54 protein-coding genes, 1 tRNA gene and 1 pseudogene (1 of these 56 cut by a window edge) are annotated in these 55138 nt (G+C 65.4%); 30 read left to right on the top strand and 26 right to left on the bottom strand.

Annotated elements, in window-relative coordinates:
* Positions 1–36: 36 nt before the first annotated feature.
* The 3 genes from RPC_RS15905 (at position 37) to RPC_RS15895 (ending at position 1362) form a co-directional block, all read left to right on the top strand.
* Positions 37–321: an usg protein gene (locus tag RPC_RS15905; protein WP_011473601.1), complete on the top strand. Its 285-nt coding sequence runs from the start codon at positions 37–39 to the stop codon at positions 319–321.
* Between the two features lie 78 nt (positions 322–399).
* On the top strand, positions 400–663 hold the full coding sequence (locus RPC_RS15900; RefSeq protein WP_011473600.1) for a hypothetical protein: 264 nt from the start codon (positions 400–402) through the stop codon (positions 661–663).
* Positions 664–1362 carry a zeta toxin family protein gene (locus tag RPC_RS15895; protein ID WP_041801924.1) on the top strand — a complete coding sequence of 233 codons (699 nt, stop codon included), beginning with the start codon at positions 664–666 and terminating at the stop codon, positions 1360–1362. It abuts the gene before it with no gap.
* Positions 1363–1378: 16 nt separating this feature from the next.
* Here RPC_RS15895 and RPC_RS15890 read toward each other — a convergent pair whose 3' ends face one another.
* Positions 1379–2629, bottom strand: coding sequence for a NupC/NupG family nucleoside CNT transporter (locus tag RPC_RS15890; RefSeq protein WP_011473598.1), 1251 nt, complete (start codon positions 2627–2629; stop codon positions 1379–1381).
* Between the two features lie 368 nt (positions 2630–2997).
* On the opposite strand from RPC_RS15890, the pseudogene RPC_RS15885 reads away from it, so the two are divergent.
* A pseudogene (locus tag RPC_RS15885) lies at positions 2998–3570 on the top strand (MFS transporter); the annotation flags it as partial.
* 135 nt (positions 3571–3705) lie between these two features.
* Here RPC_RS15885 and RPC_RS15880 read toward each other — a convergent pair.
* From RPC_RS15880 to RPC_RS15870, 3 genes are all read right to left on the bottom strand, one after another.
* Positions 3706–4476: an SDR family oxidoreductase gene (locus tag RPC_RS15880; RefSeq protein WP_011473596.1), complete on the bottom strand. Its 771-nt coding sequence runs from the start codon at positions 4474–4476 to the stop codon at positions 3706–3708.
* A gap of 22 nt (positions 4477–4498) precedes the next feature.
* Positions 4499–4996, bottom strand: coding sequence for a GNAT family N-acetyltransferase (locus RPC_RS15875; protein ID WP_011473595.1), 498 nt, complete (start codon positions 4994–4996; stop codon positions 4499–4501).
* Positions 4997–5235: 239 nt separating this feature from the next.
* Entirely contained in the window at positions 5236–5982 is a 747-nt protein-coding gene (locus RPC_RS15870; RefSeq protein ID WP_041801922.1) for a peptidase, read from the bottom strand.
* 360 nt (positions 5983–6342) lie between these two features.
* On the opposite strand from RPC_RS15870, the gene RPC_RS15865 reads away from it, so the two are divergent.
* The 3 genes from RPC_RS15865 to RPC_RS15855 all read left to right on the top strand — a co-directional run bounded on the left by RPC_RS15865 (position 6343) and on the right by RPC_RS15855 (position 10279).
* Positions 6343–6684 (top strand): hypothetical protein, encoded by a 342-nt coding sequence (locus tag RPC_RS15865; protein ID WP_011473593.1) that lies wholly within the window; start codon positions 6343–6345, stop codon positions 6682–6684.
* Positions 6685–6829: 145 nt separating this feature from the next.
* Positions 6830–9025, top strand: a complete 2196-nt coding sequence (locus RPC_RS15860) for a methyl-accepting chemotaxis protein (RefSeq protein WP_011473592.1) — start codon at positions 6830–6832, stop codon at positions 9023–9025.
* Positions 9026–9238: 213 nt separating this feature from the next.
* Entirely contained in the window at positions 9239–10279 is a 1041-nt protein-coding gene (locus RPC_RS15855; RefSeq protein WP_011471442.1) for an IS110 family transposase, read from the top strand.
* 377 nt (positions 10280–10656) lie between these two features.
* Here the strand turns inward: RPC_RS15855 and RPC_RS15850 are convergent, their stop codons facing one another.
* The 3 genes from RPC_RS15850 to RPC_RS15840 form a co-directional block, all read right to left on the bottom strand.
* Complete coding sequence (locus RPC_RS15850; RefSeq protein WP_011473591.1) at positions 10657–11496, bottom strand: transglutaminase family protein; 840 nt, start codon at positions 11494–11496, stop codon at positions 10657–10659.
* 44 nt (positions 11497–11540) lie between these two features.
* Positions 11541–12485 carry an alpha-E domain-containing protein gene (locus RPC_RS15845; RefSeq protein WP_011473590.1) on the bottom strand — a complete coding sequence of 315 codons (945 nt, stop codon included), beginning with the start codon at positions 12483–12485 and terminating at the stop codon, positions 11541–11543.
* Positions 12486–12622: 137 nt separating this feature from the next.
* Positions 12623–14041 (bottom strand): circularly permuted type 2 ATP-grasp protein, encoded by a 1419-nt coding sequence (locus tag RPC_RS15840; RefSeq protein WP_011473589.1) that lies wholly within the window; start codon positions 14039–14041, stop codon positions 12623–12625.
* Between the two features lie 217 nt (positions 14042–14258).
* Here RPC_RS15840 and RPC_RS15835 point away from each other — a divergent pair, with 217 nt between their 5' ends.
* From RPC_RS15835 to RPC_RS15825, 3 genes are all read left to right on the top strand, one after another.
* Positions 14259–14996, top strand: coding sequence for a competence/damage-inducible protein A (locus RPC_RS15835; protein ID WP_011473588.1), 738 nt, complete (start codon positions 14259–14261; stop codon positions 14994–14996).
* A 43-nt stretch (positions 14997–15039) separates the two neighbouring features.
* A complete protein-coding gene (gpt, locus tag RPC_RS15830) occupies positions 15040–15564 on the top strand; it encodes a xanthine phosphoribosyltransferase (protein ID WP_011473587.1) in 525 nt (174 codons plus the stop codon).
* Between the two features lie 63 nt (positions 15565–15627).
* The gene (locus tag RPC_RS15825) at positions 15628–16311 is read left to right on the top strand and encodes a hypothetical protein (protein ID WP_011473586.1); all 684 of its coding nucleotides are present in this window, start codon (positions 15628–15630) and stop codon (positions 16309–16311) included.
* Positions 16312–16542: 231 nt separating this feature from the next.
* Here the strand turns inward: RPC_RS15825 and RPC_RS15820 are convergent, their stop codons facing one another.
* Positions 16543–17565, bottom strand: coding sequence for a methionine synthase (locus tag RPC_RS15820; protein ID WP_080507395.1), 1023 nt, complete (start codon positions 17563–17565; stop codon positions 16543–16545).
* Between the two features lie 127 nt (positions 17566–17692).
* On the opposite strand from RPC_RS15820, the gene RPC_RS15815 reads away from it, so the two are divergent.
* From RPC_RS15815 to RPC_RS26625, 4 genes are all read left to right on the top strand, one after another.
* A complete protein-coding gene (locus tag RPC_RS15815) occupies positions 17693–18400 on the top strand; it encodes a glutathione S-transferase N-terminal domain-containing protein (RefSeq protein ID WP_011473584.1) in 708 nt (235 codons plus the stop codon).
* Positions 18401–18641: 241 nt separating this feature from the next.
* Entirely contained in the window at positions 18642–19262 is a 621-nt protein-coding gene (locus RPC_RS15810) for a 2-hydroxychromene-2-carboxylate isomerase (protein ID WP_011473583.1), read from the top strand.
* Between the two features lie 99 nt (positions 19263–19361).
* Positions 19362–19448, top strand: a tRNA-Leu gene (locus RPC_RS15805).
* 177 nt (positions 19449–19625) lie between these two features.
* The gene (locus tag RPC_RS26625; RefSeq protein WP_011473582.1) at positions 19626–20045 is read left to right on the top strand and encodes a hypothetical protein; all 420 of its coding nucleotides are present in this window, start codon (positions 19626–19628) and stop codon (positions 20043–20045) included.
* Positions 20046–20069: 24 nt separating this feature from the next.
* Here RPC_RS26625 and RPC_RS15795 read toward each other — a convergent pair whose 3' ends face one another.
* Positions 20070–21266, bottom strand: a complete 1197-nt coding sequence (locus RPC_RS15795; RefSeq protein ID WP_011473581.1) for an FAD-dependent monooxygenase — start codon at positions 21264–21266, stop codon at positions 20070–20072.
* 9 nt (positions 21267–21275) lie between these two features.
* Positions 21276–21521, bottom strand: coding sequence for a zinc-finger domain-containing protein (locus tag RPC_RS15790; RefSeq protein ID WP_011473580.1), 246 nt, complete (start codon positions 21519–21521; stop codon positions 21276–21278).
* Positions 21522–21727: 206 nt separating this feature from the next.
* Between RPC_RS15790 and RPC_RS15785 the strand changes: the two genes are divergently transcribed.
* Complete coding sequence (locus tag RPC_RS15785; RefSeq protein WP_011473579.1) at positions 21728–22894, top strand: hypothetical protein; 1167 nt, start codon at positions 21728–21730, stop codon at positions 22892–22894.
* A gap of 82 nt (positions 22895–22976) precedes the next feature.
* Positions 22977–23729 carry an alpha/beta fold hydrolase gene (locus RPC_RS15780; RefSeq protein ID WP_011473578.1) on the top strand — a complete coding sequence of 251 codons (753 nt, stop codon included), beginning with the start codon at positions 22977–22979 and terminating at the stop codon, positions 23727–23729.
* Here the strand turns inward: RPC_RS15780 and RPC_RS15775 are convergent.
* Entirely contained in the window at positions 23687–25084 is a 1398-nt protein-coding gene (locus tag RPC_RS15775) for a hypothetical protein (RefSeq protein ID WP_011473577.1), read from the bottom strand. The genes RPC_RS15780 and RPC_RS15775 overlap by 43 nt on opposite strands.
* 252 nt (positions 25085–25336) lie before the next feature.
* Here RPC_RS15775 and cysE point away from each other — a divergent pair, with 252 nt between their 5' ends.
* Together cysE and RPC_RS15765 are read left to right on the top strand one after the other, a co-directional pair.
* Positions 25337–26164 (top strand): serine O-acetyltransferase, encoded by an 828-nt coding sequence (cysE, locus tag RPC_RS15770; RefSeq protein WP_011473576.1) that lies wholly within the window; start codon positions 25337–25339, stop codon positions 26162–26164.
* A 99-nt stretch (positions 26165–26263) separates the two neighbouring features.
* Positions 26264–26482 (top strand): DUF3126 family protein, encoded by a 219-nt coding sequence (locus RPC_RS15765; RefSeq protein WP_011473575.1) that lies wholly within the window; start codon positions 26264–26266, stop codon positions 26480–26482.
* 42 nt (positions 26483–26524) lie between these two features.
* Here RPC_RS15765 and RPC_RS15760 read toward each other — a convergent pair whose 3' ends face one another.
* On the bottom strand, positions 26525–27238 hold the full coding sequence (locus RPC_RS15760; protein WP_011473574.1) for a hypothetical protein: 714 nt from the start codon (positions 27236–27238) through the stop codon (positions 26525–26527).
* 208 nt (positions 27239–27446) lie between these two features.
* Here RPC_RS15760 and RPC_RS15755 point away from each other — a divergent pair, with 208 nt between their 5' ends.
* Both RPC_RS15755 and RPC_RS15750 read left to right on the top strand, forming a co-directional pair.
* Positions 27447–27776 carry a DUF6949 family protein gene (locus RPC_RS15755; protein ID WP_041802927.1) on the top strand — a complete coding sequence of 110 codons (330 nt, stop codon included), beginning with the start codon at positions 27447–27449 and terminating at the stop codon, positions 27774–27776.
* Positions 27777–27852: 76 nt separating this feature from the next.
* On the top strand, positions 27853–28383 hold the full coding sequence (locus RPC_RS15750; RefSeq protein WP_011473572.1) for a gamma carbonic anhydrase family protein: 531 nt from the start codon (positions 27853–27855) through the stop codon (positions 28381–28383).
* Between the two features lie 314 nt (positions 28384–28697).
* On the opposite strand, the gene RPC_RS26525 is transcribed toward RPC_RS15750, so the two are convergent.
* Positions 28698–28859, bottom strand: a complete 162-nt coding sequence (locus tag RPC_RS26525; RefSeq protein WP_011473571.1) for a hypothetical protein — start codon at positions 28857–28859, stop codon at positions 28698–28700.
* Positions 28856–29077, bottom strand: coding sequence for a hypothetical protein (locus RPC_RS15745; RefSeq protein ID WP_041802926.1), 222 nt, complete (start codon positions 29075–29077; stop codon positions 28856–28858). The genes RPC_RS26525 and RPC_RS15745 overlap by 4 nt, the downstream gene beginning before the upstream one ends.
* 194 nt (positions 29078–29271) lie before the next feature.
* On the opposite strand from RPC_RS15745, the gene RPC_RS15740 reads away from it, so the two are divergent.
* Positions 29272–29694: a hypothetical protein gene (locus tag RPC_RS15740; protein ID WP_011473569.1), complete on the top strand. Its 423-nt coding sequence runs from the start codon at positions 29272–29274 to the stop codon at positions 29692–29694.
* A gap of 157 nt (positions 29695–29851) precedes the next feature.
* Here RPC_RS15740 and RPC_RS15735 read toward each other — a convergent pair whose 3' ends face one another.
* The gene (locus tag RPC_RS15735; RefSeq protein ID WP_011473568.1) at positions 29852–31339 is read right to left on the bottom strand and encodes a porin; all 1488 of its coding nucleotides are present in this window, start codon (positions 31337–31339) and stop codon (positions 29852–29854) included.
* Positions 31340–31884: 545 nt separating this feature from the next.
* Between RPC_RS15735 and RPC_RS15730 the strand changes: the two genes are divergently transcribed.
* The gene (locus RPC_RS15730) at positions 31885–32439 is read left to right on the top strand and encodes a MarR family winged helix-turn-helix transcriptional regulator (protein WP_011473567.1); all 555 of its coding nucleotides are present in this window, start codon (positions 31885–31887) and stop codon (positions 32437–32439) included.
* 200 nt (positions 32440–32639) lie between these two features.
* Here the strand turns inward: RPC_RS15730 and RPC_RS15725 are convergent, their stop codons facing one another.
* The 5 genes from RPC_RS15725 to RPC_RS15705 all read right to left on the bottom strand — a co-directional run bounded on the left by RPC_RS15725 (position 32640) and on the right by RPC_RS15705 (position 37976).
* The gene (locus RPC_RS15725) at positions 32640–33269 is read right to left on the bottom strand and encodes a transglutaminase-like cysteine peptidase (RefSeq protein ID WP_011473566.1); all 630 of its coding nucleotides are present in this window, start codon (positions 33267–33269) and stop codon (positions 32640–32642) included.
* Between the two features lie 330 nt (positions 33270–33599).
* The gene (locus RPC_RS15720) at positions 33600–34214 is read right to left on the bottom strand and encodes a PilZ domain-containing protein (protein ID WP_011473565.1); all 615 of its coding nucleotides are present in this window, start codon (positions 34212–34214) and stop codon (positions 33600–33602) included.
* Between the two features lie 234 nt (positions 34215–34448).
* A complete protein-coding gene (locus tag RPC_RS15715) occupies positions 34449–36695 on the bottom strand; it encodes a PAS domain S-box protein (RefSeq protein WP_415914722.1) in 2247 nt (748 codons plus the stop codon).
* A 7-nt stretch (positions 36696–36702) separates the two neighbouring features.
* Positions 36703–37119 (bottom strand): response regulator transcription factor, encoded by a 417-nt coding sequence (locus RPC_RS15710; RefSeq protein WP_011473563.1) that lies wholly within the window; start codon positions 37117–37119, stop codon positions 36703–36705.
* A gap of 302 nt (positions 37120–37421) precedes the next feature.
* Complete coding sequence (locus tag RPC_RS15705) at positions 37422–37976, bottom strand: PAS domain-containing protein (RefSeq protein ID WP_011473562.1); 555 nt, start codon at positions 37974–37976, stop codon at positions 37422–37424.
* A 518-nt stretch (positions 37977–38494) separates the two neighbouring features.
* Between RPC_RS15705 and RPC_RS15700 the strand changes: the two genes are divergently transcribed.
* The gene (locus RPC_RS15700) at positions 38495–39250 is read left to right on the top strand and encodes a rhomboid family intramembrane serine protease (RefSeq protein ID WP_049766114.1); all 756 of its coding nucleotides are present in this window, start codon (positions 38495–38497) and stop codon (positions 39248–39250) included.
* Between the two features lie 306 nt (positions 39251–39556).
* Complete coding sequence (locus RPC_RS15695) at positions 39557–39985, top strand: CBS domain-containing protein (RefSeq protein ID WP_011473560.1); 429 nt, start codon at positions 39557–39559, stop codon at positions 39983–39985.
* 100 nt (positions 39986–40085) lie between these two features.
* On the opposite strand, the gene RPC_RS15690 is transcribed toward RPC_RS15695, so the two are convergent.
* On the bottom strand, positions 40086–41120 hold the full coding sequence (locus RPC_RS15690) for a patatin-like phospholipase family protein (protein ID WP_011473559.1): 1035 nt from the start codon (positions 41118–41120) through the stop codon (positions 40086–40088).
* Between the two features lie 304 nt (positions 41121–41424).
* Between RPC_RS15690 and RPC_RS15685 the strand changes: the two genes are divergently transcribed.
* The 3 genes from RPC_RS15685 (at position 41425) to RPC_RS15675 (ending at position 46398) form a co-directional block, all read left to right on the top strand.
* Positions 41425–42492, top strand: a complete 1068-nt coding sequence (locus tag RPC_RS15685; protein WP_011473558.1) for a hypothetical protein — start codon at positions 41425–41427, stop codon at positions 42490–42492.
* Between the two features lie 196 nt (positions 42493–42688).
* Entirely contained in the window at positions 42689–45160 is a 2472-nt protein-coding gene (locus tag RPC_RS15680; RefSeq protein WP_011473557.1) for a putative bifunctional diguanylate cyclase/phosphodiesterase, read from the top strand.
* A 197-nt stretch (positions 45161–45357) separates the two neighbouring features.
* Positions 45358–46398: an IS110 family transposase gene (locus tag RPC_RS15675; RefSeq protein WP_011471442.1), complete on the top strand. Its 1041-nt coding sequence runs from the start codon at positions 45358–45360 to the stop codon at positions 46396–46398.
* Between the two features lie 367 nt (positions 46399–46765).
* Here RPC_RS15675 and RPC_RS15670 read toward each other — a convergent pair whose 3' ends face one another.
* From RPC_RS15670 to RPC_RS15655, 4 genes are all read right to left on the bottom strand, one after another.
* Positions 46766–47329 (bottom strand): nitroreductase family protein, encoded by a 564-nt coding sequence (locus RPC_RS15670; RefSeq protein WP_011473556.1) that lies wholly within the window; start codon positions 47327–47329, stop codon positions 46766–46768.
* 7 nt (positions 47330–47336) lie between these two features.
* Positions 47337–47561, bottom strand: coding sequence for a hypothetical protein (locus RPC_RS15665; RefSeq protein WP_011473555.1), 225 nt, complete (start codon positions 47559–47561; stop codon positions 47337–47339).
* Between the two features lie 214 nt (positions 47562–47775).
* The gene (gene thrS / locus RPC_RS15660) at positions 47776–49815 is read right to left on the bottom strand and encodes a threonine--tRNA ligase (RefSeq protein WP_011473554.1); all 2040 of its coding nucleotides are present in this window, start codon (positions 49813–49815) and stop codon (positions 47776–47778) included.
* Positions 49816–49980: 165 nt separating this feature from the next.
* Positions 49981–52284 carry a tetratricopeptide repeat protein gene (locus RPC_RS15655; RefSeq protein ID WP_011473553.1) on the bottom strand — a complete coding sequence of 768 codons (2304 nt, stop codon included), beginning with the start codon at positions 52282–52284 and terminating at the stop codon, positions 49981–49983.
* A 333-nt stretch (positions 52285–52617) separates the two neighbouring features.
* On the opposite strand from RPC_RS15655, the gene RPC_RS26855 reads away from it, so the two are divergent.
* Both RPC_RS26855 and RPC_RS15645 read left to right on the top strand, forming a co-directional pair.
* Positions 52618–52935, top strand: coding sequence for a DUF3574 domain-containing protein (locus tag RPC_RS26855; protein ID WP_415914721.1), 318 nt, complete (start codon positions 52618–52620; stop codon positions 52933–52935).
* Positions 52936–53010: 75 nt separating this feature from the next.
* Complete coding sequence (locus RPC_RS15645) at positions 53011–54579, top strand: S10 family peptidase (protein WP_011473551.1); 1569 nt, start codon at positions 53011–53013, stop codon at positions 54577–54579.
* Here RPC_RS15645 and yidD read toward each other — a convergent pair.
* Positions 54569–54898 carry a membrane protein insertion efficiency factor YidD gene (gene yidD, locus RPC_RS15640; protein WP_011473550.1) on the bottom strand — a complete coding sequence of 110 codons (330 nt, stop codon included), beginning with the start codon at positions 54896–54898 and terminating at the stop codon, positions 54569–54571. The two genes, RPC_RS15645 and yidD, sit on opposite strands and share 11 nt — an antisense overlap.
* Positions 54899–55132: 234 nt before the next feature.
* On the opposite strand from yidD, the gene RPC_RS15635 reads away from it, so the two are divergent.
* Positions 55133–55138, top strand: the 5' end (the start) of a protein-coding gene (locus RPC_RS15635) for a hypothetical protein (RefSeq protein WP_041801917.1). 924 nt of this gene lie beyond the right edge of the window; 6 of the gene's 930 nt are visible here — the first part of the coding sequence; it begins with the start codon at positions 55133–55135; its stop codon lies off the right edge, out of view.

Genomic DNA, 55138 nt, shown 5'->3' with positions numbered 1-55138 from the left:
CTGACGTCAAAATTTCATGCAAGCATGGAGGTTGGCATGGGCTCTCAGGTCGAGGTGTCGAAGGACTTTCGCAAGCAGGTGTTGGGTTACGGGCTGACCACGGCGGAAATTCTGTACCGTCGGCCGGATCGGCACTGGCTGCTGCAAAGCTACGTCTGGCAGGACTACGACCTGTTCCCGCATTTCCCGGCGCTGAAGGATTTTCTGAGCTTCTGGGAAAAGACCCTGGAGGGCCCGCTGTTCGCGGTCACCGTGGCGCATTCCAAATTGATCAAGCCGGCCGAGCTGCACGCCATCGACGGCGTATTCCGGCTGCATTGAATTCGTTCGCGAACTGGTTTTAGCCGATGAAATCGCCTACATTGCAGAGGCGCCGCGGGCGCAGTCGAGGGTTGCAGAATGCGCAAACGGGCGGTTGATCTGTCGATGGAAGAATTGGCCGCGTTGGGAGAAGATGCCGCGCTCAGGGCCGCCATGAAGGCGCAGGACGCCGGCTTGGTGGTTACCGGGACGGTCGATTTTCTGGAGAATGGCCAGGCGGTTTCGAAACTTGCGCAGCGACTTCCATCCGGGGCCGTGGTGCTGCTCGATCCCGGCGCCGATCCAAGTCGCAGCCCGAATTCCGCAGATCCTGCCAAACTTGTCCTGCGCGGGCGCGACTGATTGGCCGAACCGCCATTCTTGCTGGTGGTTGCTGGGCCAAATGGTTCCGGCAAGAGCACGCTGACCGACTATCTGATGGAAGCCGGAATCGAGTTTGGCGAGTACATCAACGCGGACCAGATCGCATCGATGCTCGATATGCCAGAACCGCAGCGTTCGCGGCAGGCGCAGGCGATCGCGGATTTCCAGCGTGAGCGGTGCCTGAGCAATGGCTTGAGCTTCAGTTTCGAAACCGTGATGTCGCATCCGAGCAAGGTGGATCTCATGATCCGCGCTGATGATGCCGGCTACGAGGTGACATTGTACTTCGTCTGTACCTCCGATCCGGACATCAACATCACCCGCGTGGAGAATCGCGTCAGCAGCGGCGGGCACGATGTTCCGCGGGAGCGGGTTGCGGCACGATATCATCGCACGCTCGGGCTGTTATCGCACGCGGCGCTGGTCGCCGGTCGGACCGTGCTGTTCGACAACAGCGCGATCGTCGGATTGCAGTCGAACGCGCTGCTTCCGCATCCCAAAACTGGTCTGCGGCCGGTGGGGGAAATGATCCGCGACGGCAATAACTACGAGATCACGCTGGAGGCGGACGTCCCGGTCTGGGTATGGGAGCATCTGGTGGCGCCGTTGGAACTACTTGCGCGGCAGTCGGATGGCGCAATTGGATTGACGATCAACCAGAAGTCGGGGTGCTTTTGATCCAGCGCGCTCGCGTCTAAGTCATCACCCCCACAATCGCCCCGATCAAACAGGTGGTCAGCGTGCCCGACACGATCGATCGCAGCCCCAGCGCGGCGATCTCTTCGCGGCGCTGCGGCGCCATGGTGCCGAGCCCGCCGATCATGATGCCGAGGCTGCCGAAATTGGCGAAGCCGCACATCGCATAGAGCATGATCAGCCGCGAGCGGGCATCCAGCGCCTCGGGCGGCAGCTTGGCGAACTCGACATAGGCAATCAGTTCGTTGAGCACGGTCTTGATGCCCATCAGCGATCCCGCAGTGACCGCCTGGTCCCAGGGCAGGCCGAGCAGCCAGCACACCGGCGCCATCGCGTAGCCGAGCAGCCGCTGCAGCGACACCGCTTCGCCGCCGAACGCCGGCAACAGCCCGAGCCCGGCATTGACCAGATAGACCAGCGCCACCAGCACGATCAGCATCGCGACGATGTTGAGCAACAGTTCGAGCCCGGCGCTGGTGCCCTTGACCACCGCGTCCATGGTGCTCGACGCCAGCCCTGAAGGATCGACGGCGAGGCCGCCGGTGCGCTGCGCGGCGGTCTCCGGCACCATGATCAGGCTGATCAGGATCGACGCCGGCGCGCCGACCACCGAGGCGATGACGAAATGCGCCGCGGCGTCGGGGATCAGCGGCGCCAGCAGCGTGGCGTACAGCACCAGCACGGTGCCGGCGATGCCGGCCATGCCGCCGGTCATCACCAGGAACAGTTCGGCGCGGGTCAATTGCGCCAGATACGGCCGGATGAACAGCGGCGCTTCCACCATGCCGAGAAACACGTTGGCGGCGGTCGACAGCCCGACCGCGCCGCCGACGCCGAGCGTGCGCTGCAACGCCCACGCCAGGCCGCGCACCACCGGCGGCAGGATTTTCCAATAGAACAACAGCGTGGTCAGCACGCTCATCACCAGCACGATCGGCAGCGCCTGGAACGCCAGGATGAAGCCGGCGCCGGGCGCCTTCGGATCGAACGGCAGCGGACCGCCGCCGAGATAGCCGAACACGAAACTGGTGCCGGCGCGGCTGGCGGCGGAAATTACCCCGACGGCGTCGTTGATGACGCCGAAGCCGTGCGCGACGATCGGCAGCTTCAACAGCGTCACCGCGGTGAGCAGGCTCGCGGCCAGGCCGATCACGACCGGTTTCAGCGACACCGCGCCGCGGTTTTCGCCGAACGTCCACGCCAGCATGAGCAGTGCAAAGACACCAAACGCCGATTGCAATTGAAGCATGATCACCCCGAAGCCGGGGCACGAGTAAGGCACCGGGGGCGGACAGGCAAGTCGGCTTTGGACGATGCGCGACCACGCCGCATCTGACGACGCGCGGATCCAAGCGAGTTTGGGCGATGAGTGATGCCCGGCGTGCCCCGGACGCAGCGCAGCGCGCCGCGCTTGCGGCGTGGTGCGCTGCAGAACCGGGGCCGTTACGGAACGCGGTGTCTGGAACGGTCCCGGTTCTGCGGAGCAGCGCGACGCGCTGCACCGCGCCCGGGACACGAGGTCTCACGCGTATCCACTTTCTCCCGAGCTGCCCGATCATCGTCAACCGCCCGCGGTTGACGATGGGCGAAGCCTCGGTCAACACTGCTTGCGAAACGATGTCAGATCCGATTGCCCCTCCCGTCGCGCTGTTCGGCCACCGGCCGTTCCTGTTCTATCTGTGGTCGCGCAGCTTTTCCCGATTCTCCAGCCAGATCGCCGCGGTGGCGGTCGGCTGGCAAATCTATGAGATGACCGGCAGCGCCTTCGATCTCGGCATGGTCGGGCTGGTGCAGTTTGCGCCGACCGCAATCCTGGTGTTCGCGGCGGGCCACGCCGCCGACCGTTACGATCGAAGGCGGGTGGTGCAGCTGTGCCAGATCGCGCAGGGGCTTGCCGCGGCGTATCTGGCCTGGGGCAGCTTTGCCGGCTGGATCACGGTGCCGGAGATCTTTGCCGCGGTGGCGGTGTTCGGCGCCGCCACCGCGTTCGAAAGCCCGGCCGCGGCGGCGCTGCTGCCGGCCGTGGTGCCGACCGGGATGTTGCAGCGGGCGACTGCGGTGGCGACCGGCGTGTTCCAGATCGCCACCATCACCGGGCCTGCGCTCGGCGGCTTCGCCGATGCGGCGGCGCCGGCCGCGCCCTATGCGGTGATGGCGCTGTTTTGGATTGCGTCGGGGCTGTTCAGCGGCGCGATGCCGGCGGCATTGCTCGGCGGCCTCGGCACCGTGCTGATCGCGCTATTGTGGATGCGGCTGTTTCCGGCGCTGCGTAAGGTCGAGCGACTGGAGTGATTTTTTCGCGCGCTCGCCGGGGAGGCGAAGCGTTCAGCCCCGTCCGACGAACGGCATCTTGGTCGCCATCACCGTCATGAACAGCACGTTGGCGTCGAGCGAACGCGTCGCCATGTAGACCACCGCCTCGGCGATGTTGTCGACGTCCATCCGCGGCTCCGCCATCAGGCTGCCGTTCGGTTGCAAGATTCCTCCTGTCATCCGCTCGGTCATTTCGGTCGCGGCATTGCCGATGTCGATCTGGCCGCAGGCGATGTCGTAGCCGCGACCGTCGAGCGCGGTCGCCTTGGTCAGCCCGCTGATGGCGTGCTTGGTCGCGGTGTAGGCGGCGGAAAACGGCCGCGGCGCATGCGCCGAGATCGAGCCGTTGTTGATGATGCGGCCGCCGCGCGGGCTCTGCTCCTTCATGATGCGGAAGGCGTGCTGGGTGCACAGGAACGGCGCGGTGAGATTGGTATCGACCACCGCCTGCCATTGCGCCAGCGCGACGTCCTCGAGCGGCAGCGGCGGGGTGCCGATGCCGGCATTGTTGAACAACAGATCGAGCCGGCCGAACGCTTCCATGGTGGTGCCGAACAACGAAGCGATCGAGTCCGGATCGGTCATGTCGGCGGGCACCACCAGGCTCTTGCCGAACGCTTCGCCGGCGGTCGCGGTCTCGTTGAGCTTGTCGGCGCGGCGCCCGGCCAGCACCACGCAGAACCCGGCCCTCAGCAGCGCCAGCGCGGTGGCGCGGCCGACGCCGGAGCCCGCGCCGGTGACCAACGCGATCCGATTGCTGCCATGTGCGCTGCCGTGTGTCATTTCCATCCCCAAAGTCGTTGCTTCAAACGTCGCCCAGATCCCGCACCATATAGCAGGCGTCGGCGCCGTAGCTCGCGAGCTTCTGCGCCAGCGCGCCGTCGCTGTGGATGTGAAATCCCTGCCGCCGCCAAAACTGGACCGAATTGTTGACCGCGACAAGCGAGATGTTGCGCATGGTCTGGGTGCGCGCCAGTTGAAGCAGCGCGGCCACTGCGGTTGCTGCGGCGCCGCTGCCGCGCGCCTGCGGCAACAACGCGATGTCATGGATGTAGTAGGTCGAAGCCGGCGAGGGGATTTCGCACAACGCGACGTTCAGCGCCGGCGGTTCGGCGAAATGCCAGGGATGGCTGATCAGATAGCCGATCGGCGCGGCGGCGCTTTGCAGAATGAAACAGCCGGCGGGATACAGCGCCAGCCGCTCTTCGAACACCGCGGCGTCTTCGGGATAATCGGGATGGACGCGCGCGGCGATTGCATTCACCGCCGGCAGATCGCGCGGCGTCATGGCGCGCCAGCTCATCGCCGTGCCGCGCTGCTGACTGCGGCATGCGCGCGAAGCGCAATCCGGATGATCTCACAACTTGTCATTCCGGGATGCGTCCGGCCGGCGATAGCCGGTCCGGAGGCAGGCTCGGAATCCATACTCCCTGCAGGGGTTATGGATTCCGGGCTCGCTCGCAGCTGTCGCTGCTCGCGCCCCGGAATGACAGTCTCGATGAGTCCGGCGTGATTCCCTCGCATGTTTCGCCCGCGAATTAATCAGCTCTCGTCCTTGTAGGGCGGTCGCGGGATGTTCTTGTGCGCGGCGCGCAACGCCGCCGACCAGCGCGAGCGCAGGTCGTGGAAATACGGCTCGCCGGCTTCGATGCGGTGGTTGAGATCGGCGTCGTATTGGTCGGTGCGCACCACCAGCACGTCGATCGGCAGCCCAACGCCGAGATTGGAGCGCATCGTGGAATCCATCGAGATCAGGCTGGTCTTCAGCGCTTCGTACAATTCGACGTCGTAATGCATCGCGCGGTCGAGCACCGGCTTGCCGTATTTGTGCTCGCCGATCTGCAGATAGGGGGTGTCGATGGTGCATTCGATGAAATTGCCGGCGGGATAGATCATGAACAGCCGCATCCGCGAGCCCTTGATCTGACCGCCGAACAGGAACGAGACGTCGAAATTGATGTCTTCGGAGTTCAGCGCCACGCCCTCGGAGGCGTTGACGTGGCGGATCGCGCGGCCGATCCGCTGCGCCGCCTGGAACATGGTCGGCGCGTTCATCAGGGTCTCGTGTTCGCCGGTGGTCGGGTCTTCGAGTCCCTCGATCAAGGTGCTGAGCACCGACTGGCTGATCGACAGATTGCCGGCGCTGGCCACCGCCATGATGCGATCGCCCGGCTTGCTGAAGACGTGCAGCTTGCGGAACGTCGAGATGTTGTCGAGCCCGGCATTGGTCCTGGTGTCGGCGATCATCACCAGGCCATCGCGCACCAGAACTCCGCAGCAATAGGTCATCTCGTGCTCGTCCTCATCTTGTCGTTGCCGTGAAACGTCGCTGCCACGCGGCCGAACGGCCATGGCCTCGCCTGAACTCGAAGCGGGCGCAATCAATCGGCCGCGGCGTCGAGCAGGCGCAAGGCCAGGACACTAGCCAAATTAGCTCGCCCGTCCAGCCCCCACCGCCAGTTCGGCACCGAAGTTCGCCGGCCGCGTCGCGCCGGAAGTGTCTCCAAACGCCGGCACGGGCGGTCGATCTGCCGCGTATTTGTACGGGCGGCAAAGTTAACGATCGCACAGTTGCCGGCCGTTAAGCCTGATGATGAACCATGCTCGGCCAACCGGCGAGTCCAATTCTGTTGGCGGGCTGGCGATGTCGTGGTTGAACAACTTCAAGATCGTGTTCAAGTCTGTCTGATCGTGGTGTTGCTGGCGGTGGTCAATATCGGCAGCGTTTGGTTTGCCGCGCACAGCATGACGGCGATCGACGAGGATCGCGACGACCTGGTGAAGCGGGTCGACGGCTCCACGGCGTTGGTCAACCGCGCCTCGCGCTACGTCGAGCGCTACGTGTCCTCGGCGTTTCAGATGGCCGCCGAAGTGACCGAGGGCAATGCCGTCAAGTTCGTCGCGGAGATCGCCAGCAGCCGCAAGAACGACGACGCGATGATTCCGGGCACCGAAGTCGGAAAATTTCTGGATTCGGTCCGCGCGGCCTAACACCCAGGGCAGCAACCGGTGATGACAGCTCCACGTGGCGGCGGCAAGCGCTGCCTAGTATTTCTACATAGGGCAATCTTAATGGATGCTGCTCTCCGCTGGAGTATTGGAACCAGATAGCCCTCTCTGGGCACCCTGGAGACTTATGATGGCGTCCTTCTCTTTCAAGACTATGCGATCAGTCCAGCTGAAGATCGCATTGATCTCGGGCGCCTGCCTGGTGGGAACGAGCGTCGCCCTGATCGGCTACAGCGTATTCTCCGCCCGCAGCACCATGCAATACGTCGAAACCGAGGTGTCGCAGCTGGTCGATCGGCAGACCAAGGAGAACCTGCTCAGCAGGGCCGCCAGCGAGGCCAACGCGATCAAGGCGGAGCTGGAACTCGGACTGGACGCGGCGCGCACCATGGCGCAGTCATTCGCCGTGCTCGCCGGCAAGGCCGCCGCGACGCCCACCGAGGCGCGCCGCGCCCAATTGAACGCCGTGCTGCGCAACGTCGTCGATCTCAATCCCTCCTTCAACGGCACCTACTCGGCCTGGGAGCCGGACGGCCTCGACGGCAACGACGCCGCATTCAAGGGCCGCAAGGAGCTCGGCTCCGACGGCACCGGCCGCTTTCTGCCGTACTGGACCCGCGACTCCAAAGGCTCGATCGCGGTGCAGCCGCTGGTCGAATACGACAGCGCCGAACGGCACCCCAATGGCCTGGTGAAGGGCGCCTGGTACATCAACCCGCTTACCACTGGCAAAGAGAATATTCTCGGGCCGCTGCCCTATATCGTTCAGGGCCAGCAGGTGTTCCTCGCCACCATGTCGGTCCCGGTGATGATCGACGGCAAATTCCACGGCGTCGCCGGAGCTGACTACAATCTGGATTTCGTGCAAAAACTGGCCCTGCAGATCAATGGATCGATCTTCGAAGGCAAGGGCAAGGTCACCATCATCAACGATACCGGCCTCACCGTCGCCAACAGCGCCGGCGCGGAATTCATCGGCAAGAGCGCAAGCACATCGGATGCGCGTTGGAATGACGGCATCGCCAGCATCCGCGCCGGCAAGGCGCTGGTGCAGGACGATCCGCAATCAGCCAATATCGATATCTATTCGCCGATCAAGGTCGGCAACACTGGCTCCGCCTGGGCCGTGGTGATCTCGATCCCGCGCGCCGTGGTGCTGGCCGGCGTGCGCCAGCTCGACGACTCGCTGGCGTCACGTGCGGCGGCCACCACCTACTGGCAGCTCGGCGTTGGTTTGGTCATCATCGCGATCGCGATCTTCCTGATCTCGTTGGCCTCCTCCAGCATCGCGCGTCCCACCAAGCGCTGCGCCGAATTCGCCCATGGCATCTCGAAGGGCGACTTCGAGCAGAAGCTGGATATCGAGCAGGCCGACGAGGTCGGCGTCCTCGCGGCTGCCCTGCGCGGCATGCAGGACGACCTCAAGCGCAGAATCGCGCAGCGGATCGAGGATCAGGCCGCCGCCGATACGCAGCGACGCGAAACCATGCACAGACTGGCCAATGCCTTCGAAGCCTCGGTCGGCGAGATCGTCGAAACCGTGTCGTCCTCGTCGACCCAGCTGGAAGCCTCCGCCAACACCCTGACTGCCACCGCGGAGCGCTCACAGGAACTGGCCACCACCGTCGCCGCCGCCTCCGAAGAAGCCTCGACCAACGTGCAATCGGTGGCGTCCGCCACCGAGCAGATGGCGTCCTCGGTCAACGAGATCAGCCGCCAGGTGCAGGAATCCGCGCGGATCGCCGGCGAGGCGGTCGACCAGGCCAAGAACACCAACGACCGGGTCGGCGAACTGTCGCAGGCGGCCAGCCGGATCGGCGACGTGGTCGAACTGATCAACACCATCGCCGGGCAGACCAATCTGTTGGCGCTGAACGCCACCATCGAAGCGGCGCGGGCCGGCGAGGCCGGGCGTGGTTTTGCGGTGGTCGCCTCGGAGGTGAAGGCGCTCGCCGAGCAGACCGCCAAGGCGACCGGCGAGATCAGCCAGCAGATCAGCGGCATTCAGACCGCGACGCAGGGCTCGGTGGCGGCGATCAAGCAGATCGGCACCACGATCGGCCGAATGTCGGAAATCGCCTCGACCATCGCCGCGGCGGTGGAGCAGCAGGGCGCCGCCACGCAGGAAATCTCCCGCAACGTGCAGCAAGCGGCGCAAGGCACCATGCAGGTGTCGTCGAACATCACCGACGTCGAGCGCGGCGCCTCGGAGACCGGATCGGCGTCTTCGCAGGTGCTGTCCGCGGCGCAGTCGCTGTCGCGCGACAGCAACCGGCTGAAGTTGGAAGTCAGCAAGTTTTTGGACTCGGTGCGGGCGGCGTAAGCGGCGTACCAGGCAGCTGGGGCTGATCAGCGTCGGCCGCCCTGCTTGGCGTTGTGGCCTTCCAACTTGTCATTCCGGGGCGCGAGCAGCGCAAGCTGCGAGTGAGCCCGGAATCCATAATCACCGCAGGGGTTATGATGGTGTGGACGGCCCCCTACGGCATCGCTTTGTGCCAGAATGAGGTTGTCGCAAACTCAAACATGGGAGCCGTCCATGGAGCAGATTATCCGCATTGGGATGGATACGTCGAAGCATTTTTTCCAGCTGCACGGGGTCGATGCCGCCGAGAAGCCGGTGCTGCGCAAGAAGCTGCGGCGCAAGGAGATGCTGGCGTTCTTCGCCAAGCTGCCGCCGACGCCGATCGGGATCGAGGCCTGCGGTGCGGCGCACTACCTGGCGCGGGAGCTGGGCAAACTCGGCCACGTGGTGAAGCTGTTGGCGCCGCAGCACGTCAAGCCTTACGTCAAGCGCAACAAGAACGACGGGCGCGACGCCGAGGCGTTGTGCGAGGCGATGAGCCGGCCGACGATGGAGTTCGTGCCGGTGAAGACCGCGGAGCAGCAGGCGGCGCTGATGCTGATGGGACTGCGGCAGCAGCTGATCGCAAGGCGTACCCAGCTGAGCAATGCGATTCGCGGTTATGCCGCGGAATTCGGCCTGATCTCGCCGAGAGGTCTCGACAAGATCGAGCCGCTGCTGTTGCGGATCGCGCAGGACGACACCGTGCCGACGCTGGCGCGCGAGCTGTTCGCGCTGCAGGGCCAGGACTACGCGCGACTGCAGAATGAGCTGAAGGTGATCGACGCCAAGCTGTTGGCCTGGCATCGCGCCGACGCCTGCAGCCGGCGGCTGGCGCAGATTCCCGGAGTAGGACCGATCGGCGCCAGTGCGCTGGTGATGAAAACGCCGGTGCCGCAGACCTTCGCCTCGGCCAGGGCCTTTGCGGCCTGGCTCGGCTTGACGCCGAAGGATCATTCCACCGCCGGCAAGCTTCGGCTCGGCACCATCACCCGCGCCGGCGATGAACTGCTACGCAGCCTGTTGGTGGCGGGAGCGACCGCGGTGATCCAGCAGGTGCGCCGTGGCCGCGGCCGGGCGTCGCCGTGGTTGCTGGCGCTGCTGGCGCGCAAGCCGCCCAAGCTCGCGGCGGTAGCGCTCGCCAACAAGATCGCCCGGATCGCCTGGAAGCTGATGCTGACCGGAGAAAATTACGACGGCGCGCGGATGCTGAACGCATCGCCGCACGCCGCCTGAGAGATCGGCCGGCAGGCATTCGCCCGCCGGCCGGGCCGGAGCTGCAAGAGGAGACAGATGGCGCGATCGATCGATCCGAGAGGCGAGACAGTCCGTGGAATCCATTGGCACGTAAAGGTCGTGACTATGTGTGGAGCTCGCGTCGCGGAAACCATCTTGGCCAGCGGTCCAAAGCGACCGCATCAACAGGCCGGACATATGGATGCAAGCGATCCGATCCGACATCAAAAACTCTTGTGGCTCGGGGGCCGTCCACATATGGTTTCCGGACTTGCTCGTTCTTCGAACTCGCAATCCGGAATGACGGCTGCATTTGGGTTGGACGCTGCATCACAACCGAAAATTCGTTGCAAACGACAGGCTTGCGCGATCGCCTGTTACGACTGGCTCTGCCACTGGCCCTGCCGGCCGCCGGCCTGATCGACCGTGACCTCGACGGTCAGCGTCTCGGTGCCGCCGCCGTAACGGGTGCCGCGCACCGGCGCAGCACCAAGATAATCCAGCCCGATGGCGACGCGGGCGTGGGCATCGGTAGTGCAGATCGCGTTCGCCGGGTCGAACCCGATCCAGCCGAGGTCCGGCACGTGGGCTTCCGCCCAGGCGTGGCCGGCCGGCTGGTTGACCATGCCGTCGTCGCGCAGGAAATGTCCGGCGACGAACCGCGCCGGCACGCCGCCGTGGCGCGCGCAGGCGATGAAGATATGCGCGTAGTCCTGGCACACCCCGCGCTTCAGCGCGAAGGCGTCGGCCGCCGAGGTGCCGGTGTTGGTCGGATCGGCGTCGAAGGTCATGTGCTCGTTGATCTTCATCATCAGCGCATGCAGGAAGCCGAGCACGTCGTCGCCGGTCTCGGCGCGCAGCTCGCGGACGAAGCCCGCCATCGCCTGATCGACCGCGGTCAACGGCGATGAGCGCAGGAACAGGCTCGGCGGAAACCGCTCGTCGGTGCCCTTGAGGATGCCGCCGGTGTCCTGGGTCTCGATCAGCCCCTCGACATGGATGGTCAGATCGGCGATCGGCCCGTAGGTCAGAACGTGGGTGACGTTGCCGAAAGCGTCGTGGTGCATGTCGAGCCGGGAATCGGTGGAGACGTCGATCTGCCAGTTGGCGACGTATTGGCCGTCGTGGCTGCCCGGCGTCATCCGCAGAATCTGGATCACGCCCGCGGCCGGCGGCTCATAACGATAGATCGTCGAATGGGCAATTCGCAGGCGCATGGCTTTAAGCCGTCCGGTTCTTTCAGGCAGACAACGTCTGTAGCCTAAATCAGATACTGCTTGGAGATGATTTCGCCGAGCCGGGCGTTATCCGCAATAAATTCCTGAATGAACTCGTGCACGCCGTGCTGGAAGATGTCGTCCATGTGGCTGTGTTCCAGCCGGTTCCGCACGCCGCGGGCGTGGCGTTGCGCGGCGCCCTGGCGGCCATAGGCGACGCCGATCTGGTCGAGATTGCGCACCAGGTTGCCGTAGCACGACGCCAGCGAACGCGGCAGCGTGTCGTTCAAGATCAAAAGGTCGGCGATCAGCCAGGGTTTCAAAGTTTCTCGATACACCCAGTGATAGGCGGTCAGCGCCGACACCGAGCGCAGGATCGAGGTCCACTGATAGTAGTCGAGCGGGCCGCCGACGTGTTCCTCTTCCGGCAGCAGCACGTGATATTTCACGTCGAGAATCCGCGCGGTGTTGTCGGCGCGCTCCAGATGCAAGCCCAGCCGCGAGAACCAATAGGCGTCGTTGCGCAGCATGGTGCGGTAGGCCGAGCCGTCGAAGCGCAGCGAGATTTCCAGCACGAAGCGCAGGAATTTGGCGAGTTCCTCGCGGCTCTTGGTGCCTTTGCCCCAGACCTCCTGCAGATCGATCCAGGCCGAGTTGATGGTGTCCCACATCTCGCTGGTCAGCGCGGTGCGCACCGAGCGCGAATTCAGCCGGGCGTTCTCGATGCAATTGCGGATCGAGGAGGGATTCGCGGTCGAGAACGACAGATACTCGACCACGTTCTTTTCGTTGGCCTCGTCGTAATGGCTGTAGAACGACGCCGAGACGCCCGCGGTCAGCAGTGCCGAGTCCCATTCGTTGGTCTGGCCGATATAGGCGTGGGGCAGCGCGGTGACGCGCAACGTCGCTTCGATCGTGCGCGCGAGATATTCCGCGCGTTCGACGTAGCGGGCGAGCCAGTACAGATTTTCAGCGGTGCGCGACAGCATGGGGCTTTTTCTTCGTTGCTACGAGCGGGGGGAGGAAAGGGTGAATTGCGAATGGCGAGTAGCGAATAGGGAAGGCATCCGCAGTCGTCTCGTTGCTATTCGCCATTCGCTATTCGCTACTCGCCATTCGCTTCAAATCACTCATCCAAAATCCAGGTGTCCTTGGTGCCGCCGCCCTGGCTGGAATTGACCACCAGCGAGCCTTCCTTGAGCGCCACCCGGGTCAGGCCGCCCGGCACCACGGTGACGTGGTTGCTGCCGGTCAGCACGAAGGGGCGCAGGTCGACATGGCGCGGCGCCAGTCCCTTGGCGGTGCAGGTCGGGCAGGTCGACAGCGCCAGCGTCGGCTGGGCGATGAAGCCTTCCGGCTCGCGCTTCAATTTATCGCGGAACGCCTCGATGGTGGCCTTGGTGGCGGCCGGGCCGATCAGCATGCCGTAGCCGCCGGAGCCGTGCACTTCCTTGACCACCAGCTCGCCGAGATGGTCGAGCACATAAGCGAGGTCGGCCGGCTCGCGGCAGCGCCAGGTCGGCACGTTCTTCAGGATCGGCTCCTCGCCGAGGTAGAACTTCACGATCGCCGGCATGTAGCTATAGACCGCCTTGTCGTCGGCGATGCCGGTGCCGACCGCGTTGGCCAGCGTGACGTTGCCGGCCATATAGGCCGACATCAGCCCGGGGACGCCGAGCGCGGAATCCGGCCGGAACGTCAACGGATCGAGGAAGTCGTCGTCGACCCGGCGGTAGATCACGTCAACCCGCTTCAGCCCCTCGGTGGTGCGCATGAACACCTCGTCGTTCTTGACGACGAGGTCGCGGCCCTCGACCAGCTCGACGCCGAGCTTGTCGGCCAAGAACGAGTGCTCGTAATAGGCCGAATTGTAGACGCCAGGCGTCATCAGCGCGACGGTCGGCTCCGACGACGAATGCAGCGGCGCCACCGAGCGCAGCGCCGACAACAGCTCGTCGGGATATTTCTCCACCGGTGCCACGCGGTGCCGGGCGAACAGGTCCGGAAACAGCCGCATCATGATTTCGCGGTTTTCCAGCATGTAGGACACCCCCGACGGGGTGCGGGCGTTGTCCTCGAGCACGAAGAAGTTCTCGGAATCCACCCGCACGATGTCGATCCCGGCGATGTGCACATAGACGTCGTGCGGCACGTCCTGGCCGTTCATTTCCGGACGGAACACCGGGTTCTGGAAGATCAGGTCGTCGGGGATCAGGTTGGCGCGCAGGATGTCGCGGCCGTGGTAGATGTCGCGCAGAAACATGTTGAGGGCGCGGACCCGCTGCTTCAGGCCGTTTTCCAGCAGCGTCCATTCCTTGCCGGAGATGATGCGCGGGATCACGTCGAACGGGATCAGCCGCTCCTGGGCCTCGGCGTCGCCATAGACCGCGAAGGTGATGCCGATTCGCCGAAACAGCAGCTCGGCTTCCTGGCGCCGGTATTCCAGAGCGTCAGGGGGGGTCTCGCTCAACCAGCGGGAAAGTTCTTGATAGGCCGGGCGAAGGTCGCCGCCGGGGCCGTTCATTTCGTCGAACGCAACTGCCATATAATCTGACTGTTCCTGATGGTCCTGCGCGACAGTGCAACACGGAACTCAATGGTAGCAAGGCCCGGGCCACCGCGATATGCATTCAAACAGAGCATTTACCTGAACCGCCGCAAAGATTGCCGGAAAAAATACGCGGGGCCTGCTCAAATTGACGGCAGGGCCTCGTGAAACTGAGGCATTGCGTGCTAAGCGGTGCGTCACGATGGGGGAGCCAATGAGCGACATCATTACGGCGGGCATTCTGGTGATCGGCGACGAAATCCTGTCGGGCCGCACCAAGGACGCCAATATCGGCTTCATCGCCGAATATCTGACCAATATCGGCATCGATCTGCGCGAGGTGCGGGTGGTCGCCGACGACGAGGCCGCCATCGTCGAGGCGCTGGACGCGTTGCGGCATCGCTACACTTACGTGTTCTCGACCGGCGGCATCGGGCCGACCCATGACGACATCACCGCCGACGCGGTGGCCAAGGCGTTCGGGGTCGGCATCGACCATCACCCGGAGGTGGTGGCGCGGTTTCGCGAACGGTTCTCCGAGGCCGAACTCAACGAGGCGCGGCTGCGCATGGCGCGGATTCCGGACGGCGCCGAATTGATCCAGAGCGCCACCATTCTGGCGCCGGGCTTCAAGATCGGCAACGTCATCGTGCTGGCCGGGGTGCCCTCGATCATGCAGGCGATGATGGACATCGTGGCGCCGAAGCTGAAATCCGGGGTGCGGATGCTGTCGGAATCGATCCGCGCCAACGCCCGGGAGGGCGACATCGGCGGCCCGCTGCGGGCGCTGGCCAAGGCGCATCCCGATGCGATCATCGGCAGCTATCCGTTTCTCGACGAGGACAAGAAGCCCAACACCTATCTGGTGGTGCGCTCGCGGGATGCCGAGAAGCTGCGCGAGGCGGTCGAGGGCGTCAAACAGATGCTGACGTCGTTGCAGGCGCCGCACTGAGGCGCGCCGGCCGCCGCCGTTTCACTGGATGTAGGATAGTTTGATGATCGAAAGCGTGGATCTCAACGCGCAGGAGCGCGCGGGCAGGGCCTTTCCGGTATCGTGGGACCAGTTTCACCGCGATTGCCGCGCCTTGACCTGGCGGCTCAACGAAGTCGGGCCGTTCGCCGCGGTGATCGCCATCACCCGCGGCGGGCTGGTGCCGGCGGCGATCGTGGCGCGCGAGCTCGGCGTCCGGGTGATCGACACGGTCTGCATCGCCTCCTACGAGCACGACCGGCAGGGCGAGCTGCAGGTGCTGAAGGGCGTCTCCGACAGCACCAAAGCGCTCGGCGGCGGCACCGGTAAGGGGCTATTGATCGTCGACGATCTGGTCGACACCGGCGCCACCGCGCGCCTCGTCCGCGAGATGCTGCCCGACGCGCATTTCGCCACCGTCTACGCCAAGCCAAAAGGCCGGCCCTTGGTCGACACCTTCATCACCGAAGTGTCGCAGGACACTTGGATCTTCTTTCCCTGGGACCTGGCGCTGACCTTCCAGCCGCCGATGAAGGACGGCGCGGGGTAATCGCGGGCGCGCCGCAAGCGGAGCCGCGACGTCGACCAGTGTGTGCGCCGGAGGTGAATCGAAATGCCGCTGCAGAACCGCGTGACGCCAACGGGCGAGATCGTCGCGGCGCCGCAGCGCGGGATGTTCACCGGCAATCGCGGCATCATCCATGATCCGGCGACCAGGACGCTGCTCAACAGGCGCTGGTCGAGCGCGGCGTGGATTACTTGCGTCTGCGATTTTCGCGGCCGCCGCCGCGACGTGATGGCGACGCCAAGCTGGACCGAGCTGTTTTTCCTCGACGAAGCCACCGCGCTCGCCGCCGGGCACCGGCCATGTTTTCTCTGCCGGCGCGAGGATGCGGAGAAATTTCGCGACGCCTGGCAGCGCGGCAACGGCGTGGCACGGGCAGATGCGAAAGACATCGATGCGGCGCTGCATGCCGAACGGCTCGCCGGCCGCGCGAAGCGGCTGCATCCGCTGCCTTGCGCGATCGAGGAGCTATCCGACGGCGCCATGCTGCAAGCGGGCGTGACACTGCAGGCGGCGAGGAACGTCGATCGCGCCAATATCGCCGACGCAATTTGCTATCTGGTGGTGGGCGGCCGTGTTTTGCTGTGGTCGTTCGACGGCTATCGGGCCGTCGACGTAGCGCTTCGCGATGCCCAATTACTTACGCCGCCCTCGACGCTGCGCGCGCTCGCCGCGGGCTATCGGCCGCGACTGCATCTGTCTGCGTTGCAACACGCTCCGTCGTCATCCTGAGGCGCTTGCTGATCGGCGCGCAGCGCCGATCAGCAAGCCTCGAAGGATGGGCCGCAAGTACCATCTGTGGACCGCGCGAACCCGCGTCCGCATCCTTCGAGGCTCGCCTGGCGTTATCAGCTGCGGCGCGGCCAACCGCGTTGGCCGGCTCGCGCCTCAGGATGACGACGTTGTGGGTGAGGCGCGGCTGCTATCAGAACGACCGCGTCGGACTCCTGGCGCAGCGATGGCTCACCCGAACCGCTGCCGTGCCAATTCCGCGCCGGCGCCCAGCGCCATCAGCTTGGCCTCGGCGATGTCGCGGCGCATCGGCGCCATGCCGCAATTGGTGGTGGCGATGATGTTCTGCTTCGGCACGAAATTCATCACCGCCTCGATCGTCGCCGCGACGTCCTCGGCGGTCTCGATCTCGTCGCTGGCGACGTCGATCACCCCGGCCTGCACGATCTTGCCCTTCAACAGCCCGAGCAGTTCCAGCGGCACCTTGGAGTTGCGGCATTCGATCGCGACCTGCCCAATCGGGCTGTCGTCGATCGCCGGAAAGATCTCCTCATATTGCCGCCACTGCGCGCCGAGCGTCGCCTTCCAGTCGGTATTGGCCTTGATGCCGTAGCCGTAGCAGATATGCACCGCGGTCGCGCAGGTGAGGCCCTCGGCGGCCCGCGCCAGCGCGCGGACGCCCCAGTCGGCGGCCTCGTCCATGTAGACGTTGAACGCCGGCTCGTCGAACTGCACCATGTCGATGCCCTCAGCCGCCAGCGCTTTGGCCTCTTCGTTCAACAGTTCGGCGAAGGCGAACGCCATCTTGACGCGGTCGCCGTAGTAACTATCCGCGATGGTGTCGATGATGGTCAGCGGGCCGGGCAGCGTGAACTTCAATTTGCGCGTGGTGTGGGCGCGGGCGATTTCGGCCTCGAAGGCGTGGACGCGGCCCTTCAGCCGCAGCGGCGCCACCACCTGCGGCACCATCGCCTTGTAGCGATCGTTGCGGATTCCCATTTCCACCTTGTGGGCGAAATCGATGCCCTCGACGGCTTCGAGAAAGCCGTGCACGAAATGCTGCCGCGCCTGCTCTCCTTCAGTCAGGATGTCGATGCCGGCGTCTTCCTGCACTTTCAACGCCAGCAGCGTGGCGTCGCGCTTGGCGCGGGCCAATTCCGTGCCGGAGGATTTCCACGGCGCCCACAGCGTGTTGGGTTCGGCGAGCCATTCCGGCTTCGGCAATGAACCCGCGATGGTGGTCGGAAACAGCATCGGCATTTTCTCCCCGTTGATTTGCCTCCTATGTGCCATGTCGCAGCTGCTTCGTACATGGCATTGCCGCCCGGGAGAATGCCGGGCTAGGATCGCGCAAAATGCATCTCGCCCAAAGGGAGCCCGCATGATCGAGCTGTATTACGCGCCGACGCCGAACGGCTGGAAGATCTCGATCATGCTGGAGGAATGCGGCTTGGCTTACGAACTGCATCCGATGCAGCTCGGCCGCGGCGATCAGCACCAGCCCGAGTTCCTCAAGCTCAATCCGAACGGGCGGATGCCGGCGATCGTCGACCGCGATCCCGTCGATGGCGGCGCGCCGCTGACGGTGTTCGAGAGCGGCGCGATCCTGCTCTACCTCGCGGAAAAATCCGGCCTGTTCATGCCGCGCGATCTGCGCGGCCGTCTCAACGTGACGCAATGGCTGATGTGGCAAATGGGCGGGCTCGGCCCGATGCTCGGGCAGAACGGTCACTTCCTGCTCTATGCGCCGGAGAAGATCGCTTACGCCATCGATCGCTACATGCGCGAAGCCAAGCGGCTGTATGGTGTGCTTGATACGCAGCTTGCCGCGCGCGAATACATCGCCGGCGACTACTCGATCGCCGACATTGCCTGCTTTCCCTGGATCATGACCCACAAGGCGCAGGGCTTGACGCTCGACGACTATCCCAACGTCAAGCGCTGGTACGCGGCTTTGCGGGCGCGGCCCAGGCTGCAGGCCGGGCTCGCAGTCGGCAAGCAGGAGACCCAGCCGATGGATCAGCAGGCGCGCAAGATCATGTTCGGCGTTGACGCGCCGTCGCATGCGCAGGGACAGCAGCAACAGTAGTTAGGAGGCGTGAGCGCGCAACTCATCACGACCGTCATTCCGGATTGCGAGTTCGTCAGAACGAGCAAGTCCGGAATCCATAACCCCAGCGGTGGTTATGGATTCCGGGCTCACTCGCGGCTCACGCCGCTCGTGCCCCGGAATGACGGCCAATGGATTGGCGACGCTGCGGCCCGCATGTCGCGGCTTGAAAGTGCAAACCGGCGCTGCGGCCCACGCAGCCCATTGAGAGGAAACCCCGATGATCGAATTCTTCTTCGACTGCTCCAGCCCCTGGAGCTATCTCGCCTTCCACAACATCCAGCCGCTGGCGAAAGAGTTCGGCGAGGAGATCGCGTGGCGGCCGATCCTGGTCGGCGGCATCTTCAACAGCATCAACCCCAGCGTCTATGCGCAGCGCGATCGGCCGGTGCCGGCCAAGGCCGCTTATATGACGAAAGATCTCGCCGATTGGGCGCGCGCGGCGGGGCTCGCGATCAAGATGCCGCCGCGGGTGTTTCCGGTGAACAGCGTCAAAGCGATGCGCGGCTGCCTCTGGCTCGGGCGCGACGACGCCCGCGCCATGCTGCCGTTCGCGCGGGCGGTGTTCGAAGCCTATTGGAGCGACGACCACGATATTTCGCAGGACGCGGTGCTGAATGAGATCTGCCAGCGCGTCGGCGTCGATCCGGCGGCGTTGTTTGCCGGCATCGCCGAGCAGTCGATCAAGGACCAGCTCAAGGCCAACACCGACGAACTGATGGCGCGCGGCGGCTTCGGCTCGCCGACCATCTTCGTCGATCGCACCGACATGTATTTCGGCAACGACCGGCTGCCCTTGATCCGCGACGCCTTGGCGCGGCGCCGCGCCAGCGCCGCCTGACACGGCCGCGCGCGCAGGCTTTGCTTTGCGCCGCGGGCTCGACTATGGATGGGGCCGTTTCCGGCCGGCCGCCGTGGTGGCGGCGGGCTGGACGGCGATGCGGACGTGGCGGAATTGGTAGACGCAAGGGACTTAAAATCCCTCGATGGCAACGTCGTGCGGGTTCGATTCCCGCCGTCCGCACCAGGCCGTGCGGTGCGCCGGGTGGAGAAACCGGCGTTGCGCGGGATTGGCGATTCGCCGCAACAGCGTCGGCCTCATTGCGGTCATCCGGCCATGTGCATTACAGCATGATCCCGAACAGGGATCCCGGTTTTCGGATCGTGCTCCAGCCGGGGCAACAGGAATGGGCTTGCAAACGACATGACCGACCGGCCGCATCGATATCTTTCAACGCCGCTCGCCGGCTATGCGGCGCTGTTGGCGCTGGCAGCTTGTCTTAGCGGCTGCGCCGGGCTCGGCGACGGCGCCGTCTCGGGCGCCTTCGTCGATCCGGCGAAATACGATCTGTGGGAGTGCAAACAGCTCGACACCGAACGCAAGTCGTTGGCGACCCAGACCGCCGAGTTGGACCGGCTGATCGCCAAGGCGCAGACCGGCGCCGGCGGCGCGGTGATGGCGGAAGTCGGCTATCGCAACAGCTACATCACCGTGCGCGCACAGGCCAAGCTCGCCGACGAGGTCTGGGCCCGCAACAAATGCGTCAGCGAGCCGCTGCCAGTGGCTCCGGTGGTGGCCCCGGCCGCGGTTGCGGCGGGGCTTGCCCGCAAACGGGCGCACTGAGCGGAAGCACCGCCACAGCGCTGCTCACACCCGCCAATCATAGATCCAGCGCTGCCGCGCCAAGAGCCGCGGGCCGCCCAGCGCGCGCATCGTCAGGTCGCGCGCCAGCGCCGCGGCGCCGGCGAGGTGATAGATCTGACCATTCAGTCGCGCGGTGCGCTGCACCCGGCCGACGCGCGGCTGCCGTAGCTCCGCGTAACGCTGCAGCGCCGCCGGCACCGCCTCCGGGGCCGAGATGTCGCCGAGGCAGGCGGCCAGCACCGCGGCGTCTTCGATCGCCATGCCGGCGCCCTGCGCGGCGAACGGCAGCATGCCGTGCGCGGCATCGCCGAGCATCGCCGCGGCGCCGTGATTCCACACCCCGCCATCCTGCATGGTGAACAGCGCCCAGCGGCGCCAGCCCTGCACGGCGTCGATCAGGACGCGAGCCTGGTCCGGCCAATGCGGCGGGGCGAACTGGCTGTTGATCTCGCCGGGATCGCCGGGCGCGCTCCAGCCCGGCCGGTTCCAGGATCCGGCGACGATCGCCACGATGTTGATGCGACGGCCTGCGGAAATCGGATAGGCGATCAGATGCGCATTGCCGCCCATCCACAGCTGCACATTGCGTGCGGCAAACCCGGCCGGCAAGCGGTCGGCCTCGAACGTGCCGCGCCATGCGATCAGTCCGGAGAACTTCGGCTGCGCATCGGGAAACAGCTGGCGGCGGACCGCCGACCAGATGCCGTCGGCTCCGACCAACGCTAAAGCCGGCTCATGCAGCCGCGACAGTCCGTTGCGCTGCGTCACCGAAACGCCGTCGGCGGTGCTGCTGACCTCTTCGAACTGCCAGCCGAGCCGCAGTTCGATGTTGCGATGGTCGCGGACCTGCGCCGCCAGCGCGGTCTGCAGATCGGCGCGATGAATCACCCAATAGGGAGCCCCGGCGCGAAACCTGGCCTCGTCGCCGAGCGGCAGGCGAACGATCTCGCCCTGGCCGCGCGCGCTCATGATGGTGACGGCGTCAGGCGTAATGACGCTGGGCTCCAGCCGCGGCCGCAATCCGAGATCGATCAGCACGCGGCTGGCATTGGGTGACAGCTGCAGCCCGGCGCCGGCTTCTTCCAGCCGCTGCGCCTTTTCCAGCACGATGACGCGAAAACCCTTGGCTGCAAGCGTCAGCGACGCGGTCAATCCTCCGATCCCGGCGCCGGCGACGACGATGGTTCGCGGGGCTGTCAAAGCCGTCGATCAGGCGACCTTGTCCTGCAGCACGCATTCGGGAGGACGCGCCTCGCCGGGCGCAAGGTCGGCCGCGTAGCGATACAATGTGGAGCAATACGGGCAGATGATTTCGTTGTCGTTGCCGAGGTCGAGGAACACATGCGGATGATCGAACGGCGGGTTGGCCCCCACGCACATGAACTCCTTCGAGCCGATCTCGATGATCGGAACGCCGGCGTCATTGTGGAAGTGAGGGACGACGTGGTCGGACATGTTCTTCACCTTATGGTCGCGACGAACGAAGACAGCATGGCGCGCGCACCATACTGTTCACGGTTCTTGATTCCTAGAGCGGCCGGCGGCCATTCGCCCGCGGAAATTCGACACAATCCCGTGGCCTGGGAGAAGCCCTTCTTTCGTCGGGGCGGTTGTGTCCAAAAAATGACGCACCACCTTTAGGATGAGATAACGAGGATTCCATGACCCGGTTGCAGAGCGGATCGGCCCTGGCAGGAACTGCGATTTGCGTCGCAGCGTTGCTGGTGGCTTGGCCGTCCGCACAGCACGCCGGAGCCCTGCTGGATGCCCAAGACGATCCGGCGCAACTGGCCGACGTGCAAATTAGTTCGGCATTGCGGCAGGCCCCAAGCCTGATCGAACAGAACATCGAGAGCGCATTGGCGCAAAACGACTCCGATCTTGCCCAAAGTCTGGTCGCGCTTGCCGCCGACAAAGGAATCACCGTTCCCGAGGCGCTGCAGCAGCGCGTCGCCGACGCGGTGCAGCTCGACCACAGTCCTGCCCAGGTCGCCAAGCGCTTTGCAACCGGGCTAGTCACCGGCAATGTCGAGGACGGGGCCAGTCTGTCGGGCAGCGTCGCCGGCGATCTGTTTGTGTTCGGCGACGTCCGCGACGTGGTGCGCGAAAGTCAAAAGCTGGCCGCCGGCGAGGAGCCCGACCGGGTGATTCTCGGACTCGCCGCCGCCGGACTCGCGGTGACCGCGGCGACGTTTGTTTCGGTGGGCGGCACCACGCCGGTGCGCGCCGGGCTGACGCTGGTCAAGGACGCCCGCAAGGTCGGGCGATTGGGCGCCGGACTGTCGCGATGGGCCGGACGATCGGCCGCCGAGGTGGTCGATACGCCGGCGTTGCGCAACGCGCTGTCGGCCGGTGCGCTGAGCAAGCCCGCGGAGACCGTCACCGCGGTGAGAGCGGCGTTTCGCGCCGACAAGGCCGGCGCGTTGGTGCGGGTCGCCAAGGACGTCGGACGGATCGGCGAAAAGCTCGGCACCCGCGGCGCGCTCGACACGCTGAAGATCGCCGAAGGGCCGAAGGACATCGCGCGGGCCGCACGCTTGGCGGAGTCGAAGGCCGGCCAGACCCGCGGCATTCTCAAGCTCCTTGGTCGCGGCGCGCTGTTCTTGACGATCGGCGCCTTCAACCTGTCGTGGTGGATGCTCTGGGCCGTGTTCGCATTCTTCGGCGTGCTGAGTTCGATCAAGGCCGCGACCGAACGCACGACACGGTGGTGGCTGCGCCGCCGCCGGGAAAAAACCGCGGCTCGGCAAACCGCGTTGCGCGCCGCCGCGGCAACTATCCCGCCACTGCCGCCGTTGCCGCTGGCGGCGTTGCGCGCCCCGCGTTAGAACCTCGTTCCTCACCCCACGATCCTGGTCGCTCTCCCAGCCTCGTCTCCTCCTTGCCATCTCCTCACCGACGGACAGATCGATGCCGAGCTTTCACAACGGCCGTGTTGAAATTGCCTATCTGGATGAAGGCGAGGGCGATCCGATCATTCTGGTTCACGGCTTTGCGTCGAACAAGAACGTCAACTGGGCGTATCCGAGTTGGGTGTCGGAATTGCAGAAAAGCGGCCGCCGCGTCGTCGCCTTCGACAATCGCGGGCACGGCGAGTCCAGCAAGCTGTACGATCCGGAGGACTATCATATCGGCACCATGGCCGGCGATCTGCGGGCGCTGATGGATCATCTGCAGTTCGCCCGCGCCGACGTGATGGGTTATTCGATGGGCGCGCGGATCACCGCCTATCTGGCGCGCAGTCAGCCGGAGCGGGTGCGCTCGGCGATCTTCGGCGGGCTCGGCATCGGGTTGGTGCAAGGCGGTGGGCCCGGCGAAAACGTCGTCGCGGCGTTGCAGGCGCCGTCGCTCGACGACGTCACCGATCCGGTCGGGCGCACCTTTCGCGCGTTCGCCGAGCAGACCCGGTCCGATCGCGCGGCGCTGGCCGCCTGCTTGCGCGGCTCGCGTCGGCTGATGTCGGTGGAAGAGGCGGGCGGCATCGCGGTGCCGGTGCTGATCGCGGTCGGTACCACCGACGACATCGCCGGTTCGGCGCGGGCGCTGCAAGAGATTATTGCGGGCTCCGAGGTGCTGGACATTCCCCGGCGCGACCACATGCGCGCGGTCGGCGACCGCGTCTACAAGGACGGCGTGCTGGACTTCCTGTCGCGGCGGCCGTGAGGGCTGTCGTGGTCGAACCAGCGGTTGGCGGCGATTAGCACCACGAAGCTGGCCAGCCACACCATGCGCGCGCCGTAGCGGTCGTGCGGGCCGGAGATCACGCCGCAGATCGCCGCGTTGCCGATCAGCGCCAGACACACCGTCGCCGACAGCAGCGACAGGTCGTCGAGGTTGCGGCGCCACAGCGCGTTGCCGAGGATCACGGTCAATAGCAGCATCGAGCCCAGCGCCACCGGCACGTGAACGCGATTGATGGCGGGAAAGTCGATGTCCCAATGTTGCTGCCGCGCCGCGCGCATCGCCGCGACCTGACCCGGCAGATAGCGCTCGATGATGCCGTAAGTGTGCGGGATCCAGCCGTTGGTGCCTTCGCCGGTGGCGACGTGGGTGAGTTGCTGCGCGGTCGCGGCGAGCGCCGCCTCCGCCTGCCAGGCCGGATAGTCGGCCAGCGCATGCAGCGCGATAAAGCCCATCTCGTCGTCCATGCCCTGAAACCGGCCCAGCGTGTTGAACATGCTTTGGCCCCACAGAAAATCATCCGCGGTGGCCGGCAACGCGGCGCGATAGGGACACAGCTTCAGCGCCTGTGTGGCACAGTGATCGTTGAGATAGCGGGCGACGATGCCGTCCTGCAGCATGCGGCCGAACGCGACGCCGACGCCGCCGGGCGTCCAGGCCAATTGGCCGGACAGCGCGAAGTTGGCGGCGAGCAGCATCGCGACGCTGGCCGCCAGCGCCGTCAATCCGCGAACTAATCCGCCCAGCGGAATACGCCGACCGAGCAGCGGCCGCGCCAGCAAAGCCGCGCAGCACAGCCCCAACAACACGCCGAGCGTGGCGCTGTGGGTGGCTGCGGCGAACGCCGTGAACAGCATCAACAGGCCGCGCTCGAGCCGCGAGATGTTGTCGCCCTGCACGACCACGATGAACAGCGACAGCACCGCAAGGCCGGCGAAAATGTCGGTCAGCAGCATGCTGGTCAGCCACGGCAACGCCGTGGTCAGAATCAGCGCCAGGCAGACCGCCACGATCCGCAGCGGCGTGCGGATGCCGAATAGCCGCAGCGTCAGTTGCAGAATCCATAGCGTCGCCAGCGCCTGGACGCCGAGATTGATCCAGAAATACGACGACTCGCCGAAATGCAGATAAAGCCCGAACACGGTCGACCGGCTGGGGACCAGGTACCCCTCATACCAGCGGGCGAGATAGCCGCCGGTGTCGTATTGCAACAGCGGATAGGCGTTCCAGAATGCCGGCATCAGCAGCAGCAGCGGCACCACCAAGGCAACGATCCAGGCCGAGGCAAATTCGACGCGGCGGACGCGCGGGATCGGTGTGCTGACGTCATCTGACATGCGACCGGACTTCCCCGATTTCCGCGGGCGTGACAACCTCAGAACGGTTGTAACCTGCAGCTTGATTTATCCGGATTTCGCGCCACCTGTTGCTTCGGTGCTTCGGCGGAGCGCTATAGTTTACAGATAAAGCGTTCCGTATCAGTTGGTTAGGCAAAGTTAACCGGCCCCGGCGAGCAACTCGCGGCGGCAGGACAGCAGCACGGCGCCCGTGCTATAATCGCAACGTAACCTTGAAATCGCGAGATCCGCATGTCGATGCATCAGGTCAATCCGCAGACCCCCAGGCTGACCGCGCTCGATCCGGTCTGGGACCGTGTGCGCGTCGAGGCCGAGGACATCGTTCGCCGCGAGCCCGAACTCGCCTCGTTCATCTACGCCACGGTGCTGCATCACGATCGGCTGGAAGAGGCGGTGGTGCATCGGGTGTCGGAGCGGCTCGATCATGCGGCGCTGTCCGGCGACCTGATCCGGCAGACCTTCGAGGAGGCGCTGCGCGACGCTCCCGATATCGGCAATGCGTTTCGCGCCGACATGGTGGCGGTGTTCGATCGCGATCCGGCCACCGCGCGGTTCATCGATCCGTTGTTGTACTTCAAGGGGTTTCACGCGCTGCAGACCCACCGGCTGGCGCATTGGCTGTATCATAAGGGCCGCAAGGACTTCGCGTTCTACTTACAGAGCCGGTCCTCGGCGGTGTTTCAGACCGACATCAACCCGGCCGCCAAGATCGGCCGCGGCATCTTCCTCGATCACGCCACCGGGCTTGTGGTCGGCGAGACCGCGGTGATCGAAGACGACGTCTCGATCCTGCACGGCGTGACGCTGGGCGGCACCGGCAAGGAGCACGAGGACCGCCATCCCAAAATCCGCCACGGCGTGCTGATCGGCGCCGGCGCCAAGATTCTCGGCAATATCGAGGTCGGCCATTGCGCGCGCATCGCCGCGGGTTCGGTGGTGGTGAAGGCGGTGCCGCACAACGTCACGGTGGCCGGGGTGCCGGCCAAGGTGGTCGGCGAGGCCGGCTGCGCCGAGCCGTCGCGCACCATGAACCAGATGCTGAACGCGATCGGGCTGTGATTGTCCAAACCTTTGTGAGCGCGCCCGGCATAAACGGCTAGCGGCGCGGCAGATCCCGCACTAAAGCATCGCCAACATTCAATCGCATTGGAGACATCCGTGGACGTTCAGGAAGTCAGGAAACTCGACGCCTATCTCAAGCGCCTGTTCGGCAACCAGAAGATCCGGGTGGTGCCGCGGCCGAAGAAGGACGACTCGGCCGAGGTCTATATCGGCGAGGAATTCATCGGCGTGTTGTTCGTCGACGACGAAGACGAGGACCGCTCGTTTCAGTTCCAGATGGCGATTCTCGAAGACGATCTGGTCGACGTCGGCTGAGGCCGCGGCTTGCGGCTTGGCTTCGGCACCCGGCGGCGTTACTCAGCGGCGCAGGCTCGGGAGACTCGCACTCAGCTGATCGACCGCACCGGCCACGTTGCGCCATTGCGCCAGCCATTGCCGCGGAAAACGAAACGTCAGATCAGCGCCGTCGATCCGCCGTTCGGTGAGGCACATGCCGGGGGTCTTGCCGTCGCGCGTGCAGCGCGCGGCGAAGTCCGGGTTGCGGCCCACGACCAGGTCTTCGTTGCTATAGGGTGACCCATCGCGGAACGCGCGGACGGTGACGTCGTCCGGGCCGGGGGATGGGGCGGCGGCGAGATAGCGCGGGAAGATCGTGCGCAGCCGGGTCTCCGGCGACATCGCATCGTGATGCGCCGTGATTGACAGGAAGATCCGGTCGATCGGCTGCGCGATCTCGCCGGCGACGTCGACGCTGACGTGCTTGGGCTTGTCCGGCGCATTGAGCGACGGATAGCTGAAATTGAGGTCGACGCGTTCCTGTGGTCCGGAGTGCTTCTGCACCTTGATACGAAATGCGCGGGTCGGAACGTTGAACAAGGTTGCGCCGACCTCGATCGGGATGCGATCGGGATCGCCGGTCGGTTCGACGTGCCAGGTCGGCCACAGCAGATAGGCCACCACGGTGACGGCGGCGATCACGATCAGGCCCGCCGCCAGGATCGGCCCCGGGTGACCGCCGCGGGCTTTGCGCCGGCGCGGCGATGCCTTTTCAGCCGATGAAAGCAGGGCCATTGCAATACGTCACTGGAGGGTGGGAGAGCGCGAATCAGCGGTGAATATGCCACGCGCAGAACCACTTCCGTAGGTTTTTGCGCAGCAACCAAAGGCTCCGACGGCGTCGCGGGGTGCCGGCGATGTTAACCCTTTCTTAAGGATGCGGTGGCGGCCGCAGCGGCTTTCTGCGATCACCGCGAACGTAGTCGTGTGGGAGGGCAAGGCGATGTCGCCGGAAGTCTGGAACAACCTGTTCTCGCTGTTGGTCGGGTTCGCGCTGGCCGGGGCGTTGACCAGCGGCTACCAGGCGTTGGCGCGGCGCCAGGCCGGATTCGGCCTGCTGCAGCGCGGCGCGGCGCCGCAGACCTTCGCCGCAGTGCCGTTCCTGGTATTCGCGGCGCCTTTCATCATCATGCGCAACACCCTGCGTGATCGGCAATCGCAGCGCCGCCGCGCCCAATTCGTGATGATGGCGACGGTGCTCGCCGGGTTCTGGAGCATGATGTCGGGCACGGTGCTGATGATGACCCTGAAAGCCCTCGGCGTTCTGGCTTGAGCGGCAGCGCGGCGGCTTTGAATCCGGGATCGAAGTCGTGTAGCCAATACCGCGCATTGCAGTCCAGGAACCCATCATGGCCATCTATCAACTCGACGGGCAGGGCCCGGAACTGGCCGCCGACGCCAGCCATTTCATCGCCGACAGCGCGGCGGTGATCGGCAAGGTCCGCTTGGGGGCCTCGGTCAGCATATGGTTCGGCGCGGTGCTGCGCGGCGACAACGAGTGGATCGAGATCGGCGCCGGCTCCAATGTCCAGGACAACGCCACCTGCCACACCGATCCCGGCTTTCCGCTGAGCGTCGGGCGCAACTGCACCATCGGCCACAATGTGATTCTGCACGGCTGCACGGTGGAGGACGACGTCTTGATCGGCATGGGGGCGATCGTGATGAACGGCGCCCGCATCGCGCGCGGCTGCGTCGTCGGCGCCGGCGCGGTGATCACCGAGGGCAAGCAGTTTCCGGAGCGCTCGCTGATCATCGGCTCGCCGGCGAAAGTGATCCGCACGCTGGAGCCGGCGCAGGTCGCCGCGATGACCGCGGGGGCCGGTTTCTATGTGCGCAACGGCGCGCGCTACAACGCCGGCCTGACCCGAATCGGCTGACAAAGTCCGGTCGGCTGCCGGCGATCTATACTTCGCGCTGACCGGGCGCGATCGGCGAACACTTTGTTCTACTTGAGCGTGCGCCGCTGAGCGGCGGCGCGGAATCGCGCTGCGAGAGGCATTTTCGGCTAGGATTGATGCGGTTCAAGGGTCCCATGGCCGTCGTTCCGGGGCACGAGCAGCTTCGCTGCGAGTGAGCCCGGCATCCATCATCACCGCAGCGAGTAGGGATTCCGGGCTTGCGCGTTGTTCGAACGCGCAATCCGGAATGACGCCGATTTTGGTTGGATGATTCGATCTTAACCGAAAACGCTCTAGGTCCCCTCGGCCTCGCCGGCCTCGATCTCCGAGGCGACGCGCTCGTGGCCCGCGGCCCACAGTGAATTCTCGTCGCTGCCCTCGCGGTACGGATTGGCTTCCGCCGGAATGCTCATTCGCGCGGCGCGCTGGCCCTCTTCGAACGGGTCGGGTGTCATGCTTTGGCTCCCTTGGTGATTCGCTTGGTGCCGGAGGATTTGCTCGACGCGCCTGCGCTGCGGCGCAGCGCATCCTTCAGGTCGATCGGGATGCCGTGTTTCTTCAAGAGGTCGGCGAACGCTTCGTCGGCGAGCTCCTGCAACGTGGCCATGCGATCGCGGCCGAGTTGGGTCAGCTTGTCGAGGGTGTCGTCGTCGAACCCGATCAGCTTGCGCAAGCGCACCATCCCGCCAAGAAGACCTGCCCGCCAAGACCTGCCCGCCAAGACCTGCCCGCCAAGACCTGCCCGCCAAGACCTGCCGGCGCGCCGGCTCAGACTAAGCCGACCATCGGGGATTGGTTCCGGCGCCGAATCGGGGAGCCGACGGAACCAGCGCGGCCGGCTTCGGTTGATCGGAAAAGGAGCCCCGTATGCGCAGCCATTCACCGACGATCTTTGTCGCCCTCGCGGGCATCCTGCTGGCGACCGCAGCGTTTGCACAAGGCTCCGGCGGCGGCGGCTCCGGCGGCGGAGCGGGTGGCGGATCTGGCGGCGCAACGGGGGCAGCCGCCGGCGGCGCGGGCGGCGTTGGCGGAAACAGCGGTCTCGGCGCTGCGCAGCCGTCCGATCCAGGGACCAACGCGCTGGGGACGGCGAATTCGTCCGGGGCAGGCAGCGGCTCCGGCGGGAGAGATGGCGGCGGGGCGAACAAGGCGCCGCGTGGAACGGCTGCGACCGGGGCCGGCTCGAGCGGCTCGGCCATTGAGGGGCCGCCGACCACCGGCAATGCCGCGGTCGATGCCGAGGACCGCGCGGTCGACCGTAAGGTCAAGAGCATCTGCAAAGGCTGCTGATGGCGCACCGCGTCCGGCTCGGAAGCCGCGGTTTGCGATCTCAGGCTGATTCGATTCGCTGAGCCGATTCGGACAAAGAAAAACCTCCGGCGGGGCATCGCCGGAGGTTCCTTGGAAGTTTACAAAAGAGAGAAAAGTCTCCTTTCGTGGTCGTTTATCAGAAGTTCCGCTGAACGCGGACAGCGCCGGTCCAGGTATCCTGGTCCTTGAACTCATAGATGCCAGTCGGCTTGGTCGCGGTGGGCTTCACCGAGCCGGTCAGGCCGCTGTAGTCCTGGTCGAGCTTGGTGTACATCACTTCGCCCGAGAAGGTCAGGTTCTTGACCGGGGTCCAGCGGGTCACGGTGCCGATCTGGGCAATCTTGAAGTTCGGAGTGCCGGTGAAAGTACCGCCAACCGCACTGCGCAGACCCGCGGTGTACAGAGCACCACCGGTGCCGCCGAAGTCGACCGAGGTGTAGGCGCCGAACACCGAGGTGGACCAGTTCGGGGTCCAGTTGTGGTTGAAGGCGCCACGGATGCCCCAGGCCTTGGTGGTCTGGATGCCGCCGCCGGTCGTGAACACGCCGTCGGGCGAGGTGCCCAGCGCCAGGCTCTGGTACGCGCCGGGGACGCTGGTGTCGCCGTACATCGACATGCTGTTGATGGCACCGGTGCCGCTCATCACGTAACGGATCGCGCCGTCGGCATAGGTACCGTCGAGGTTGATGGTGTCGCCGGGGCCGGTGGGCAGGTTCTTCAGCGACAAGGCGGCCAGCACGGCGTAGCCGTACTTGTCACCCGGGTGGCCCGTGGTTTCGTCAGCGAAGTTGTAGTAGCTGGCGCGGATCTGATGCGCGGCAGCCGAAACCTGGAACAGACCCCAGGCCTGATCGACGCGAACGCGGCCGACGATGTCGGGGATCTGGGTGCCGGCGGTGTAGTTGCCGCCCGGACCTGCGCCCGCCAGCCAGCTGGCTGCGGTGCTGCCGGAGGTACCAAGGCCAGTCACGTTGAACACGTTGGAAACGCCATAGGCCTGACGATAGGCATAGGGATCTTCGACGCTGAGCGACGCCGAAACGCCGTTGCCGAATTCCGCAGTGTAGGACACCTGGTTGACGCCGGTCGAAGTATCGTCGCCGCCGAGCAGGTTGGAGCCGATGTTGCCGGGCGAACCGTTCCACGGCGTCGAGAACACCGAAACCGCCTTACCGAAGGTGAAGCCGGCGAACTGCACGAACGCGAAGTAGACGCCGAGGTTGCCGCCGGCGATCGTGTCGGAACCGGTGGTCCAGGTGAACACCGAGTCGAAATAGGTGCGGACAACGCCGTATTCAGTGGCGGTGCGGGTGTCGAGGGTGATGTCCTGACGGGCGCGGAACTGGGCCTGGTTCTGCAGGCGGTTCTGCTGGCCGGCGGCGCCGCTCCAGGCCGGGGTTTCGGTCGCGCCGGCGGTGTTGAAGCCGACTTCAGCGCGCAGATAGCCGCCGAGCTTGATGCAGGTGTCGGTGCCGGGGATGTAGTAGAAGCCTGCGCCGTACAGCGAGCAAACCTTGACGTATTCGACCGCTTTGGCCTTCAGGGGAAGATCGGCCGCCTGCGCGCCGGCGGTGGCGACGAACGTCGCAGCAGTGCCGAGCATAAGGCCCTTAACTAAATTCATTTGAAAACCTCCAAGTTTGCCTAGTGGACAGTCCAATCGACGGCGCTTGCGCTGGTCGAAAAATGGTGCCCGTTAACCCGCCGCTGGAACTCTCAGAGAGTTCATCCGCCGGGACGACTTCGAGGTGCCCCCCTCCGTCCGCAGCTGGAACATACAGAAGGTACCTCCGCAAAGAAATCTCGAACATAAATACATATTGTGTTTCCCCGAATTTGTTGTATTCTTGCAACACGTTGTTACGCGAGCGTCATAATACGAATAGGCGAGCGGCCGCCAGATTAACCAGCAGTTGTCTTGTGCTAATCTGAACGGAATTGGCGGCCCTTAAATTGGTGTTTTGACACCGGGCACATGGATGAAGGTCGCGCGGGTTTAACGACGCGGCGGGGCGAGCCAATGATCGATCTGCGGTTCGCTCGGCGACGGCAAGAACAAGAAGAATAACAAGGCCAACAAGAAAAAGAACAAGTCGTTGAGTCCTGCGGCCCTGGCCCATGGACGTGCAAACGACGGTCGAAGGGACGAATCGATGGAGGTTTTGCGGAATGCCGACTCTGCGCACTGCCCACGACGAGGAGGGCGATCTTGCGGCTTCAACGGAGTCGCGCGGGCCAGCCGAGGCGGCTGAAGGGCATCGGGATTTCGGCCTGTCGCACCAGATCATCTGGGACTTCGTCTCGATCAGCAATCACCTGGAAGATATCCGCCGGTCGTGGGCCAAGCTGTTCGGCATCAGCGGATCGCAGTGGCTGATCCTGATGGCGATCGACGACCTCGACCAGGGCGGCGGTGTCTCGGTCGGCGACGTCTCCGCCAAGATCCACGCGGTCTCCACCTTCGTCACCACCCAGACCAAGGTTCTGGAACGGCTGGGTCTGATCAATCGCGTGACCTCCGCGGCCGATGGTCGTGTGGTGCTGATGTCGCTGTCGGACCGGGCGCGGCAGCAGATTTCCGACCTTTCCGCCCGCTGGGAGGCGCTGCACGCCTTTATCTTCCGCGATTTCGACGCCCAGTCGATGAACGACGTCAAAAGCAAACTCGAGATGCTGAAGAAGCGCGCCAAGATCGCGGTGGCGCGGGTCGCGGTCGAGAGCTGATGCATCGCCGCGGGCGGTCGCGGACTCGATCGCCGCTGTCCGTGGTGGGCAAAGCCGCCTGAAAAAACTGCGGCCAGCTCTTTGGGGGAAGAGCTGGCCGCGCACGATCCGGTCGGGGACGGGGAGGGGTGGGGTGTGACCGGGTCGCGATTCTCCTGAATGGGCTGCAGCGAGATGTTCTTGCGCTGCTACTTGTTCTGTTACTTGCGCTGTTGGGCGCTGGCGGTGGCCACCGCCGGTCTGGAATCTCCCAGCGCTACCCAGACGTTCTGATCGCTCTGCGACTGACGTTTCACGAAGCGGTATCCGGTCTCGGTCCAGGCCACGACCTCTTCGTTCTGGTTGTCGAGAATGAATTCGCCCTTGTCGCTCTTGACCGTCAGCACCGCGTGGCCGTCGCCCTTGGTATCGCGCACCACGGTGATCAGCAGTGCCTCGCGCGGCCATCCGGCATCGATCAGCATCTTGCGCTTCATCAAGACGTAGTCTTCGCAGTCGCCGTAACCATCGGTGGGGATCGACCATCGCTCGACCACACCCCAATGATCGAGGTCGGTCATCGGCTTGATGTTGTCGTTGACCCAGCGGTTGATCCGCAGCAAGTCCTTCCAGGTCGATTGCGACATCACGATATCACGCGGCTGGGTGGCGCTGCCGCGACACTCCACCGGGGTGTCGGAACAGAATTCGATCCAGCCGATCGGCGCCCGTGCGCTGTCGCCAAGGCTGGCATACATCACTCGCTCGCCGGCCGCGTAGGCCGCTGTGGTCATTGCCAACACGGCGGCGGCAGCTGCCAGCGCGGTGCGTAATCCCCTGTTGCAAAACATTGTGGCCCCCGTTTCTTGTTGGGACCATGTTTTGCACAGAGGCTTTGCGCGGCCGCTAAGTACAACAAGTACAATTGAGCCAAGTCTGAATCAAAACTGCGGATTGTTTCGCGATATACTTGAATCGAATAAGCGTAAAATTGCGAATTTTCAAATTCGATTCAAATTGAATCGTTAACCGCCGCGCCCAACGAAACCGCGGGCGCCCCGCGCGAGCCGGCGTGGAAATTAACCAGCGCAAGGCCGCAGCCGACGACCACGGCGCGGCTCGGCGGCGGCGGATAGCGCCTTCATCGGTCGATGGAATTGCTGATCGCGAGGTGTCGCGGTTTACCGCGCGGTAACGCTGTCTTCGAGTGTCTCGGCAATCTGCTCGTGAATGAATTCGAGCGCGAAGCCGTCGTCGAGGTGACGGACCACCCGGGCCTGCACCCTGCCGAGCGCGACTTGCGAGTTCAGCGTCGGTCGGAAGTCCGCGGAGATCGCCGCGCCCGAGCGCGACATGTCGATGATCCGGCAGCTCTGCTTGCTGCCGTCCTCCAGGGTGAGGATCGAGATCGGATTGCGCGGCACGATACGGTCGTGACGGCGGTCTTCCGGAAGGTTGAGGATGTCGCGGTTGGCGAGCCAGGTCAGCTGCGCGGCGAGCTTGTCGCGCTTGCGCGGGGTGGCGCCGACCGTCATCGCAAAGCCGTTGTCGATGATGCGGGTGATCTTGCCTTCGACGCGGCCGATATGGTCGAGATAGGCGATCACCCGGTCGCCGACATTGCCGATCCCGGGCGCCAGCATGGCCAAGCCGCCCGGCGACATGTTGATGACTTGGCAGGGGAATTCGCGGCGATCCGGCAACATGTAGCGGCCCAGCAAGTGGACTTTCACGCGTTGAAAGCGGCGTCGCTCTTCGGTGGCCGGTTGAATCGATTTTTGCTCGGCAAACGCCATCATTCCACCGGTCGAACGGTTGTCGGGACTCGGTGCAACCCTAAGGCTGTCAGAGTTAACGCCTCGTTAGCGTTCGGCATGGCGGGCGGCCCGCACGCTTGCCGCGCCTGCATTCCAACCAAGCCGGCGTGGATTTCCGCGCGGCGCATGAAGGCCGCGGGTCTGGGTGGCGCAGAGCAAAATGCCCCGCGCCGAGGTTCGGATCGGGCGCCAGGGACGATGACTGCGGTCCGGTCAATGCAGCGACGTGGTGTCGTCGATCATCTGGCGGAGCCGGCGGGCAAGATCGGCCTTGCGGTACGGCTTGGTTAGAATCACCGAGCCATCGCGGATGCGGGCGCGGGCGGCCATGGTTTCCAGCGCATAGCCCGAGGTCAGCAGCACGCGCATTTCCGGACGCATCTGTTGCGCGCGTTCGGCGAGGTCCCAACCGTTGGTGCCGCCCGGCATCACGATGTCGGTGAACAGGATGTCGATGCGCGCGTCGCCGCCGAGCAGCTGCAACGCTTCGTTGCCGTCGACCGCGGAGAGCACGGTGTAGCCGAGGCTGCGCAGACACATCACCGCGTAGGAGCGAACGAAAGGATCGTCCTCGACGATCAGGATCACCTCGGTGCCGGTCGGGTGGAATGGGGCGATCGCGACGTCGCGGCGCAGTTCCGAGGATTTCGAGGCGAGCGCGGGCAGGTAGATCCTCACGGTGGTGCCGAGGCCGGGCTCGCTGTAGATCGACACGTGGCCGTTCGATTGCTTGACGAAGCCATAGACCATGCTGAGACCGAGGCCGCTGCCTTTGCCGACTTCCTTGGTGGTGAAGAACGGTTCGAACACCCGGTCGAGCACCTCCTTCGGCATGCCTTCGCCATCGTCGGTGATGGCGATCAGCACATACTCGCCGGGCCGCACCTCGGGATGCGCGCTTTGATATTGGTCGTCCAGCGAGACGTTGGCGGTGCTGATGCTGAGGCGACCGCCGCCGTCCATCGCGTCCTGCGCATTGAGCGCGAGGTTGATGATGGCGGATTCCAGCTGCGCGCGATCCGCCAGCAGCGCGCGGAGGCCGTCTTCGAAATCCGTTTTCACTTCGATGTCTTCCCGCATCGTGCGCCGCAGCAGCTTGTGCATCGAAGCCAGCAGCTCGTTGCAGTCGATTTCGATCGGCCGCAGCGTTTGCCGGCGGCTGAACGCCAGCAGGCCTTGCGTCAGTTCGGCGCCGCGTTCGCCGGCGCGGCCGATGTCGTCGGCCAGGCTGCGCAGATCCGGCCGGGTCTTCAGTTGCTCGCCGAGAAACTCGGCGTTGCCGACGATCACGGTCAGCAGATTGTTGAAATCGTGGGCGATGCCGCCGGACAATTGACCGACGATCTCCATCTTCTGCGCCTGCACCAATTGTTGCTCGGTGCGTTTGCGCTCGGTGAGATCGTGGATCACGCCGACATAGACCACTTCGCCGTCCTGCCGGGCTTCGCCGACGGAAAGGTCCATCGGGAACGACGATCCGTCTTTCCGCAGCCCGTTCAGTTCGCGCACCGTTCCGGCCTGTTTGTGCTCGTTGCCCAGCAACGAGCTCAGCTCGACGTCGTCGGAGCGATCCAACAGCATCTTGAAGTTCTGGCCGACAACCTCCTCGACGTGGTAACCGAACAGCCGCTGACAGGCCGCGTTGAAGATCTGGATTTTCCCGACGGCATCGAACAGCAGAACGCCATCGACCACGGTTTCGATCAGCGTATTGATGCGCTCGTCGGCCTCGCGGATCACCTGTTCGGCGCGCCGCCGTTCGGTGATGTCGCTGGTGAGCTTGGCAAAGCCGATCGGCGCGCCGCTTTCGTTGCGCAGCGGCTCGATCACCACATGGGCCCAGAACTGGCTGCCGTCCTTGCGGCGCCGCCATCCCTTGGTCTCGCAGCGTCCCACACGCTTGGCAAGCTTGAGATTGTGCTCTGGCACGCCGTGCTGTCGTTCCTCCTGGGTGTAGAATTCGCTGAAGTGTTTGCCGAGAATTTCCGACGCGGTGTATTGCTTGATGCGATGCGCGCCGCTGTTCCAGCTGGTGATGCGGCCGTCGAGATCGAGCATGTAGATGGCGTAGTCGGTGACGCCTTCGACCAGCAGCCGGTAGTTGCGTTCGCTGTCGCGCATCGCCTGGGCGGCCCGGCGGCGCTCGGTCAGGTCGCGAACGATGCCGACGAAGGCGATCGAATGATCAAAATCGGTTTGTCCGACCGACAGGTCCATCGGGAAGATCGAGCCGTCCTTGCGTCGTCCGAATCCCGAGGAAACGCTGCGATGCTGCCACAGATAATCCTGGCCGGGCATCAGCAGCGTCACCTTCTGGCCGACCACGTCCGGGGCCGTGTAGCCGAACAGTCTTTCGCAGGCCGGGTTGAACACCCGAACCGTTTCGGAGGCATCCACCACGATGATCCCGTCGGAGGCCGAGTCCACGATCGAGCGAAACCACAACGGGTCCCCGGTCACCGCAAGGCTATCGTGCACTGGCGATGTGCAGCGTTGGCGCGGCGTGTTCCTGCAGGCAGGCCTCGATCACGGTCAGCAGCGTCGAGGGCAGGAACGGCTTGCGCAGGCATCGCGCCGCCCCGAGCTCCAGCGCCATCGCCAGGAAGTCCGGCGCCGGCGTGCGTTTTTCGGCAAACACGTAACCGGAGATCGCGATCAGCGGCACCTGGGGAGCGCTCTGGTGGAACACCCGGACCGATTCGAAGCCGCGCATGTGCGGCATGAAGATGTCGACGATCATCAGATCGAAAGTCGCGCCATGCAACGCGTTCAAACCGGTGACGCCGCATTCGGCGGTGACGACCTGGTGGTTCTCGGCTTCCAGCCAGGCCCGGACGCCGGAGCGGATCAGCGGGTCATCATCGACGAGCAGAATACGAGGCACTGTCCACCTCCCGGTCGTTTGGTGTCCACGACGGGATGTCGGCGTTCGCCCGAATCACCCCTCAACACTCTCGGACCGCGCCAATTTTGTGTCTGCCAGGAATAGGGTATATGGATGCTATTACCCCTAATGGTTGTCCAGGTGGCGGGCGCTGACGAACTGTCGTTGCCGACGCCCCGATGCGGCCGGCAGGATTGGCGGCGATGCGGGGGGCGGCCCTAAGCCGGCGAGAAGCGCGTTTCCGATCGCGGCACGATCGCAGCGACGCCGCAACCGAAGCTCCGGCCGCCGGCTAGGCGCGATCAGTTGACCCCCTCGTAAACTGTCAAGCCGGGCGCCGCCCGGAACTTGCGCAGCGAGCGCCGGCCGAGTCGTTGCGGCGGGCGCAGCGTGCGCCAGGAGGTCAGGCGGAATTCGCCGAGGTTGCGGTGGCCGAGATCGAGCGGGGCCAACAGCCCGGTCATGGTCAGCGGGCTGTGGGCGCGGGCGTTGAACGGCAGCAGCAACAATTCGAGATGGCTGACCGAGCCGTCGGAGGTCGCGGCGCTGAGGCCGGCGACGGCCGTCAGCGCGTCTTCGGCGACCAAACCCAGCAGGTCTTCGATCTCGCCGCGGCTTTCGGCGGCAAACAGTGCGGCGAAGCTCTCGCCTTTGAGGTCGCGGCCGAGCAGGGCGCAGACCCGGGTCCCGGCGACCCGGAATCGGCACTCGACGGCGCGCTGGTACGACAGGACGAAGATGTCGCCGAGCAATTCTCTGATCTCGGCCGGCTCGAAGGCCTGACGCTCCGGAGCCCGCGCGCCGCCCCGCTTGTCGTCCCAATAGGCGAACAGCGCCTGGCTTGCTGGATGCTTCATCACTCGACCCTGACCCGCGCGCCACGCTTTCGGGACAGATCTGTCCCGTTTTCGTGGCGTCGATCCCCCATTCTGGTGTTGCGAGACGGGCTTTGCAGCGTTCGTGCCGGAATGGCATTTTGCCGAGGCGGGGCCGGGGTTTGCGGCGAAGCGGTCAGCCCGGGTGCAGGGCGCCGCGCGGTCCGGGTCCGCTCCTTGCGGGGCGTCACGGGCGAACCGGCGCAACGCGGGACAAGATCGGACCACACGAACGGACTTCTCAGGTCCGCTCCCGGTTTTCGTGTTATGGCTGAAGGGTCGGGCGGCCGATGCTGCGCTTGCACGATAAAGCCGGGCCGCCTAAGGGAGCCCATCGCCGCCCGTGGGGTCGATCAGAAGTTCAGCCAGTTCGCCTGCAAGACGATTTCTGAAACAAGACCACGCGATATCATCGATTTGCTAATGTGCCGTCGAATCCGAAACACGCCGCGGGATGCACGGCGAAGGTCGGACCGGGACACAGCCCTGAAGGCCTGACCTTGCAAGCCGTCGATCCTCCGCGCGAACCGATCCTGACCCTGCCGGGCGCCTTGACCGCCTATGTCGCCTTGCTGGCGGTGATCCATCTGCGCGTGCTGCTGCCGCCGGATCTGGAATACTGGACCATCGAGATGTTCGGCTTCATCCCGATGCGCTACGATTCGACGCTGCTGGCGACGCCGTTTCCCGGCGGCACCGCGGCCAAGATCTGGTCGTTCGTCACCTATTCGCTGCTGCACGCCAATCTCAGCCACATCCTTTTCAACGTGCTGTGGCTGCTGCCGTTCGGCAGCGCGCTGGCGCGCCGGTTCGGCGCGGTGCGGTTCTTCGTGTTCATGGCGGTGACCGCGATCGCCGGCGCTTTGGCGCATCTCGTCACCCACGAGCACGCGATGGCGCCGATGATCGGCGCCTCGGCGTCGGTTTCGGGAGCGATGGCCGCGGCGATCCGCTTCGCCTTCGTGCAGGGCAGCTTCCTGTCGTTCCGGCGCGGCGACGCCGAAACTGCGGCTCTGGTGCCGGCGCAGCCCTTGAGCCGGGCGCTGCGCGATCCGCGGGTGCTGGGATTCCTGGCGATCTGGTTCGGCATCAATATCGTGTTCGGAGTGGGATCGATCGCAATCGGCGCCGAGGGCGCCAGCGTCGCCTGGCAGGCGCATATCGGCGGGTTCTTCGCCGGGCTGTTGCTGTTTGCGCTGTTCGATCCGGTGCCGCGGGCGCGGCCCGGCGCCGACGGGGCGTTTCCCGAGAGTTGAGCCGATTGGTTATTCAATACCTTGCGCCGCGCGCCGGTTTGATCCATCATTGTTGATAATTATTAGCAGCTAGCCTGTCTGCGGGCCTCGGCGGATTGCCGCGTGATCCCGAAAAGCGGATCCGGATTTTCGGAAAAAATCGCGCCCCGACAAGTATCTGGAGCAGGAAGGTGATCCTGCTTTTGAGGCCGGGCCGATGCCGGCCCGTGCGCCGAGCGGCCTGAACGAAATCGAAGCTGATCTGTTTTCGTTGAACAATTCCAAAAAGAGCCGAGCCAACAAGGCGCGGCACCAAGGGAGGCCACCATGACCGTAGGCGCGATTCTGCAATCGAAGGGACGGCAGATCGTCGGCGTCGAGCCCGAGACGCCGCTGTTTGCTGCCATCAAAGTGTTGGCGGACCGCCGGATCGGCGCCGTGCTGGTGCTGACCCGCAAGCGCATCGAGGGCATTTTGTCGGAACGCGACGTCGTCCGGGTGCTGGGCGAGCGCGGCGCGGCGGTGCTCGAAGAGCCGGTCAGCGCCGTGATGACCCGCAAGGTGATCCATTGCCGGCCCAGCGACACCGTCGCTTCGATGATGGAACTGATGACCTCGGGCAAGTTCCGGCATATCCCGGTGATCGAGGACGCCGAAATCGTCGGGCTGATCTCGATCGGCGACATCGTCAAATGGCGGCTGCGGGAATACGAGCACGAGCAGCAGGCGCTACAGGATTACATCAAGACGGCGTAAGAGGCCGGCCGCGGCAACCCGCGTCAGCGGACCGCGACCTGGCTCATCTCAAATCCGAAGGTCGCGACCTAATCATCTGGTCCGAATTCGTATTTTGAGTTTACGCCTTCTCGGTATTGGCCAGCGATTCCGCCGGCGTTTCGGGGGCGATGATCTCGATCGCCTCCTGAATCGACTCGATGGCGCGCTCGGCGGCTCTCGCGCCGTGGCCGATCATCTCGTCGGCGCGGTGGAAGTCGAACCAGCCGATCTTGCCGACCCGCGGCGAGATCAGCAGGTCGGGCGGGTCGCCGGCCAGCCGGGCGCGGGTAATCCGATCCTGCATGATGTTGAAGGCGTCGACCATCACGGTGGAGATGCCGGGCCGATCGCTGGTGCCGAACAATTCGCGCTTCATGAAGCGCTCGGCCGAGAAGAACCGGCCGAAGCCGCGCCGCGGCGCCGGGCTTTCGATCACCGTCTCGATCTCCTCGATCGGGGTGCCGTGTGAGAAGATCGTGGTGCCGTGGCCGAACACGTCGCTCGAGACATTGGCGGCGATCACGATCTCAGCCCCCAGCGCCCGCGCGGCCGACACTGGCACCGGATTGACCAGGGCGCCGTCGACCAGCCAGCGGTCGCCGATCAGCACCGGCGCGAAGATCCCCGGCAGCGCATAGGAGGCGCGGACCGCGTCGACGATGCGGCCCTGGGTCAGCCAGATTTCGTGGCCGGTGCGCACCTCGGTGGCGACGCTGGCGAATTTGATGATGAGGTCGCTGATCTGGATCTGGCCGAGCGTGGCCTCGAGCTGCGCCGCGAGCTTGTCGCCGCCGATCAGCCCGGAGCCGTTCAGCCGGATGTCGAGATAGCCGAAGATATTGCGCGGCTGCAGGCTGCGCGCCCAGTCCTCCAGGCTGTCGAGATGGCCGGCGGCATAGGCCGCGCCGACCACGGCGCCGATCGAGGTGCCGACCACGACGTCCGGGACGATGCCGTTGGCGAGCAGGGTGCGCAGGATGCCGATATGGGCGAAGCCGCGCGCCGCGCCGCCGCCGAGCGCCAATCCGATCACCGGTCGTCTGATACTGCCGAGGCCGACCTTGTCACGGCCGACGGACGCTTGCTGGCCGCGTCCGATCAGGTTTTCCAACACCAAACAGCCTCCTCATCCGGTCACAACGCGAGTTGCCAAAGGCGATCTAATTGCCGCGGTGCATTCCTGCCAGTCCCCATCCAAGCACGATTGATGCACCCAAAGGTAAAGCCGGCGGATGATTCGCCAAAACTCCGGCGGATTGCGAAACAGCTTCGCGCAAGGCGGCGCGTCATGACGATCGACCCGCCCGGCCGCGCCGCTGAGCCCGCTTCCTCAAGCGAAACCAGAGGCGGCCGCGGCGGCGCCGGTTGTTTCGCCGCACAGGCTTGAATTTGCCGCGTTTTCAGTGAAAACCATCGGCATGATGTCAACGGACAAAGCTGGCGCCGGATCGGGCCGCCGCCGCGGCTGGCGGATCGCGTTCGCGCTGGTCGCCTGTGTCGCGCTGGGCACGCCGCAATTCGCCTTCGCGCAATTCTTCAGCGACCGACCGCCGCCGATCCCGCCCGCCTCGGTGCCGGAAGCGCCGGCCGGCGGCGCGATCAGCTTGGCGCCGCCGTCCGGCCCGGCCGCGGCGCCGCCCGGACTGCCGCCGACCTTGATCCAGCCGCCGGTGAGTGCGGTCACGCCGCCCGTGGTGTCGCCGTTGCCGCCGACGCCTGCGGCACCGCCGCAAGCCGTGCTGGCGCTGACCGCGCGTTACGGCAAGGATCTGCCGGTGATCGGCAACAATCTGATCTGGCGGGTATACTCCGATCGACCGGACGAAACCGGGGCGTTCAAGCTGGTCCGCGAGGACCGCGGCGCCACGCCGAACATCGTGCTGCCGCCGGGCAGCTATGTGGTGCACGTCGCCCACGGCCTGGTCAGCGCGGTGCGCCCGGTGACGCTGAAATCCGAGACCGACCGCGAATCCTTCGTGCTGCCCGCCGGCGGCTTGCGGATCGAAGGCCGGGTCGGCTCCAGCAAGATCCCGCAGAACCAGATCTCGTTCAGCATCTACAAGGGCAGCCAGTTCGAAGTCGGCGAGCGCGCGCCGCTGTTGCCGAACGTCGCCGCCGGCGACGTGGTGCTGCTGCAGGAGGGCACCTACTACATCATCTCGAATTACGGCGACGCCAATTCGGTGGTGCGCTCCGACATCCGGGTGCAGGCCGGCAAATTGACCGATGTGATCATCACCCATCGCGCCGCGGTGATCACTTTGAAACTGGTCGGCGACAAGGGCGGCGAGGCGTTGGCCAACACCGCGTGGTCGGTGATCACGCCGGGCGGCGACGTCATCAAGGAATCGATCGGCGCATTCCCCCGCGTCGTGCTGTCGGAGGGCGAGTATCGCGCCATCGCCAAGAACGAAGGCAAGGTGTTCGAACGCGCCTTCAACGTCGTCAACGGCGTCGACGGCGAGATCGAAGTGATCGCCCGCTGAGCCGGACGACCCCGGCGCGAGCGGCTTCATGTCGCCTGGAAGTTGCTGTCACAGTCGCTAACGCGTACTAACCATCGGACGACTTAAAACCTTCATAATCTTGGGTTTTCGGTAACGGCGGCGCAGCGTTTACATTGTCTTAACGCGACGGGCCTTGGGTGCGGCGACTGGAATTGCTGCGCGTGGGGACTCGGCCGTGACTGCTGCCAAAAAACTCTCTTCCAAATTCGACACCGAGAAGTTCGGCGATATCCCGGTGCTGAAGCGCAAATGGCGGGCCGCGCTGAAGCCAGGACAAACCTTGCCGCGCTACGAAGACGTCATGCTGGGCAGCCTCGGCCGGCTCGCCGACCACATCGTGTTGCTGAAGGGCGAGGGCGCCTCGCTCGCGGTGTCGCGCAGCGGCCGCTACATCCAGGAGTGGCTCGGCCAGGACGCCTGGGACGTGCCGCTCGGCGACTTGCCGGCGGATTGCGCCACGGCGCTGGCGGAAGCCGCCGCCTGCGGGTTGCAGACCGGCAAGCCCTATCTCGCGGTGGCGCATTGCGTGCGCGCCGGCATGGTGCGGACCTATGACGTGGTGGCGCTGCCGACGGCGTCGCGCTGGGGCGAGAAACTGATCGGCGTCTATGTCAACGAGCGCGGCGCGCAGTACAATCTCTTGGATGCGATCTTCTCCTCGACCGACGACGGCATTCTCTCGCTGGCGGCGATCCGCAACGCCGACAATCGGCCGTTCGATTTCCAGATCGTCCATCTCAACGAGGGCGCCTCGCGGCTGCTCGGCGAGCCGTCCACCGCCCTGCAATGGAGCCGGCTGCGCGCCGGCGGTCATCTGTTGTGTTCGCCGATGATGGTGGCCAGGCTGCTGAACGTGATCAGCAGCGGCAACAGCGACGTGCTGGAAATCGATCGCGGCCAGCAGACCATCCGGCTCAGCGCCACCGCCTTCGGCGACGTGGTGTCGCTGACGGTGTCCGACGTCACCTCGCTGAAGAAGCGCGAAGATTCGTTCCGGCTGCTGTTCGACAACAATCCGATGCCGATGTGGGTGTTCGACGCCAAGACCACCGAATTCCTCAGCGTCAACGACGCCGCGGTGCAGCACTACGGCTTCGAGCGCGAGAGTTTTCTGCGCATGAAGCTGCAGGATATCTGGCCGGAGGACGAACGCGAGGTGCATCTGCGCAGCGTGCTGCAGGTTGGCGACACCCATTACTCCGGCCGCAATTGGCGACATCTGCGGGCCGACGGCAGCGAGATCGAGGTCTTGACCTTTGGCCGCCAGGTGGCGTTCGAGGGGCGCGACGGCTTTCTGGTCGCCGTCGTCGACATCACCGAGCGCCGCAAGGCCGAGGCTAAGATCGCCTTCATGGCGCATCATGACGGCCTCACCAACCTGCCCAACCGCGGCTCCTATCAGGAGCACCTGCATCAGGCGCTGGAGCTGAGCCGGCGCTGCAACAGCAAGGTCGCGGTGCTGTGCGTCGATCTCGACCTGTTCAAGAACGTCAATGATTCGTTCGGCCATCCGACCGGCGACCGGCTGCTGCAGAAGGTGGCGGACCGGCTGCGCCAGCAGGTCGGCGGCAACGACCTGGTGGCACGGCTCGGCGGCGACGAATTCGCCATCGTGCTCGGCGCGATCAATTCGCCGAACGAGGCCAGCGATTTCGCCGCAAAGCTGATCGAGATTCTCAGCGTGCCCTACGACATGGACGGGCCGGAAGTGGTGATCGGCGCCTCGATCGGTATCGCGTTGTCGCCGGGCGACGGCGACGACGGCGAAGAGCTGTTGCGCAACGCCGACATGGCGCTGTACCGCGCCAAGGCCGAGGGCGGCGGCACCCACCATTTCTTCGAACGCGAGATGGACCGCCAGGCGCAGAAGCGCCGCGACATGGAGATCGACCTGCGCCGCGCCTTCACCAAGGGCGAGTTCGAACTGTACTATCAACCGCTGGTCAATCTCGCCGAGGACCGTATCACCGGCTTCGAATCGCTGCTGCGCTGGCGGCACCCCGAGCGCGGCATGATCTCGCCGGCGGATTTCATCCCGGTGGCCGAGGACATCGGGCTGATCGTCGGGCTCGGCGAATGGGTGTTGCGGCAGGCCTGCGCCGAGGCGGTGAAGTGGCCCTCCGACATCAAGGTCGCGGTCAATCTGTCGGCGGTGCAGTTTCGCTGCCGCAGTCTGGTGCAGGTGGTGATCGCCGCCTTGGCGCAGTCCGGGCTGTCGCCGACGCGGCTCGAGTTGGAAATCACCGAATCGGTGTTTCTCGCCGACACCGAGGCCAATCTCGCCACGCTGCATCAGCTGCGCGAATTGGGGGTGCGGATTTCGATGGACGATTTCGGCACCGGCTATTCGTCGTTGAGCTATCTGCGCAGCTTTCCGTTCGACAAGATCAAGATCGACCGCTCCTTCGTGAAGGATCTGGCGGATCGGCCGGATTGTCTGGCGATCGTGCGGGCGATCTCCGGGCTCGGCCGCAGCCTCAACATCACCACCACCGCCGAAGGCGTCGAAACGCTCGATCAGTTGGACTGGCTGCGCGCCGAAGGCTGCAACGAGGTGCAAGGCTATCTGTTCAGCGCGGCGCGGCCGTCCGGCGAGATCAACGATCTGTTGTTGCGGTTCGGCGCGCGGGCCTCGGAAGCGGCGTGAACGCTTTTCGAGACTTCCCGACTAGATTGATGCGCTCCAAGAGTCCCAGGCTGTCATTCCGGGGCGCGAGCAGCGTGAGCTGCGAGCGAGCCCGGAATCCATAACCCCTGCAGGGGATATGATGGTGTGGACGGCCCCCTACGGCATCGCTTTGTGCCAGAATGAGGTTGTCGCAAACTCAAACATGGGAGCCGTCCATGGAGCAGATTATCCGCATTGGGATGGATACGTCGAAGCATTTTTTCCAGCTGCACGGGGTCGATGCCGCCGAGAAGCCGGTGCTGCGCAAGAAGCTGCGGCGCAAGGAGATGCTGGCGTTCTTCGCCAAGCTGCCGCCGACGCCGATCGGGATCGAGGCCTGCGGTGCGGCGCACTACCTGGCGCGGGAGCTGGGCAAACTCGGCCACGTGGTGAAGCTGTTGGCGCCGCAGCACGTCAAGCCTTACGTCAAGCGCAACAAGAACGACGGGCGCGACGCCGAGGCGTTGTGCGAGGCGATGAGCCGGCCGACGATGGAGTTCGTGCCGGTGAAGACCGCGGAGCAGCAGGCGGCGCTGATGCTGATGGGACTGCGGCAGCAGCTGATCGCAAGGCGTACCCAGCTGAGCAATGCGATTCGCGGTTATGCCGCGGAATTCGGCCTGATCTCGCCGAGAGGTCTCGACAAGATCGAGCCGCTGCTGTTGCGGATCGCGCAGGACGACACCGTGCCGACGCTGGCGCGCGAGCTGTTCGCGCTGCAGGGCCAGGACTACGCGCGACTGCAGAATGAGCTGAAGGTGATCGACGCCAAGCTGTTGGCCTGGCATCGCGCCGACGCCTGCAGCCGGCGGCTGGCGCAGATTCCCGGAGTAGGACCGATCGGCGCCAGTGCGCTGGTGATGAAAACGCCGGTGCCGCAGACCTTCGCCTCGGCCAGGGCCTTTGCGGCCTGGCTCGGCTTGACGCCGAAGGATCATTCCACCGCCGGCAAGCTTCGGCTCGGCACCATCACCCGCGCCGGCGATGAACTGCTACGCAGCCTGTTGGTGGCGGGAGCGACCGCGGTGATCCAGCAGGTGCGCCGTGGCCGCGGCCGGGCGTCGCCGTGGTTGCTGGCGCTGCTGGCGCGCAAGCCGCCCAAGCTCGCGGCGGTAGCGCTCGCCAACAAGATCGCCCGGATCGCCTGGAAGCTGATGCTGACCGGAGAAAATTACGACGGCGCGCGGATGCTGAACGCATCGCCGCACGCCGCCTGAGAGATCGGCCGGCAGGCATTCGCCCGCCGGCCGGGCCGGAGCTGCAAGAGGAGACAGATGGCGCGATCGATCGATCCGAGAGGCGAGACAGTCCGTGGAATCCATTGGCACGTAAAGGTCGTGACTATGTGTGGAGCTCGCGTCGCGGAAACCATCTTGGCCAGCGGTCCAAAGCGACCGCATCAACAGGCCGGACATATGGATGCAAGCGATCCGATCCGACATCAAAAACTCTTGTGGCTCGGGGGCCGTCCACATATGGATTCCGGACTTGCTCGTTCTTGCGAACTCGCAATCCGGAATGACGGCTGATTTTGGCTCGGGGGCTTCGATCCCAAGCGAGCTGCCTCGATCCCAAGCGAAATTGCTAGAACCGCGTGACGATCTCGGCCAGCGCCGGGCGGGGACGTTCGCTGCTGTGGCGCTGCGGCGTTCCGATGTGGATGAAGCCGGCGAGCTTCTCCTCGGGCTTGAGCCCGAGGCGGTCCATCACGTCGCGGTCGTAGGCGAACCATCCGGTCAGCCAGTTCGCGCCATAGCCGAGCGCGGTGGCGGCGGTGACGAGGTTGAGCGCGCTGGCGCCGGCCGACAATTGCTGCTCCCAGGCCGGCACGCGGTCGTGCGGCTTCGGCGAACTGACCACGGCGACCACCAGCGGCGCCTGCAGCAGCGCGCCGCGTTCGGCCTCGACATCGGCCGCAGCCGCGTCGGGATGCTTCTGCGCAAACACCTCGGCGATGATCGCGCCGGCGCGGGCGCGGGCGTCGCCCTCGAACACGATGAAGCGCCACGGCGCCAGCTTGCCGTGATCCGGCACCCGGGCGGCGATCGTCAGGATGGTGTCGAGGTCGGCCGGCGAGGGCGCAGGCTCGGTCATATCGCGCGGCTTCACCGAGCGGCGGCTCTTCAGGAATTCGACGACGTCGGTCATGGTCAGCTCACTTTGATTCAGGAGTCGTGTTCGCGGATGTCTTGGCCGGCATCTTCGCGGCGCGGTCGAGCAGATCGCGGCCGAGGTCTTCCAGGATCTGCCGGGTCGCCAGGAACAGGCTGTGCCCCTGGTCGGTTTCGATCGCCAGCGCCACCACGGTCGGCTGGTTGGGATCCGGAATCAGCTGATAGGCCCGGATCGGATAGGCCGGCAGGTGCTGTTCGTCGGTCATTGGATTTCCTCAGATCGCTGCGCGCAGCGATGGTTATCAGCTCCGGCCTGGATCGGCTACGACATCGGGATTGCGTGCCCCGGACGCGGTGCAACGCGCCGCGTGAGCTGCGTGGTGCGCTGCAGATCCGGGGCCGTTACGGATGCTGCCTTCGAGACGGTCCCGGCGCGCGGCGCCGCGTGAAGGACGCGGCCCCGCGTCCGGGACACGGTTGTTAGCTCTCGGCCCGCGCCCGCTTGACGTCCGGCGGCACCGCTTCTTCGACCAAGGCGGCGATCGCCTCATTGGTCGGCAGCACGGTCTGGCCTTCGCTGCCGAGCCGGCGCACCGAGACCTGATGGCTCTCGGCTTCCTTCTTGCCGACCACCAGCATCGCCGGGATCTTGGCCAGCGAATGCTCGCGGACCTTGTAGTTGATCTTCTCGTTGCGCAGATCGAGCTCGACCCGCAACCCGGCACGCCGCGCCGCCGCGGCGACCACCTTGGCGTAGTCATCGCCTTCCGAGGTGATGGTGGTGACGACGACCTGCACCGGCGCCAGCCACAGCGGGAAGCTGCCGGCGAAATGCTCGATCAGGATGCCGATGAAGCGCTCCATCGAGCCGCAGATCGCGCGATGCACCATCACCGGCGCCTTCTTCGAGCCGTCGGCGTCGATGTAGAACGCCCCGAAACGTTCCGGCAGGTTGAAGTCGACCTGGGTGGTGCCGCATTGCCAGTCGCGGCCGATCGCGTCGCGCAGCACGTATTCGAACTTCGGCCCGTAGAACGCGCCTTCGCCCGGGTTGATGGACGTCTTGATGCGGCCGCCGGAGGCCGCCTCGATCTCGGCGAGCACGGTGGCCATCACCCGTTCGGCGTGATCCCACATCTCGTCGGTGCCGACGCGTTTCTCCGGCCGGGTCGAGAGTTTCACCACGATGTCGCCGAAGCCGAAATCCGAATAGGTCGACAGGATCAGCTCGTTGATCTTGAGACACTCCTCGGCGAGCTGCGCCTCGGTGCAGAACACGTGAGCGTCGTCTTGGGTGAAGCCGCGCACCCGCATCAAGCCGTGCATCGCGCCGGACGGCTCGTAGCGATGCACGATGCCGAATTCGGCCATCCGCAGCGGCAGGTCGCGATAGCTCTTCAGCCCGTGCTTGAAGATCTGCACATGGCCGGGGCAGTTCATCGGCTTCAGCGCGAACCAGCGCTTGTCCTCGGCTTCGTCGCCGGCGGACTGCGCCGCGAACATGTTCTCGCGGTACCATTCCCAGTGCCCGGAGATCTCCCACAGCGCCTTGTCGAGAATCTGCGGCGCGTTGACCTCGTCATAGTCGCCGCTCAGCCTGCGGCGCATATAGGCGATCAGGGCCTGGAAGATGGTCCAGCCCTTGGCGTGCCAGAACACCACGCCGGGACCTTCCTCCTGGAAATGGAACAGATCGAGTTCGCGGCCGAGCTTGCGGTGGTCGCGCTTCTCGGCTTCCTCGATCTGCTTGAGGTAGGCGTCGAGCTCTTCCTGCTTGGCAAACGCGGTGCCGTAGATCCGGGTCAGCATCGGGTTGTTGCTGTCACCGCGCCAATACGCGCCGGCCACCTTCATCAGCTTGAAGGCGGTGCCGATTTTGCCGGTCGATGTCATGTGCGGGCCGCGGCACAGATCGAACCAGTCGCCCTGGTAGTAGATCTTGATCAGATCGTTGCCGGGAATGGCGTCGACCAGCTCGACCTTGAAAGTCTCGCCCTTGTCGCGGAACACCTGCTTGGTCTTTTCGCGGTCCCAGACGTCCTTGGTGAACGGCTTGTCGCGGCCGATGATCTCGCGCATTTTCTTTTCGATCGCGGCGAAGTCTTCCGGCGTGAACGGCTCGTTGCGGAAGAAGTCGTAGTAGAAGCCGTTCTCGATGGTCGGGCCGATCGTCACCTGGGTGCCGGGCCACAGCGTCTGCACCGCTTCGGCGAGCACGTGGGCGCAATCGTGGCGGATCAATTCCAGCGCGCGGGCGTCGTCGCGGGCAATGAAATCGATCTTGACGTCGTGCGCGATCGGATCGGCCAGATCGGTCAGCACGCCGTCGACCGCCATCGCCACGGTGCGTTTGGCCAGCGACGGGGCAATGCTCTTGGCGATGTCGAGGCCGGTGGTACCGCGGGGGTATTCGCGGCTCTTGCCGTCCGGGAAGGTGACGACGGCGTGGGTCGCCGAGGCCGGCTTCAGATTGCTGAGGCTGTATTGGAATCCCTGGGCGGGCGCGGACTTGTCGGGCATCATGCTCTCCTGTGGCTCACTCCTGCGAACGAGCGCAGGTAAGCGGAAAACAGCGGTATAGCAGCGGAATCGGGCGTTGCAACGGCGGAAAATCGGCGCAGCAAGGCGGCGCGGCGGTTTTCGGCCGCGCCGGGAGCGATCGATCGGGCGAGCGGCGCCGCCGGATTACGGCAGCAGTCGCTCGCGCTCGCCGGCCGTGACGCGCGCCAGGTCGGCCGGCAGCCTTTCCAGCACGCTGGCCCAATCCCGCGGCCGGCGCTGCCGGAACAGCCGCATGGTCGGATACCACGAACTGTCCTCGCGTTCGCGCATCCAGCGCCAGTCCTGTGCATAGGGCAGCATCACCCAGGTGGGGCGGCCGAGCGCGCCGGCCAGATGCGCCACCGCGGTGTCGACCGCGATCACCAGATCGAGTGCTGCGATCGCCGCGGCGGTGTCCGACAGATCGGCCAGCGCCGGGCCGAGATCGCTGACGGCGTCGCCGAGCCCGGCCAGCACCGGCCGATCGGCCGCCGGCGGCTGTTTTTGCAGGCTGTAGAGCCGCACGCCGGGCAGCAAGAGAGCCGGCAGCACGGCAAGGGCGGAGAGCGAGCGCTGCGCGTCGGCGGAATGTTTCGGGTTGCCGGCCCACACCACGCCGACCTTCAGGCCGGCACCGTCGCCTGCGAGCGCGCGGCGCCAAGACGCGAGTTTGCCCGGTTCGGGCGACAGATAGGGCACGCGGGCAGGGATGCTGTCGCGCGTGGTGCCGAGCGCATGCGGCGCGCTGAGCATCGGCAGATGCAGATCGAACGGCGGTAGATTCTCGCCGCGCGCCAGCACCGTGACGCCGAGGCTGTGGTGCAGCAGCCGCACCAGCGCCGGCTGCACCTGCAGCAGCACCGTTGCGCCCATCGCCGCGATGATCGGCACGTAGCGCGCCATGTGCAGGGCGTCGCCGAGCCCGTCGGCGGAATGCAGCAGCAGCGTGCGGCCGGCGAGGGGCTCGCCCTGCCATTCCGGGACGCTGAAGCGCTGCTGGTTTGCGGCGACCTCCTTGCAGCGCCGCCGCCATTCGTATTCCCGGAATCCGTTGCCGAGGTCGCCGTTCAACAGCAGGAAATGCGCGTGGTTGAGCCGGGCCTGCGGCTCGTTCGGCGTCAGCGCGACGGCGCGCTGCGCGGATGCCAGCGCCTGATCGATCAGGCCCAGTCCGTTATAGGTGACGGCGAGGTTGACGTGGGCTTTGGCGAATAACGGGTCGGCGGCGATGGCCCGACGCAGCATTGCGGCGGAGGCCTCGAACTCGCCGCGCGCCTCGAAGATGATGCCGAGATTGGTCAGCCCCGGGGCGTGATCGGGTTTGATGGCGATCGCGGATTCGCAGGCCGCGATCGCCGCGTCGTAGCGCTCGAGTTTGAACAGGCAGGCGCCGATGTCGTTGAGGACCGCCGGATTCTCCGGATCCAGCGCGGATAGCCGCCGGTAGGCGTCGAGCGCTTCGGCGAAGCGATCGCTGCTGTAGAGCGCGAGGCCGAGCAGTTTCACCGCGTCGGCATGGTTTGGCGCGCTGCGCAGCGCGGCGGTCGCGACGTCGATCGCCTCGGCGAATTGATCGAGCCGGTGCAGCGCGATCCCGATCTGGCACAGCACCGCGGTCTCGTCCGGTGCGAGCGCAAGCGCATCACGATAGCTCGCCAGCGCCTCCGCGGTGCGTCCCAAACCTTCCAGGATTTCGGCCAACGCCATGTGTGACTCGACCACCTCGGGCTGCAACGCGATCGCGCGATGGCAGGCCTGCAACGCCGCCTCCGGCTGCTGGTGTTGCGCCAGCGCCAGCGCCAGATTGCGATGCCCGGCGGCGAAGCTAGGCTCGATCGCCACCGCGCGCCGATAGATGCCGATGGCTTCGGCGCGCTTGCCCTGGTCCTGCAGGATGTTGCCGAGGTTGAGCAGGGCATCGTGCGACGTCGGATCGCGCGCGATCAGTGCGCGATAGGCATCGGCGGCCGCCGCCATGTCGCGCTGTGCCGTCAAGATCCGGGCCAGCCTGAACCGGGCTTGGGTCGCGTCGGGATCGAGCGCGACGGCGCGGCGACAGGTCGCCGCGGCTTCGTCGAGACGTCCCAGATCCTGTAGTGCCGCGGCGAGCTTGAGATGCAAGCCGGCGTGGTTCGGCCGCAGCGCGGCGCCCTGCTGGAACGCCGCCACCGCGCCCTCGCGTTCGCCCTTTAACGCCAAGGCGTCGCCCAGCGTGGCGTAGGCATGGGCGTTGCCGGGATCGAGGCCGAACACGCGGGACAACAGCGCGGCGCCTTGCGCCGCGCGATCGCCGGCGAAGGCGATCACCGCGGAGAGGTGCAACGCATCGACGTGGTCGGGATCTGCACCGAGGATTTGGTCGCAGAGTGCGCCGGCCTGCTCGGGGCGACCGGCGCCGTAATGCGCGATCGCCTGCGCCAAAGTGGTCGCGGCCGCTGTCCTGCTCATGTCGATTCCCTGATTTCTGTCGGTCGAGGGTTAAACGGGCGGCAGCGCGAATTCCGGCACCGAACGGCGCTTTTCGAAAAATAGATGCAGGTGCATCAAGTTTATGGTAACGGGTGTCGATGTCATGCTGCTCCTTGTTGCAAGAGGCGGGATATGTCTCGGTGGGCTTCATCGCGCTCAGTCTTTGCACCGCGCTCATCACCGGCCGGCTCGCCGCGCCGAAGAGCTGAGCCGCGCCGGCGCATCGGCCCGGCCGCGCTCGCGATCTCCCTGCTGCTCGGGCTCGGCGGCTGCGCCTCGTTGCCGCAGAGCTGCCTGACGCCGGCGCAACCGATGCTCCGCGCCGAACTGATGTTCGGCCGCACCCTGCGCGATCGCGGTTTGGTCAGCGAGGCGGCGTTCGCGCGTTTCCTCGCCGAGGAGGTCACGCCGCGGTTTCCCGACGGGCTGACGGTGATCGACAGCAAAGGACAATGGCGCAATCCCGCGACCGGCGGGCTGCTGCGCGAGCCGGGAAAACTCTTGCTGATCATATTCGCCGACGATCCGGCAAAGCGCGCGGCGCTGACCGCCGTCGCCGAGGCTTACAAACACCGGTTCCGGCAGCAATCGGTGCTGATCGCGCTGCAGCCCGCCTGCGTCAGCTTCTGATTCAAATGATCGTGCGTTGCGCGGACGGCGGGCCTGTCGCAGCCTTGCGGCCAACCGACGGGTCAGGAGAGCTTGATGGTGATGCGGCTGTTGGCGTGGCGTCATGTTCGGATCGCCCTGGCGCTGTCGATGTTGTCGTGGCCGCTCGCGGCCGCGGCGCAGGAGGCAACGTCGGCGGCTCCGCCCGGCGCGCAGAAGACCGGCGCGCCGTCGCAGAGCGGCTCATCGCCGGCATCCGCCGCCGATCAGCACCGCCTGCCGCCGGACTCCATCACGCAGCACAAGCTGAGCCTCGCCGGCCGCACGCTCAGCTTCAGCGCCACCGCGGGATCGATCCGGCTGTTCGACGACAAGGGCGAGCCGCAGGCCGATATCGCTTACACTTCCTATCAACGCGACGGCGGCGAGCCGGGTAGCCGCCCGGTGACCTTCCTGTTCAACGGCGGCCCGGGGGCGTCGTCGGCCTGGCTGCAATTCGGCGCCGCCGGGCCGTGGCGGCTGACGTTCGACGCCGAGGGCCCGAGCGCGTCGGCGACACCGGAGCTGCAGCCCAACGCCGAGACCTGGCTCGACTTCACCGATTTGGTGTTCATCGATCCGGTCGGCACCGGCTACAGCCGCTTCGTCGCCAGCGGCGAGGCGGTGCGCAAACGGTTCTATTCGGTCGACGGCGACGTCGCTTCGATCGCGCTGGTGATCCGCCGCTGGCTGGAGAAATCCGACCGGCTGCTGTCGCCGAAATTCGTCGCCGGCGAAAGCTATGGCGGGATTCGCGGGCCGAAGATCGTGCACGATCTGCAGACCGAGCAGGGCATCGGCGTGAAGGGCCTGATCCTGGTGTCGCCGCTGTTCGACTTCCGCGACTATTCCGGCTCCAGCCTTCTGCAATACGTCGCCAGGCTGCCCAGCATGGCGGCGACCGCGCGGCAACTCAAAGCGCCGGTCGGCCGCGCCGACGTCGCCGACGTCGAGGCCTATGCGGGCGGCGATTTCCTGCGCGATCTGCTCAAAGGCCAGGCCGACGCCGAGGCGACCAGCCGGTTGGCCGACCGGGTCGCGGCGCTGACCGGGATCGATCCCTCGGTCAGCCGGCGGTTGGCCGGGCGGTTCGACGTCTCCGAGTTTCGCCGCGAGTTCGATCGCCGCAACGGTCGGGTGACCGGCCGCTACGATGCGTCGGTGACGGGCTTCGATCCCTATCCGGACTCCAACGCGGCGCGTTTCGACGATCCGTCGCTGGAGCCGTTGCTGGCGCCGCTCACCAGCGCGGCGATCGATCACACCGCGCGGCGGCTGAACTGGCGGCCGGACGGCTCCTATCGGCTGCTCAATGGCGCGGTGGCGGGGGCGTGGGATTTCGGCCGCGGTCGCCACCCGCCGGAGTCGGTGTCGCAGCTGCGCCAAGTGCTGGCGCTCGATCCGACGTTCAAGCTGTTGGTGGCGCACGGCCTGTTCGATCTGGCGACGCCGTATTTCGCATCGAAGATCATCCTCGATCAGCTACCGGCCTATGCCTCGACGGATCGCGTCCAGCTCGCGGTCTATCCCGGCGGCCACATGTTCTACTGGCGCGATGCGTCGCGCCAGGCGCTGCGCGCCGAAGTCGCGGCGATGATCCAGGACGGCCGCGCGGTCAGCCGTTGACGCCGCGCCAGCGCGCGTAGCGCCAGGGCAGGTACCAGCGCGCGCCGGCGGGCGCGGTGAGCGGCACGTTGTCGATGCCGTGGGTGCCCCAGGGCTGGCAGCGCAGCAGCCGCGCCAGCGTCATCCAGCCGCCGGCCCATAGCCCGAACCGCTCGATCGCTTCGTCGCCATAGCTCGAGCAGGTCGGCAGATGCCGGCAGTGATAGCCGACCAGCGGCGACAGCGAGTGGCGATACAGCCAGATCGCGCCGCGTCCGGCGCGACGCGGCAGCGCCAGAATCATCTTCCTACAGTCCGGACAGTCGATTGCGAGTTTCATGGGCGGGTTGTCACAAGTTTGCGCTGTTCGCTGCATGGTTGCTACGCAACGGAGTATTACGTAAGGAAACATCGGTGCCACAGTGCTGAAATATCGCACCTTTTTGGGCTTTGCGCAGCAAAAGTCGTATGGACGCGGCGCCCCGCCAGAGATACCTTTTTGATGTCGCTAACGTGACGGATTCGTGTGGGGCCAATGCCGACGCTCATGACGGGCGCGGGGAAGGGACCAGACTTGAAG

The sequence above is a fragment of the Rhodopseudomonas palustris BisB18 genome, from assembly GCF_000013745.1.
Taxonomy (GTDB): Bacteria; Pseudomonadota; Alphaproteobacteria; order Rhizobiales; family Xanthobacteraceae; genus Rhodopseudomonas_A; species Rhodopseudomonas_A palustris_F.
This window is presented reverse-complemented; position numbering and strand designations above follow the sequence as displayed.

Excerpts from the sequence above, each read along its gene's own strand:
- RPC_RS15905 (WP_011473601.1), top strand. The coding sequence starts at position 37 with ATGGGCTCTCAGGTCGAGGTGTCGAAGGACTTTCGCAAGCAGGTGTTG.
- RPC_RS15900 (WP_011473600.1), top strand. The coding sequence starts at position 400 with ATGCGCAAACGGGCGGTTGATCTGTCGATGGAAGAATTGGCCGCGTTG.
- RPC_RS15890 (WP_011473598.1), bottom strand. The coding sequence starts at position 2,629 with ATGCTTCAATTGCAATCGGCGTTTGGTGTCTTTGCACTGCTCATGCTG.
- RPC_RS15880 (WP_011473596.1), bottom strand. The coding sequence starts at position 4,476 with ATGACACACGGCAGCGCACATGGCAGCAATCGGATCGCGTTGGTCACC.
- RPC_RS15875 (WP_011473595.1), bottom strand. The coding sequence starts at position 4,996 with ATGAGCTGGCGCGCCATGACGCCGCGCGATCTGCCGGCGGTGAATGCA.
- RPC_RS15870 (WP_041801922.1), bottom strand. The coding sequence starts at position 5,982 with ATGACCTATTGCTGCGGAGTTCTGGTGCGCGATGGCCTGGTGATGATC.
- RPC_RS15860 (WP_011473592.1), top strand. The coding sequence starts at position 6,830 with ATGATGGCGTCCTTCTCTTTCAAGACTATGCGATCAGTCCAGCTGAAG.
- RPC_RS15855 (WP_011471442.1), top strand. The coding sequence starts at position 9,239 with ATGGAGCAGATTATCCGCATTGGGATGGATACGTCGAAGCATTTTTTC.
- RPC_RS15850 (WP_011473591.1), bottom strand. The coding sequence starts at position 11,496 with ATGCGCCTGCGAATTGCCCATTCGACGATCTATCGTTATGAGCCGCCG.
- RPC_RS15845 (WP_011473590.1), bottom strand. The coding sequence starts at position 12,485 with ATGCTGTCGCGCACCGCTGAAAATCTGTACTGGCTCGCCCGCTACGTC.
- RPC_RS15840 (WP_011473589.1), bottom strand. The coding sequence starts at position 14,041 with ATGGCAGTTGCGTTCGACGAAATGAACGGCCCCGGCGGCGACCTTCGC.
- RPC_RS15835 (WP_011473588.1), top strand. The coding sequence starts at position 14,259 with ATGAGCGACATCATTACGGCGGGCATTCTGGTGATCGGCGACGAAATC.
- gpt (WP_011473587.1), top strand. The coding sequence starts at position 15,040 with ATGATCGAAAGCGTGGATCTCAACGCGCAGGAGCGCGCGGGCAGGGCC.
- RPC_RS15825 (WP_011473586.1), top strand. The coding sequence starts at position 15,628 with ATGCCGCTGCAGAACCGCGTGACGCCAACGGGCGAGATCGTCGCGGCG.
- RPC_RS15820 (WP_080507395.1), bottom strand. The coding sequence starts at position 17,565 with ATGCTGTTTCCGACCACCATCGCGGGTTCATTGCCGAAGCCGGAATGG.
- RPC_RS15815 (WP_011473584.1), top strand. The coding sequence starts at position 17,693 with ATGATCGAGCTGTATTACGCGCCGACGCCGAACGGCTGGAAGATCTCG.
- RPC_RS15810 (WP_011473583.1), top strand. The coding sequence starts at position 18,642 with ATGATCGAATTCTTCTTCGACTGCTCCAGCCCCTGGAGCTATCTCGCC.
- RPC_RS26625 (WP_011473582.1), top strand. The coding sequence starts at position 19,626 with ATGACCGACCGGCCGCATCGATATCTTTCAACGCCGCTCGCCGGCTAT.
- RPC_RS15790 (WP_011473580.1), bottom strand. The coding sequence starts at position 21,521 with ATGTCCGACCACGTCGTCCCTCACTTCCACAATGACGCCGGCGTTCCG.
- RPC_RS15785 (WP_011473579.1), top strand. The coding sequence starts at position 21,728 with ATGACCCGGTTGCAGAGCGGATCGGCCCTGGCAGGAACTGCGATTTGC.
- RPC_RS15780 (WP_011473578.1), top strand. The coding sequence starts at position 22,977 with ATGCCGAGCTTTCACAACGGCCGTGTTGAAATTGCCTATCTGGATGAA.
- RPC_RS15775 (WP_011473577.1), bottom strand. The coding sequence starts at position 25,084 with ATGTCAGATGACGTCAGCACACCGATCCCGCGCGTCCGCCGCGTCGAA.
- cysE (WP_011473576.1), top strand. The coding sequence starts at position 25,337 with ATGTCGATGCATCAGGTCAATCCGCAGACCCCCAGGCTGACCGCGCTC.
- RPC_RS15760 (WP_011473574.1), bottom strand. The coding sequence starts at position 27,238 with ATGGCCCTGCTTTCATCGGCTGAAAAGGCATCGCCGCGCCGGCGCAAA.
- RPC_RS15755 (WP_041802927.1), top strand. The coding sequence starts at position 27,447 with ATGTCGCCGGAAGTCTGGAACAACCTGTTCTCGCTGTTGGTCGGGTTC.
- RPC_RS15750 (WP_011473572.1), top strand. The coding sequence starts at position 27,853 with ATGGCCATCTATCAACTCGACGGGCAGGGCCCGGAACTGGCCGCCGAC.
- RPC_RS26525 (WP_011473571.1), bottom strand. The coding sequence starts at position 28,859 with ATGACACCCGACCCGTTCGAAGAGGGCCAGCGCGCCGCGCGAATGAGC.
- RPC_RS15740 (WP_011473569.1), top strand. The coding sequence starts at position 29,272 with ATGCGCAGCCATTCACCGACGATCTTTGTCGCCCTCGCGGGCATCCTG.
- RPC_RS15735 (WP_011473568.1), bottom strand. The coding sequence starts at position 31,339 with ATGAATTTAGTTAAGGGCCTTATGCTCGGCACTGCTGCGACGTTCGTC.
- RPC_RS15730 (WP_011473567.1), top strand. The coding sequence starts at position 31,885 with ATGCCGACTCTGCGCACTGCCCACGACGAGGAGGGCGATCTTGCGGCT.
- RPC_RS15725 (WP_011473566.1), bottom strand. The coding sequence starts at position 33,269 with ATGTTTTGCAACAGGGGATTACGCACCGCGCTGGCAGCTGCCGCCGCC.
- RPC_RS15720 (WP_011473565.1), bottom strand. The coding sequence starts at position 34,214 with ATGGCGTTTGCCGAGCAAAAATCGATTCAACCGGCCACCGAAGAGCGA.
- RPC_RS15705 (WP_011473562.1), bottom strand. The coding sequence starts at position 37,976 with ATGAAGCATCCAGCAAGCCAGGCGCTGTTCGCCTATTGGGACGACAAG.
- RPC_RS15695 (WP_011473560.1), top strand. The coding sequence starts at position 39,557 with ATGACCGTAGGCGCGATTCTGCAATCGAAGGGACGGCAGATCGTCGGC.
- RPC_RS15685 (WP_011473558.1), top strand. The coding sequence starts at position 41,425 with ATGATGTCAACGGACAAAGCTGGCGCCGGATCGGGCCGCCGCCGCGGC.
- RPC_RS15675 (WP_011471442.1), top strand. The coding sequence starts at position 45,358 with ATGGAGCAGATTATCCGCATTGGGATGGATACGTCGAAGCATTTTTTC.
- RPC_RS15670 (WP_011473556.1), bottom strand. The coding sequence starts at position 47,329 with ATGACCGACGTCGTCGAATTCCTGAAGAGCCGCCGCTCGGTGAAGCCG.
- RPC_RS15665 (WP_011473555.1), bottom strand. The coding sequence starts at position 47,561 with ATGACCGACGAACAGCACCTGCCGGCCTATCCGATCCGGGCCTATCAG.
- thrS (WP_011473554.1), bottom strand. The coding sequence starts at position 49,815 with ATGCCCGACAAGTCCGCGCCCGCCCAGGGATTCCAATACAGCCTCAGC.
- RPC_RS15655 (WP_011473553.1), bottom strand. The coding sequence starts at position 52,284 with ATGAGCAGGACAGCGGCCGCGACCACTTTGGCGCAGGCGATCGCGCAT.
- RPC_RS26855 (WP_415914721.1), top strand. The coding sequence starts at position 52,618 with ATGCTCCGCGCCGAACTGATGTTCGGCCGCACCCTGCGCGATCGCGGT.
- RPC_RS15645 (WP_011473551.1), top strand. The coding sequence starts at position 53,011 with ATGGTGATGCGGCTGTTGGCGTGGCGTCATGTTCGGATCGCCCTGGCG.
- yidD (WP_011473550.1), bottom strand. The coding sequence starts at position 54,898 with ATGAAACTCGCAATCGACTGTCCGGACTGTAGGAAGATGATTCTGGCG.